This window comes from Acinetobacter sp. S40, from assembly GCF_016624705.1.
GTDB lineage: Bacteria > Pseudomonadota > Gammaproteobacteria > Pseudomonadales > Moraxellaceae > Acinetobacter.
This window is the reverse complement of record NZ_JACVTU010000001.1, coordinates 57,672-115,342: the sequence shown is the minus strand read 5'-3', so window position 1 is coordinate 115,342 and position 57,671 is coordinate 57,672. Positions and strand designations below refer to the sequence as shown.

Annotated in this window: 58 protein-coding genes (1 of these 58 only partly in view); 30 read left to right on the top strand and 28 right to left on the bottom strand. The window is 40.4% G+C overall.

Annotation, left to right across the window (positions count from 1 at the left end):
• From dsbD to IAE19_RS00545, 4 genes are all read right to left on the bottom strand, one after another.
• Positions 1–414 carry the 5' portion of a protein-disulfide reductase DsbD gene (gene dsbD / locus IAE19_RS00560; protein WP_200459006.1) on the bottom strand. It extends 1,434 nt beyond the left edge of the window, so the window shows 414 of its 1,848 coding nt (coding positions 1–414); its start codon is at positions 412–414; the stop codon falls past the left edge of the window.
• A gap of 15 nt (positions 415–429) precedes the next feature.
• Entirely contained in the window at positions 430–1,197 is a 768-nt protein-coding gene (locus tag IAE19_RS00555) for a transporter (RefSeq protein WP_200459005.1), read from the bottom strand.
• Between the two features lie 59 nt (positions 1,198–1,256).
• Positions 1,257–1,793, bottom strand: a complete 537-nt coding sequence (locus tag IAE19_RS00550; RefSeq protein ID WP_200459004.1) for an ankyrin repeat domain-containing protein — start codon at positions 1,791–1,793, stop codon at positions 1,257–1,259.
• Between the two features lie 137 nt (positions 1,794–1,930).
• Entirely contained in the window at positions 1,931–2,281 is a 351-nt protein-coding gene (locus tag IAE19_RS00545) for an HPF/RaiA family ribosome-associated protein (RefSeq protein WP_200459003.1), read from the bottom strand.
• Positions 2,282–2,541: 260 nt separating this feature from the next.
• On the opposite strand from IAE19_RS00545, the gene puuE reads away from it, so the two are divergent.
• The 5 genes from puuE to IAE19_RS00520 all read left to right on the top strand — a co-directional run bounded on the left by puuE (position 2,542) and on the right by IAE19_RS00520 (position 6,049).
• The gene (gene puuE, locus IAE19_RS00540; protein ID WP_200459358.1) at positions 2,542–3,510 is read left to right on the top strand and encodes an allantoinase PuuE; all 969 of its coding nucleotides are present in this window, start codon (positions 2,542–2,544) and stop codon (positions 3,508–3,510) included.
• 138 nt (positions 3,511–3,648) lie between these two features.
• Entirely contained in the window at positions 3,649–4,152 is a 504-nt protein-coding gene (uraD, locus tag IAE19_RS00535; protein WP_413784507.1) for a 2-oxo-4-hydroxy-4-carboxy-5-ureidoimidazoline decarboxylase, read from the top strand.
• A complete protein-coding gene (gene uraH, locus IAE19_RS00530; RefSeq protein ID WP_200459001.1) occupies positions 4,149–4,472 on the top strand; it encodes a hydroxyisourate hydrolase in 324 nt (107 codons plus the stop codon). Before uraD ends, uraH begins: the two co-directional genes overlap by 4 nt.
• A 213-nt stretch (positions 4,473–4,685) precedes the next feature.
• Positions 4,686–5,411 carry an outer membrane protein OmpK gene (locus tag IAE19_RS00525; RefSeq protein WP_200459000.1) on the top strand — a complete coding sequence of 242 codons (726 nt, stop codon included), beginning with the start codon at positions 4,686–4,688 and terminating at the stop codon, positions 5,409–5,411.
• A gap of 128 nt (positions 5,412–5,539) precedes the next feature.
• A complete protein-coding gene (locus tag IAE19_RS00520; RefSeq protein ID WP_200458999.1) occupies positions 5,540–6,049 on the top strand; it encodes a GNAT family N-acetyltransferase in 510 nt (169 codons plus the stop codon).
• Here IAE19_RS00520 and IAE19_RS00515 read toward each other — a convergent pair.
• On the bottom strand, positions 6,031–6,561 hold the full coding sequence (locus tag IAE19_RS00515; RefSeq protein ID WP_200458998.1) for a DUF1877 family protein: 531 nt from the start codon (positions 6,559–6,561) through the stop codon (positions 6,031–6,033). The genes IAE19_RS00520 and IAE19_RS00515 overlap by 19 nt on opposite strands.
• A 150-nt stretch (positions 6,562–6,711) precedes the next feature.
• On the bottom strand, positions 6,712–7,869 hold the full coding sequence (gene hpxO / locus IAE19_RS00510) for an FAD-dependent urate hydroxylase HpxO (RefSeq protein ID WP_200458997.1): 1,158 nt from the start codon (positions 7,867–7,869) through the stop codon (positions 6,712–6,714).
• A 211-nt stretch (positions 7,870–8,080) separates the two neighbouring features.
• Between hpxO and alc the strand changes: the two genes are divergently transcribed.
• The 4 genes from alc (at position 8,081) to IAE19_RS00490 (ending at position 11,175) form a co-directional block, all read left to right on the top strand.
• Complete coding sequence (gene alc / locus IAE19_RS00505) at positions 8,081–9,085, top strand: allantoicase (RefSeq protein ID WP_200458996.1); 1,005 nt, start codon at positions 8,081–8,083, stop codon at positions 9,083–9,085.
• 12 nt (positions 9,086–9,097) lie between these two features.
• Positions 9,098–9,601, top strand: a complete 504-nt coding sequence (locus IAE19_RS00500; RefSeq protein ID WP_200458995.1) for an ureidoglycolate lyase — start codon at positions 9,098–9,100, stop codon at positions 9,599–9,601.
• Between the two features lie 110 nt (positions 9,602–9,711).
• Positions 9,712–10,449, top strand: coding sequence for a hypothetical protein (locus tag IAE19_RS00495; protein WP_200458994.1), 738 nt, complete (start codon positions 9,712–9,714; stop codon positions 10,447–10,449).
• 192 nt (positions 10,450–10,641) lie between these two features.
• Complete coding sequence (locus tag IAE19_RS00490) at positions 10,642–11,175, top strand: hypothetical protein (RefSeq protein ID WP_200458993.1); 534 nt, start codon at positions 10,642–10,644, stop codon at positions 11,173–11,175.
• A gap of 45 nt (positions 11,176–11,220) precedes the next feature.
• Here IAE19_RS00490 and parE read toward each other — a convergent pair whose 3' ends face one another.
• Both parE and IAE19_RS00480 read right to left on the bottom strand, forming a co-directional pair.
• A complete protein-coding gene (parE, locus tag IAE19_RS00485) occupies positions 11,221–13,101 on the bottom strand; it encodes a DNA topoisomerase IV subunit B (protein ID WP_200458992.1) in 1,881 nt (626 codons plus the stop codon).
• 14 nt (positions 13,102–13,115) lie between these two features.
• A complete protein-coding gene (locus tag IAE19_RS00480) occupies positions 13,116–13,703 on the bottom strand; it encodes a YqiA/YcfP family alpha/beta fold hydrolase (RefSeq protein ID WP_200458991.1) in 588 nt (195 codons plus the stop codon).
• 218 nt (positions 13,704–13,921) lie between these two features.
• Between IAE19_RS00480 and IAE19_RS00475 the strand changes: the two genes are divergently transcribed.
• The gene (locus IAE19_RS00475; protein ID WP_200458990.1) at positions 13,922–15,271 is read left to right on the top strand and encodes a hypothetical protein; all 1,350 of its coding nucleotides are present in this window, start codon (positions 13,922–13,924) and stop codon (positions 15,269–15,271) included.
• 121 nt (positions 15,272–15,392) lie between these two features.
• Here the strand turns inward: IAE19_RS00475 and IAE19_RS00470 are convergent, their stop codons facing one another.
• Positions 15,393–15,899: a disulfide bond formation protein B gene (locus tag IAE19_RS00470; RefSeq protein ID WP_200458989.1), complete on the bottom strand. Its 507-nt coding sequence runs from the start codon at positions 15,897–15,899 to the stop codon at positions 15,393–15,395.
• A 17-nt stretch (positions 15,900–15,916) separates the two neighbouring features.
• A complete protein-coding gene (gene gshA, locus IAE19_RS00465) occupies positions 15,917–17,494 on the bottom strand; it encodes a glutamate--cysteine ligase (protein WP_200458988.1) in 1,578 nt (525 codons plus the stop codon).
• A gap of 204 nt (positions 17,495–17,698) precedes the next feature.
• On the opposite strand from gshA, the gene IAE19_RS00460 reads away from it, so the two are divergent.
• From IAE19_RS00460 to IAE19_RS00440, 5 genes are all read left to right on the top strand, one after another.
• Positions 17,699–18,238, top strand: coding sequence for a DUF924 family protein (locus IAE19_RS00460; RefSeq protein WP_200458987.1), 540 nt, complete (start codon positions 17,699–17,701; stop codon positions 18,236–18,238).
• A gap of 45 nt (positions 18,239–18,283) precedes the next feature.
• A complete protein-coding gene (locus IAE19_RS00455; RefSeq protein WP_200458986.1) occupies positions 18,284–18,868 on the top strand; it encodes a CC0125/CC1285 family lipoprotein in 585 nt (194 codons plus the stop codon).
• A 14-nt stretch (positions 18,869–18,882) separates the two neighbouring features.
• Positions 18,883–20,190 (top strand): DUF445 domain-containing protein, encoded by a 1,308-nt coding sequence (locus tag IAE19_RS00450; protein ID WP_200458985.1) that lies wholly within the window; start codon positions 18,883–18,885, stop codon positions 20,188–20,190.
• 32 nt (positions 20,191–20,222) lie between these two features.
• The gene (locus IAE19_RS00445) at positions 20,223–21,374 is read left to right on the top strand and encodes a methionine aminotransferase (RefSeq protein ID WP_200458984.1); all 1,152 of its coding nucleotides are present in this window, start codon (positions 20,223–20,225) and stop codon (positions 21,372–21,374) included.
• Positions 21,375–21,491: 117 nt separating this feature from the next.
• Positions 21,492–22,859, top strand: coding sequence for an MATE family efflux transporter (locus tag IAE19_RS00440; RefSeq protein ID WP_200458983.1), 1,368 nt, complete (start codon positions 21,492–21,494; stop codon positions 22,857–22,859).
• A gap of 41 nt (positions 22,860–22,900) precedes the next feature.
• Here the strand turns inward: IAE19_RS00440 and IAE19_RS00435 are convergent, their stop codons facing one another.
• A complete protein-coding gene (locus tag IAE19_RS00435) occupies positions 22,901–23,737 on the bottom strand; it encodes an SDR family NAD(P)-dependent oxidoreductase (RefSeq protein WP_200458982.1) in 837 nt (278 codons plus the stop codon).
• Positions 23,738–23,932: 195 nt separating this feature from the next.
• Between IAE19_RS00435 and IAE19_RS00430 the strand changes: the two genes are divergently transcribed.
• The 5 genes from IAE19_RS00430 to IAE19_RS00410 all read left to right on the top strand — a co-directional run bounded on the left by IAE19_RS00430 (position 23,933) and on the right by IAE19_RS00410 (position 29,265).
• Positions 23,933–24,619 carry a TetR/AcrR family transcriptional regulator gene (locus tag IAE19_RS00430; RefSeq protein ID WP_200458981.1) on the top strand — a complete coding sequence of 229 codons (687 nt, stop codon included), beginning with the start codon at positions 23,933–23,935 and terminating at the stop codon, positions 24,617–24,619.
• A 201-nt stretch (positions 24,620–24,820) separates the two neighbouring features.
• Positions 24,821–25,531: a phosphate regulon transcriptional regulator PhoB gene (phoB, locus tag IAE19_RS00425; protein ID WP_200458980.1), complete on the top strand. Its 711-nt coding sequence runs from the start codon at positions 24,821–24,823 to the stop codon at positions 25,529–25,531.
• 10 nt (positions 25,532–25,541) lie between these two features.
• A complete protein-coding gene (phoR, locus tag IAE19_RS00420) occupies positions 25,542–26,900 on the top strand; it encodes a phosphate regulon sensor histidine kinase PhoR (RefSeq protein WP_200458979.1) in 1,359 nt (452 codons plus the stop codon).
• 208 nt (positions 26,901–27,108) lie between these two features.
• A complete protein-coding gene (locus IAE19_RS00415) occupies positions 27,109–27,702 on the top strand; it encodes a TetR/AcrR family transcriptional regulator (RefSeq protein ID WP_200458978.1) in 594 nt (197 codons plus the stop codon).
• A 63-nt stretch (positions 27,703–27,765) separates the two neighbouring features.
• The gene (locus IAE19_RS00410; RefSeq protein ID WP_200458977.1) at positions 27,766–29,265 is read left to right on the top strand and encodes an aldehyde dehydrogenase family protein; all 1,500 of its coding nucleotides are present in this window, start codon (positions 27,766–27,768) and stop codon (positions 29,263–29,265) included.
• 563 nt (positions 29,266–29,828) lie between these two features.
• Here the strand turns inward: IAE19_RS00410 and asd are convergent.
• The 3 genes from asd to pncB all read right to left on the bottom strand — a co-directional run bounded on the left by asd (position 29,829) and on the right by pncB (position 32,840).
• On the bottom strand, positions 29,829–30,680 hold the full coding sequence (gene asd / locus IAE19_RS00405) for an archaetidylserine decarboxylase (protein ID WP_200458976.1): 852 nt from the start codon (positions 30,678–30,680) through the stop codon (positions 29,829–29,831).
• Positions 30,677–31,525: a sulfurtransferase gene (locus tag IAE19_RS00400; RefSeq protein ID WP_200458975.1), complete on the bottom strand. Its 849-nt coding sequence runs from the start codon at positions 31,523–31,525 to the stop codon at positions 30,677–30,679. The genes asd and IAE19_RS00400 overlap by 4 nt, the downstream gene beginning before the upstream one ends.
• Positions 31,526–31,631: 106 nt before the next feature.
• Positions 31,632–32,840 (bottom strand): nicotinate phosphoribosyltransferase, encoded by a 1,209-nt coding sequence (gene pncB, locus IAE19_RS00395; protein ID WP_200458974.1) that lies wholly within the window; start codon positions 32,838–32,840, stop codon positions 31,632–31,634.
• Between the two features lie 162 nt (positions 32,841–33,002).
• Between pncB and dtd the strand changes: the two genes are divergently transcribed.
• Positions 33,003–33,443: a D-aminoacyl-tRNA deacylase gene (gene dtd / locus IAE19_RS00390; protein ID WP_200458973.1), complete on the top strand. Its 441-nt coding sequence runs from the start codon at positions 33,003–33,005 to the stop codon at positions 33,441–33,443.
• 55 nt (positions 33,444–33,498) lie between these two features.
• On the opposite strand, the gene IAE19_RS00385 is transcribed toward dtd, so the two are convergent.
• The 4 genes from IAE19_RS00385 to serB form a co-directional block, all read right to left on the bottom strand.
• On the bottom strand, positions 33,499–33,969 hold the full coding sequence (locus IAE19_RS00385; RefSeq protein WP_200458972.1) for a hypothetical protein: 471 nt from the start codon (positions 33,967–33,969) through the stop codon (positions 33,499–33,501).
• Positions 33,970–34,064: 95 nt separating this feature from the next.
• Complete coding sequence (locus IAE19_RS00380; protein ID WP_200458971.1) at positions 34,065–34,544, bottom strand: SCP-2 sterol transfer family protein; 480 nt, start codon at positions 34,542–34,544, stop codon at positions 34,065–34,067.
• A 153-nt stretch (positions 34,545–34,697) separates the two neighbouring features.
• A complete protein-coding gene (gene aciT, locus IAE19_RS00375) occupies positions 34,698–35,033 on the bottom strand; it encodes a ciprofloxacin tolerance protein AciT (RefSeq protein ID WP_004995642.1) in 336 nt (111 codons plus the stop codon).
• Between the two features lie 427 nt (positions 35,034–35,460).
• Positions 35,461–36,681, bottom strand: coding sequence for a phosphoserine phosphatase SerB (gene serB, locus IAE19_RS00370; RefSeq protein ID WP_200458970.1), 1,221 nt, complete (start codon positions 36,679–36,681; stop codon positions 35,461–35,463).
• 59 nt (positions 36,682–36,740) lie between these two features.
• Between serB and IAE19_RS00365 the strand changes: the two genes are divergently transcribed.
• The 8 genes from IAE19_RS00365 to glmS all read left to right on the top strand — a co-directional run bounded on the left by IAE19_RS00365 (position 36,741) and on the right by glmS (position 45,065).
• Entirely contained in the window at positions 36,741–38,048 is a 1,308-nt protein-coding gene (locus IAE19_RS00365) for a hypothetical protein (protein WP_200458969.1), read from the top strand.
• Positions 38,049–38,347: 299 nt separating this feature from the next.
• Complete coding sequence (gene ribBA / locus IAE19_RS00360) at positions 38,348–39,469, top strand: bifunctional 3,4-dihydroxy-2-butanone-4-phosphate synthase/GTP cyclohydrolase II (RefSeq protein ID WP_200458968.1); 1,122 nt, start codon at positions 38,348–38,350, stop codon at positions 39,467–39,469.
• Positions 39,470–39,480: 11 nt separating this feature from the next.
• The gene (gene ribE / locus IAE19_RS00355) at positions 39,481–39,951 is read left to right on the top strand and encodes a 6,7-dimethyl-8-ribityllumazine synthase (RefSeq protein ID WP_004986034.1); all 471 of its coding nucleotides are present in this window, start codon (positions 39,481–39,483) and stop codon (positions 39,949–39,951) included.
• 3 nt (positions 39,952–39,954) lie between these two features.
• Positions 39,955–40,404, top strand: a complete 450-nt coding sequence (nusB, locus tag IAE19_RS00350; protein WP_200458967.1) for a transcription antitermination factor NusB — start codon at positions 39,955–39,957, stop codon at positions 40,402–40,404.
• A 14-nt stretch (positions 40,405–40,418) separates the two neighbouring features.
• A complete protein-coding gene (gene thiL / locus IAE19_RS00345) occupies positions 40,419–41,336 on the top strand; it encodes a thiamine-phosphate kinase (RefSeq protein WP_200458966.1) in 918 nt (305 codons plus the stop codon).
• Positions 41,314–41,838 carry a phosphatidylglycerophosphatase A gene (locus tag IAE19_RS00340; protein WP_200458965.1) on the top strand — a complete coding sequence of 175 codons (525 nt, stop codon included), beginning with the start codon at positions 41,314–41,316 and terminating at the stop codon, positions 41,836–41,838. Before thiL ends, IAE19_RS00340 begins: the two co-directional genes overlap by 23 nt.
• An 11-nt stretch (positions 41,839–41,849) precedes the next feature.
• Entirely contained in the window at positions 41,850–43,214 is a 1,365-nt protein-coding gene (gene glmU / locus IAE19_RS00335; RefSeq protein ID WP_200458964.1) for a bifunctional UDP-N-acetylglucosamine diphosphorylase/glucosamine-1-phosphate N-acetyltransferase GlmU, read from the top strand.
• A gap of 12 nt (positions 43,215–43,226) precedes the next feature.
• Positions 43,227–45,065 carry a glutamine--fructose-6-phosphate transaminase (isomerizing) gene (gene glmS / locus IAE19_RS00330; protein WP_200458963.1) on the top strand — a complete coding sequence of 613 codons (1,839 nt, stop codon included), beginning with the start codon at positions 43,227–43,229 and terminating at the stop codon, positions 45,063–45,065.
• 69 nt (positions 45,066–45,134) lie between these two features.
• Here glmS and IAE19_RS00325 read toward each other — a convergent pair whose 3' ends face one another.
• The 9 genes from IAE19_RS00325 to IAE19_RS00285 all read right to left on the bottom strand — a co-directional run bounded on the left by IAE19_RS00325 (position 45,135) and on the right by IAE19_RS00285 (position 53,795).
• The gene (locus tag IAE19_RS00325; protein ID WP_200458962.1) at positions 45,135–46,268 is read right to left on the bottom strand and encodes a hypothetical protein; all 1,134 of its coding nucleotides are present in this window, start codon (positions 46,266–46,268) and stop codon (positions 45,135–45,137) included.
• Between the two features lie 275 nt (positions 46,269–46,543).
• Entirely contained in the window at positions 46,544–47,689 is a 1,146-nt protein-coding gene (locus IAE19_RS00320; RefSeq protein WP_200458961.1) for a hypothetical protein, read from the bottom strand.
• A gap of 12 nt (positions 47,690–47,701) precedes the next feature.
• Positions 47,702–48,199, bottom strand: coding sequence for a fimbrial protein (locus tag IAE19_RS00315; protein WP_200458960.1), 498 nt, complete (start codon positions 48,197–48,199; stop codon positions 47,702–47,704).
• Positions 48,200–48,246: 47 nt separating this feature from the next.
• Positions 48,247–48,780 (bottom strand): fimbrial protein, encoded by a 534-nt coding sequence (locus IAE19_RS00310; protein ID WP_200458959.1) that lies wholly within the window; start codon positions 48,778–48,780, stop codon positions 48,247–48,249.
• Positions 48,773–49,201, bottom strand: coding sequence for a hypothetical protein (locus IAE19_RS00305; protein ID WP_200458958.1), 429 nt, complete (start codon positions 49,199–49,201; stop codon positions 48,773–48,775). Before IAE19_RS00305 ends, IAE19_RS00310 begins: the two co-directional genes overlap by 8 nt.
• Before the next feature lie 39 nt (positions 49,202–49,240).
• On the bottom strand, positions 49,241–49,975 hold the full coding sequence (locus tag IAE19_RS00300) for a molecular chaperone (RefSeq protein ID WP_200458957.1): 735 nt from the start codon (positions 49,973–49,975) through the stop codon (positions 49,241–49,243).
• A 25-nt stretch (positions 49,976–50,000) separates the two neighbouring features.
• Positions 50,001–52,541 (bottom strand): fimbria/pilus outer membrane usher protein, encoded by a 2,541-nt coding sequence (locus IAE19_RS00295; protein ID WP_200458956.1) that lies wholly within the window; start codon positions 52,539–52,541, stop codon positions 50,001–50,003.
• A gap of 71 nt (positions 52,542–52,612) precedes the next feature.
• Positions 52,613–53,209, bottom strand: a complete 597-nt coding sequence (locus tag IAE19_RS00290; protein WP_200458955.1) for a fimbrial protein — start codon at positions 53,207–53,209, stop codon at positions 52,613–52,615.
• Between the two features lie 49 nt (positions 53,210–53,258).
• Positions 53,259–53,795, bottom strand: a complete 537-nt coding sequence (locus IAE19_RS00285; RefSeq protein ID WP_200458954.1) for a fimbrial protein — start codon at positions 53,793–53,795, stop codon at positions 53,259–53,261.
• Between the two features lie 1,006 nt (positions 53,796–54,801).
• Between IAE19_RS00285 and IAE19_RS00280 the strand changes: the two genes are divergently transcribed.
• A complete protein-coding gene (locus tag IAE19_RS00280) occupies positions 54,802–55,827 on the top strand; it encodes an AraC family transcriptional regulator (protein ID WP_200458953.1) in 1,026 nt (341 codons plus the stop codon).
• Positions 55,828–55,840: 13 nt separating this feature from the next.
• Here the strand turns inward: IAE19_RS00280 and IAE19_RS00275 are convergent, their stop codons facing one another.
• Positions 55,841–56,887: an AraC family transcriptional regulator gene (locus IAE19_RS00275; RefSeq protein ID WP_200458952.1), complete on the bottom strand. Its 1,047-nt coding sequence runs from the start codon at positions 56,885–56,887 to the stop codon at positions 55,841–55,843.
• Positions 56,888–57,671: the final 784 nt, after the last annotated feature.

The following is a 57,671-nucleotide window of genomic DNA, read 5'->3' as shown; positions in this document are numbered from 1 at the left end:
ATCAGTCTGAAACTCAATGGTTTGAGGAGGATAACAAATTCTGTCTTTGGCACAACCCTGCCATGTCACCTGATAGGTTTGAGAAGGTTGAGTCTGAATTTGAAACTGTACGTTTTGATAATAAACCTGACTATTTCCAAAGTTATCATCATATTGCTGCCGTGCTTTCGGCAGATTCAGCGGCAGAGAATGATCACCCTGTTTGACCTCAAACTTATGCTGATATAAATAATAATGCGGCTGAATCGACCAATTTAGAACAGCGGTCTTTTGATCAAGCGACTCAACAGAAAATGAAAACGCATCTTCAGGACTCAACAATGCCTCATTTTTAGCATAGAGCTGCGTCGCAAAAAAACAAAGTGACAGAATTAAAAAGTTAAAAATGCCACTGCGACTTTGAAAATGCGCCATTATTTCCTCAATTACTTAGAACAGGTAAGAAAAACCAAAACCACCGTTATAGTTTTTGTCGTTTCCATTTAAACCAACGCCGACACTAGCATCCAATTGCGCACGGTCATTAATGGCATAAATAACTCCTGTTCCCAGTCCATATTCGTAGTCTTGGCTTTCAGCTTTACGATATACAAATTCAGAATAACCAGACCATTTTCCACTTAATTTATAGCCAATCGTTGGAATCGCAGTTACCGCCCAGTCGCTATTTTGAACTTCATATTTCATGGTAATTGAGGTTTCAATTAAATCACTGTACTGATACGCCACAGCTGAACTTAAACTGTAAATATCATCGTGTTCAGTAAATTCATCATTGCCAGTTGCGATCAGCGCTTGCGCCAAAATCGCCATTGAAAGTCGATCATCATCTAAATCAATGGCTTTTTTCAAGCCTATTGTGATATCGCCCAGCCCATTGTCGTGAATTTTTTTACCTGCGCGTTTGGTTTGATACCACGCAGGTCCTTGCCAGCCTAATTGTAATTCTAAATCTTTGGTCAGACCGGTACGTAACAGCATATCTTCATTCAGAGTGACGGTTTTTTCTTTGACACCCTCTACAGAAGTTTCATTGTACGTTGCGCTTGGTAAACCTTGTTCCCAAGCCAACTGGCCTACAGGTGTAATACCTGTTCCAAAACCTGAACCAGGACGGTCAAAAGAAAAATCAGCGGCAAAAGTATCAACCGTTGCGCCCGCAGCCAGAATAAAAGTTAGTGTTTTAAACATGTTCATGGATACACTCAAAATTCAGTTCATTTTTTACTTAACCTGATTATTGCAAAAAAACAGGTTTATTCTTTCGACATTTTTGCACCGCGACTACGCAATAACTCTAGTGTCTGTTTCTCTTCTGGCAATGCCTCTGCCCAATTAATTTGATCAAACTCACAATCAAAGAATAAATCACTGACTGAAGATAAAATGGTGAGTCCTTCGTCGTCACGCGTATTCGGATCAACTTTTTCATCGAGCAAACGCTGAACTACAGGCACACATGCGGAACTTGCCGCATCCCAAAGTGGACCATATAGTTCTTCTGAATCCCATAAATGCAAGTTGGCTTTGGCCTTTATCAGCGCCTCCAAAATATCCAAATGTACTTTTAATACTTGTTGTTTTTCATCTTCACTCAAGGGCTGATTAGCTTCATAAGCCTCACACACCATTTCCCACCACTTAAATAAACCATCACTAAAAACAGAAATCGGTGGGCCCTTTTCAGGATCAATAAAATTTGGATCAAGACCTGCCGCTAACAGGCGCTGCACCTGTTCAAGGTCTAATTCTTCAATGGCCTGAACAAAGGCTTGTTGTTGGGCTGTTAGCATGGATTATCTCACCACTTTAAAGGGATTTGGCTACTATTATGCCGAAAATTTAACGGTGATTTGTGATATTTTGATTTAAATTTATCTCATTTTTCAAATAAATATAAAAAAAGCCCCGTAGGGCTTCCTTCATTGCATTATTCTTCGTCTGCAAATTCGACTCGACCACCACGCGATGATTCCTGTTTTTCGAAGGTATGTTCTAGGCTACGTTTTAGTTTTTCAATCGAACCATGAATGGCTAAATCAATATTTCCTGCTTTATGGCTGACTGCAATTGGCTTTAAGCCTGCTGGACGCGCTTCGATCATGCACCGGATATCATCTTCGCCGTTTTTTTTGTCCCCGTTCTCATCACTCAAGTGTACCGAAAAGTGAGTAATGCGTTCAGCATGGCGCTGAAATTCATCAGAAAGTTCTGCACGAACATATTCAATTAAACGTTCACTATTTTGGATGTTTTTATCTGTGCGGATTTCAATATTCATGATTTCATCCTCTTTGTATCAGTATTTCTATATAACCATCTATGCAAAACTTAATTGGCACACTTTGAGCATGCTGTAATTCGGTGCTGTTGTACATCTCTGTTGTGTAATTGGTTGTTATCTCCTTTTATGCTTTATGTTGGTGTTGTTTTTTAAGTGCTTGAAGCGCTTCTCTATCTTCAATATCTGTCTATACTCAAAAATATGCAAGCTGATTTTTTAAATTTTTATGACATTTTGATCAAAAAGGATGCAACATGGTGAATTCTTCATATTTACGTGGACAAGATCTGATTGACCAGATCAAAAATGCACCCTATTCACGCGATTTAATTGGTTATCATGGTCAGCCCCCACATGCGCAATGGCCAAATCAGGCGCGTGTTGCTGTGCAATTTGTGCTTAATTATGAAGAAGGTAGCGAAAATCATATTGAACATGGTGATTTAGGTTCAGAACAGTTTTTATCCGATATTATCGGTGCAGCCAGTTTCCCCGCCAAACATATGTCGATGGATTCAATGTATGAATATGGTTCCCGAGCAGGTTTCTGGCGTATTCACGAAGAGTTTCAGCGCCGTGGCTTACCCATGACTATTTTTGGTGTAGGCATGGCATTGGTACGCAACCCTTACGTCGTCGATGCGATCAAAACTGCTCAATATGATGTGGTCTCTCATGGCCAACGCTGGATTCATTATCAGGATATGGATGTCGAAACTGAACGGATGTATATGGATCAGGCCATTTCCGTTCTTGAAACGCTATTTGGCGAAGCTCCGATCGGCTGGTATACAGGGCGTGATAGCCCAAATACCCGTCAAATTTTGGCCGAGTTCCCACAGATTAAATATGACTGTGATTATTATGGTGATGATTTACCATTTTGGACAACACTGACCAATAAAGAGGGGGAGACAAGACCTCACCTGATTATTCCCTATACCCTTGAATCAAATGATATGAAATTCTGTTCGCCGGGTGGCTTTAATAGTGGTGAACAATTTTATCAATATTTAAAAGATGCTTTTGATGTTCTTTATGCAGAAGGTGAAACTGCACCAAAAATGCTCTCTATTGGTATGCATTGCCGTCTTTTAGGGCGTCCTGGTCGTTTTAAAGCCTTGCAACGTTTTCTGGATTACATACAATCGCATGATAAGGTCTGGATTTGCCGTCGTAATGATATCGCAGCGCACTGGTATCAAAACCATCCTTATACTGGCTAATTTTTAAATACTCAGGCAATAGAGTGAACATAAATAAATAGATATCTACATTATTTGATTTTGTAGATATCCATTTCTCTGGCATTTTAATTGCTCGATGAATGATGTTATTTTCTGCTTAAATACTGGATGAATATGGTGCGTTTTTCTGAGTTTAATCACACAGCAACCCAACACATAACGCCCTTTTTGAGCGCATGTGTGCATATTCCTTCATGGGTAGACCACTTAAGTCAGCAACGACCTTATGCCTCCGCGCAAGCTTTGTTGGATGCTGCCTCGCAACAAAGCCAAAACTGGACATGGACTGAAATTGAAACCGCGCTATCCACGCATCCGCGCATTGGTGAAAAAAAAGCCAAAGTGGAACTCACTGAACATGAAGCTCAATTTTCAGATCAGGAACAATCTGGCGTCAAACAAGATGCCCAAACCCAACAAGCGCTTTTTGAAGGCAATGTCGCCTATGAGCAAAAGTTTGGCTTTATCTTTTTAATTAAAGCTGCAGGGCTTAGTAGCGAGCAGATTCTCAGTTCCCTACAACAGCGTTTACAGCATGATCTGGAAACAGAAAAAAAGATTGTTCACGAACAGTTGGCCGCCATCGCATTATTACGCTTGAGTCAAGGAATTGAAGCATGATTAGTACCCATATTTTAGATACACATTTAGGTAAACCTGCACCACAGGTTGAAGTTCGTCTCTACGATGCCAAAACCCGTACCTTATTGGGCAATGGTTATACCAATGATGATGGTCGCTTAAAAGATTTTGGACTTGAAGAATTACAACGTGGTGCATATTTACTTGAATATGATATTGCACCGTATTTTGCTCAACATGATTTAAAAACCTTTTTCCCACAGGTGAATATTCAATTTTTTATTGAAAATCCAGACGAACACTATCATGTTCCGTTATTGATTAGCCCATTTGCTTATTCTACTTATCGTGGCAGTTAAGATGAAAAATCATGTATTTAGGGAATCTGACAGGGCTCCCTAAACACAATATAAACCTATAAATTTCCATAATAAAATGTCTTCTCCTCTATTTTTTATATTTTATTGCCCACATTTCATCCCAGATATTTTTAACCTTTAATCAAATTTGGCTTTATTTTTGCTTAAGAGCCTGTATGCTTTACTCGCTTTTTATCTGGGGAGATATTTGCGATGAAATTTAAATTTGGGGTGGTTGCCGCTACACTTTTATCTGCTACCACGATGGCTCAGGCTAAACCGATCTGGCAGGACTTCAGTATTACAGGGTTATACGGCGAAAATTATGAAGTCGTAGATAAAGAAGAAACCACGGTAACTTTAGAGTATGCCGCAAAAGTCAAATATGCGGATGTCTTCTTTTTTATGGACCGCATGCGTGGCGGTGATGACCACAAAGTCACTTATTTTGAGCTTTCACCGCGCTTTAGTTTAAGTGAGATTTCAGGACAAAAATTGTCTTATGGTCCAATTAAGGACGTTTTGATTTCAACGACATGGGAAAGTAACAACGATGACTTTAGTAGTTTCGATAACTTTCTATATGGTTTTGCAGTTGATTTAAATGTCCCATATTTTCAGTATTTCAATCTGAACTTCTATCGCGCTAATAACGAAAGTACGGATGATGACTACCAAATGACAGCGACGTATGCGTTGCCATTTAAAGTTTCATCGGAAGAGTTTTTAGTGGACGGGTTTCTGGATTGGTCAACTGCAGAAGGTGATCACGCTAGCGAACTTAACTGGACCACACAATATAAATGGAATCTAGGTCAACATATTTCACCAGATACCCGTTTGTATTTAGGTATTGAACATTCAATTTGGAATAACAAATTTGGTATGAAAGGCCGTGACGAACACAATGTCAGCGCCTTAATCAAATATCATTTTTAAAATTAATTTTGCTGTGGTTTGGCAAAGTGAAAGCAAGTCTTCGGGCTTGCTTTTTTCATACGCCATTTAAGCAATCTCTATGCTTTTAGGCGTATAATTTTTATGATTTTGCAGCAGGTTATACACTTATGGATTTTCAGTTGCGTCCCGCGACCCTACACGATTTAGAACAGATTCTTGCAATTTATAACCACGAGATTCTTACGGGTATAGCCAACTGGAACGATCAAGTCAAATCGCTTGAAACCTATCGGCACTGGTTTGAACAATTACAACAAGAACATTATCCGATGTGGATTGCTTATGATCCTATCCAGCAGCGCGTAGCGGGCTATGCATATTATGCAGCGTTTCGAAGCATTAGCGGCTATAAACACACCATTGAACATTCGGTATTTATTTCTCCTGAGTACAAACGCCGCGGACTAGGTAAAATCTTAATGGAGCAGATGATTGAACTTGCCAAAGCACAAGCTTTTCATATCATGATCGGTGCAATTGACAGCGAAAATAAAGCCTCTATTGTGTTGCATGAACGTTTAGGCTTTGTACAAACAGGTTATTTGCCACAAGTTGGACAAAAATTTGGACATTGGCGTGATCTGGTGTTTATGCAACTTCAGTTAGATGAAGCTTGAGTCATATAATACACATCCGACATAATCTGCTTACTTTGCAGCGTAATCACCGCGTGGTTATGCTGTTGAGCCAGTTCATAAAAGTTTTTGAGTTGGGCAAATAGCATCAGTAATTCACGTTGTTCTTTATCAACATCATTACCCCAGTGAAATGGAAATACTTTTTTCTGGTTTAATAGTGCTGGATCATAACGATGCTTAAAGTCATCAATTGAAATCCGCTCCAGAGCGTTGGCAATCTCATCCACTTCTATCACAGGGTTGTAGCGCAAGTTTGCAACGCTTAAAGCTGGATGAGAAAATGCATATTCTGCTTGAATCGCAAAATGAAGAGCTTGGTCTTGAGCCGTGCGTTCATCTTTGAATAGTAATATTTGTAAAGCCTGCCATGTCTCACCCACATTTAATTTAGCGCGAATCGATGGCGCATGGTAAACCTCATCAAGTGTTTGAGCCTCGATCATTAAAATTTCCAGATCATTCGGTTCAAGCGCCAGTAATACAGCATTCATTATTATTGCTCATATCATGGTTATTTGCCTTTAGCTTAACGTGACTGAAACAACAAATGCTTAACGATTTGTCATGCGATAATTACTGAATGTAAAAAAGACAGCAACAAGCTGTCTTTTAGAGGTGGGTATTGCCAAGAAAATGAAAGATTAATCCAGCGGATTTCCTACGATATTATTAATAATACCGCGCATGATATGGGGTCCTTGTTCCTGACGCAGTTCCTCATACCATGACATAGTGACTTGTTCATCTTTCATATGGGTCACATCACAGCGCTTACGTGCACGTAAAACCAGTTCATTAGCACGTTCATTACGCTTATCCTGATAACGGCGTAATGCATCGGCTACACCTAATGTATTAATCTGTAGCGAACGTGCTAAATAAATCGCATCTTCCATGGCCTGACATCCTCCCTGACCAATATCAGGTGTCGTACTGTGCGCTGCATCACCGACAATCACAACACGACCTTTATGATACTGAGTAAAAGGTTCAATATCACAAATTTCAACACGATTAGTTTTTTGTGGATCCAGACGATCAATCAACTGTTGAACAGGAGTACACCAGCCCGTGAAATACCCTTTTAATGTCTCTTGATAATTGGCTTTATTATTTTCTAAACCCGCGTCCAGAGGTACATCTAAAAAGAAATAAAAACGGTTATCTGCCACAGGCATTAAGGATGCACGTTTGCCTTCGCCCACAAACGTGGTCCACTGATCCGCAGGTGCCAATTCTTCACTGATTTCAACTAGGCCATTCCAGTTGACATAACCTGCATAACGGCGCTCTACTTGATCACCTAATACATAAGCACGGGTAATCGAATGTGTACCATCGGCACCTACCAATAAATCTGTGGCGATACTTGAACCATCAGCGAATTGGATTGAAACCTGTTCCCCCTGATCTTCCAAAGTAACCATACGCTTACCGAGATGAATATCTTCACGTCCAAACTCATCCATAAGCATATTTTGTAATTCTGCACGGGAAACAGGATAAGGCCGCTGTCCGACTTCATCAATCAACGGTTGCAAGCTAAACTGGGTCATCACCTCACCTGTTAGACCATCCACATAAGCCAGTTGATCCATGACTCCACCGAGCTTTGCCACTTGCTCACCCAGCCCTAGATAGTTGAGGCATTTTACCCCATTTGACCACAATGAAATTGCAGCGCCCACAGGAAGAATTTGTTCAGCTTGCTCATAAATTGTCACCTGATGCCCAAATTTCTTTAATGCGATTCCAGTGGTCAAACCGCCCATACCTGCACCGATAATAACAATATTCATTGTGTAATTCCCCTTGTGTATCTTGCAACATTATCCCTGTTATAGCGAAAACCATGCCATGTGTAGGGAAATACAACCTATTATTAGAATTGGCATATACCCTGCATAGCAAAGTGCAATGATGATGCACTTTTCTTTCATTCTGAGTTAAAAATGCACCCTGACTCAAGTAAACTTTTTTCATCTCACTGCAAATCACGGTATATCACTTATGGCTACGCTTCTCGCTCCAACATTTGAACTTCCCCCTCAACTGCACTCTTTAACCAACTTGGCAGATAGCCGTATTGGCGCACAAATTGTTGAATGTTCAGATGATTTTTTTGCAGAAGCAAAACGCATGTTACAATTTGAAGCTCCTATTTTCGTTGAAGATAAATTTGATGATCATGGCAAATGGATGGATGGATGGGAAACGCGTCGTAAACGACATTCTGGTTATGATTGGTGCATTGTAAAACTTGGCGTCGCAGGCAAAATCAAGGCAGTTGATGTCGATACTACTTTTTTTACAGGCAACTATCCTGCTTCTGCTTCATTGGAAGGCTGCTATGCACCAAATAATGACACACAAAATGCACTATGGCAGCCCATTTTAGCCAATAGTATTCTGGGGCCAAGCCAGCACCATATTTTTGACATTGAAAATGAAAATGTCTTCACTCATATCCGTATTAATATTTTTCCTGATGGCGGCGTCGCGCGTTTACGGGTCTACGGTGAAGTACAAATTCAGGTAACCAACTCCACCGAACCCCTTGATTTATTAGCCTTGCAAAACGGTGGACGTGTCATTGCTTATAGCGATGCGCATTTTGGTCATCCACGCAATTTGATCAATCCAGACCGTGGTATCAACATGGGCGATGGTTGGGAAACTAAACGTCGTCGTGCGCCAGGTTTTGACTGGTGTATTTTGGCGCTGGGTCAGGCGGGTAAAATTGATAAAATTGAAATTGATACCGCCCATTTTAAGGGCAATTACCCTGCACAGGTTTCCATTCAGGCAGTGTATATTGAAGATGCAACCGATCCGCAGCTCATTCCGCAAAGTATGTTCTGGCCATTTCTACTCAATGCTCAGGACATGCAAATGGATCATATTCATGACTATATCAATGAAATTTTAGCGCATGAAAAAATTTCTCATATTCGTGTCAATATGATTCCAGATGGTGGTATTAGCCGAATTCGTCTTTGGGGAAAGCTGGCTTAAGCCGAGAACAATATGTCAAAAACTGTGATTAAAATCCTGCCACTCACCCATGAAAACTTTGCCCCTTTCGGCGAAGTTATTGGCTGTAGCGGGCATGCGTTTTTCCATATCAATGATGCACATACAGAACGTTATCATGATCTGGCTGAAACTGAAATCAAAGGTGAAGCAAAAGCTGGGATTAGTATTTTTCGCAATATTAAAACCACGACACTCCCTTTAGCCATTCATATGTTAGAACGTCATCCGCAGGGTTCTCAGGCATTTATTCCAATGCAAGGTCAAAAATTTCTGATCGTGGTGGCTCCTAGCTTAAACCCTGAACAACCCAATATTGACCAGATTCATGCTTTTATGAGTGATGGTACGCAAGGTGTTAACTATCGAGCTGGAACATGGCATCACCCGTTGCTGACGCTTGAATCTCCCAGTGATTTTGCTGTGGTCGATCGTATCGGTTCAGGGCCGAATTGTGATGTATATACTTTTCCTCATTCAGTGACGATCGAAGCTTAATCTCCTGTCATCACAGACCAATTTACTGCTTTGTACTTGTTTACAGAGCAGTTATTTTATTTATACAAGATGGCTCTTAGAATAAAAATTTAAACTACGCTCGATAAACAATGAAAATAAAATATTCTATTTTGGCACTCTTAGGGAGCGGCTTTTTGATATCACCGCTTACGTTTGCCGAACTCAGTTTTGAACAGGAATTACAACAAGGCTGCGCCAAGGTAAAAAGTGATGCTGCGCTTGGCAAAAAATATTACGACCAAAAACAATACAATAAAGCTGTTCCATATTTTGAACGTCAAGCTGGTTGGACGCAATTTTGCCAATTTAATGAAGACCAAAGTTCTCCTCATTTTAGTGATCGTGATGTGGAACTTGCTCACAATAATGTCGGTTTAACTTATGCCAAACTAGGTAAGCCCTTATGGGCCAGAGCATGGTTTTTACGTAGCCCCAGTGCCAAAATCAGTCAATACAATTTAAAACAGCTTAAACTCCCCAAAGTCAGCAATACAGTCGAGGGATTATATGTGCGATCCGCAGGTTATGGCCAGTGGAGTACAATTAAGATTTCTAAAACAGCAAAAACTTATAAACTGGCATTTGATGGTTATTATTTTGGTTTACGTGGCCTAATCTATGGCCCCAATATGGGTTCTTTTGAAACCCGTATGCATTTTTCAGCAAATCAGGCCAGCTATCGTTATGAAGATTGCAAAATTGATCTTAAGCTTGGTCAGGATCAATATGGTCGAAAAATTGAAGTACAGCAAAATGAAAATAATTCAGGCTGTGGTTTTGGACATAATGTCTATGCGGGTGGAACCTATTATCAAGTAGAAAATTAGATCATGCTCAAGTCGTTATTTTAAATCATCAAAATTGATTTGATCGGCACATTCAAAATGAGAGCTTGTTATAGATATTCGTCTGAAACTGAAGACAGTTAGCAACATTTAATGCATACTTTTTAAGCAGCTAACATAATCAGAATATATAGCTGTGTATTTATAACAACGACTCAAGATGAGAATAACGATATGGATATACGCTTTATTCCCGTGCTGGATTTAGATAACCGTCAGCCAAGCTACCACAGTTACGGCTTTGCAGATCCGTTTATTTCGTTGATACCCGATTATTACTTATACGCAATTCACGACATTTCAGATGCCAATCTCAGTAAAATTCTTAAAGATACAATCTTTAAAAATACATCCTTAAACGGAGGATATGTGTTACTCAATGCCGAGCAACAGCCTATCTTACTACCCCGCTGCTGTTCAGATTTAAATGATATACATGCATGGGATCATTTAGCTCAGGGCAACCTAAAACAGTTCTGGATTGGCCACCCCCAAGTGTTATGTGAATATGAAGGAGATATGGTCAAATTTAAACCAGATGCCAGTCATGATCACACAGGGTTTGAAGTGCCTGTTTCTTCTTTAAAACAGGCGGTACAGAGCTTAAAAGATGAATTAAAGCATATTCATGGCCGTTTCCAACACCTTGCAAGCATGGAAAAGCTCAAAATGGAAAAGGTACTTAAGCTTATCCCTCAACTGCATTAATCTAGTTTACACATGATCTTAATAGGTTTAGATACAGAGTATGCTTTAAATAGGGATATCTGCCAAATTACCTTTTTGTTCTAGCCAGTGTTTACGATCGCCAGAACGTTTTTTTGCAAGTAACTTATCCAACAGGCCCGCGGTGAGATGTGCATCATCCAAATCAAGCTGTACTAATCGCCGCGTATTTGGATCCATGGTAGTTTCACGCAATTGACCCGCATTCATTTCGCCCAAACCTTTAAATCGGGTAATTTGTGGATTTTTGGTTTTGACTTTGCCTAGAATGGCTTCAAGCTCATCCTCATCCAGTGCATAAAAAACATCTTTTGCAGCATCAATACGAAATAGGGGGGGCATTGCCACAAACAGATGGCCTTCTTCCACCAATGCAGGAAAATGTTTGACAAATAAAGCGCAAAGCAAGGTCGCAATATGTAAACCATCTGAATCGGCATCGGCCAGAATACAGACTTTGCCATAACGTAATTCTGATAAATCATCACTTCCTGGATCGACCCCAATCGCAATGGCAATGTCATGTACTTCTTGCGAAGCCAACACCTCATCAGAGGAGACTTCCCAAGTATTCAGGATTTTTCCACGGATTGGCATAATAGCCTGAAAATTTTTATCCCGCGCTTGTTTGGCACTTCCTCCCGCAGAATCACCCTCGACAATAAATAACTCAGATTCTTCACGGGTCAAACCCACACAATCTGCAAGTTTTCCAGGCAAGGCGGGACCTGACACAATCTTTTTCCGTTCGACTTTTTTGGCCGCTTTTAAACGCCGACCTGCTTTTGAAATGGCCATTTCAGCCAGTTGCATGGCAACCTCTGAATTTTGGTTGAGCCATAAGGCAAAAGCGTCTTTAGAAATATTCAGAACAATGCCAGATGCTTCACGGCTGGACAGTCTTTCTTTAGTTTGACCTGAAAATTGAGGTTCCTGAAACTTAAGTGAAAGAATATAATTCACGCCATCCCAGACATCTTCTGCGGAGAGTTTTAAATTACGGGGTAATAAATTGCGTAGTTCACAGAATTCACGTAAAGCTTCGGTTACGCCAGAACGCAAACCGTTGACATGCGTTCCTCCTTGTGCGGTGGGAATCAGGTTGACATAACTTTCCTGAATTTGTTCACCGCCCTCAACATTCCAACAGATTGCAAACTCACAACTGGCACGTTCGGCTTGACCATTACTGACAAAAGCAGGCATCGGGACAATCTCACGATCTTCCAGCTCATCCATCAAATAGTCGACTAAACCATTTTCAAATTGCCATTCAATTTTTTCATCGTTGATTTCATCGATATAGCTAATTTTGAGTCCAGCTGCTAAAACTGCTTTAGCTTTTAAATTATGCTTTAGTGCTTTTAGGGCAAATTTTGGACTGTCAAAATATTTGGCTTCTGGCCAGAAATGTACTGTCGTTCCAGTCGCTCGTTTTGCCACTTTACCTTCAAATACCTCAAGCGGTGCAACGGGTTCGCCCTGCTCAAAAGCCATTTTATAGAGATTACCCTGACGCTGAACGTCAACTTCAACCCGACTAGATAGGGCATTTACTACAGAAATCCCTACGCCATGCAAGCCACCTGAAAACTGATAGTTATCAGTACTAAATTTACCACCCGCATGCAGTTTGGTCAGAATAATTTCTATACCGCTTTGCCCATATTCAGGATGAATATCAACAGGCATACCACGACCGTTGTCTTCAACCGACAATGAACCATCTTTATATACCGTGACACAGATTTTATTGGCATGACCAGCCAACGCCTCATCGACGGCGTTATCAATCACTTCCTGCGCAAGATGGTTTGGACGTGTCGTATCGGTATACATACCCGGACGACGACGCACAGGGTCTAAACCTGATAAAACTTCAAGCGATTGAGCCGTATATTGTGACACCTTGTACGATTTCCTTATTTAAGCGAATAGGTTAAAAATTCAAGAATCAACGGTATTTTTTGTTCAAAATCATCCATTGCATGGTTACCATGCGCATCCGATAAAATCAAGGCGCTATGCGATGGCTGACTATAATACCGCTGTGCCTCACGATAATCCAAAGTTTCATCACCCTGCTGGAGTAGCACGAGTATTTTCTCGGCAGCATCTGCATATGGTACAGCCAGTTGTTCAAGTTGATCCAGATGTTGCGCGGTTAATGTCCAGTGCTCACCCACCCAATAGGGGATCTGATCTACACCGAATAAATCCCGAAACAATTGCCATGGTCGCACAGCAGGGTTAACCAATGCAGCAGGTAATGCATACTTAGCGACAAACTGGGTCGCATAAAAACCACCAAAGCTACTTCCCACCAGCACAACCTGATCCAATTCTTCAATGAACTGCTGAATCACATTCATCACCATCAAAGGCGGTAAATTTAAGTCAGGTAAATGTACTCGTATCTCAGGATGATTTATTTGACAATATTGCTTGAGTTGTTGCCCTTTAATCGACAAAGGACTACTTTGAAAGCCATGTAAATAAATCAGATTCATTGGAAAGCATCACCGTCAATAATGTGATATTTATCACAAATATGTTTTAATTTGTATGTGTCACTAAATTGTTAGACAAAAAAATAAAAATAACTGGTCATTCATCAGTATTTTTAACGTGTTGTGAATGCAACACCTAAGATGAATATAATCGTTTTATAACCTGAAGCAAATGAAAAATAAAGTATCAGGTGAGTGCATGAATCAAGGATTTGGAAATGCCAAGTTTAACGCCATTACACGAAACCTATTGTAAATGGGATCGTACGCCACCGAGTCAGGCCGATGTGCTTGAAGGTTTGGCACAGCTGGTCAGCACCAGTTTATTAGGGGTTCACGATATTGTTCAGATCATTCATCGTGAAGTATTACAAAGTACCTTCGGTATGAGTGACCAGCAATCACGTCGATTTTTAAAAATCCCGAGGATTGAACGCTTACAACACTGGTCATATAGTAGCTTACAAAAATATGGACGTTATTTTCTTGCTCCAAGTTTACGTCGTATTATTGAACAATTTCCTACATTACACGATAAACCTTTGACACCCACTCTGCACTTTATGGTAGGTGCCTTAAATGGTGTATTAGGAGATTATCTACTCAAACATCAAAACCCTATGGCATTGCCAATGGTGTTGTATGATCACTACGGCGCATTGCAGCAGGGCGATATTGCAGGTCGTGTTGTGATATTTACCCATGGTCTGTGTATGAATCACACGGACTGGACCAATCGTAATTTTGGTGGAATTGGGGAGCGTCTACTGGCACAACGTGATCATAATATTATGCTGTACCTGAATTACAACACGGGGCGGCGTATTTCGGCCAATGGTCGTAGTTTAGCCAATACGCTGGAAGACCTGATTAACCGTAACCCACGCATTACCAGTATTGATCTAATCGGACATAGTATGGGTGGTTTAGTGTCGCGTAGTGCTTTATTTTATGGCAAACAAAATATGCACCAGTGGACACATATGGTGGGCAATCTGGTCTGTATTGGTTCACCGCATCATGGCGCAGTTTTAGAACGCTTTGGCTTTGCGCTGCAAGAAAGACTGGGAAGTTTTCCATTCGTCAAGCTGATTGGTCATCTCGTTAATATTCGCAGTAATGGTATTTTAGACTTACGTCATGGCAGTGTTCGTGATGATGACTGGGAGCATCTGGAAGCTCGCATTGGCCTGATGGATGATAATCGCAAACCTGCTCCGTTACCTTCACATATTAATGCGTTCTTTGTAGCCGGAACAGTTGAACACGAAAGTCAGAAAAAAAACCGAAAAGCTCTTTCGATTATTGGCGACTATCTGGTCAGTGTTAAAAGTGCATTAGGAGAGCATCCAAATCCACGCTTCCAACTCAAGCTACCCGAATCTCATAAAGCTGTATTTTATGGATTGAATCATTTTGAAATTCAGTACCATTCCAGTGTTTCTGAACAAATTACTCGCTGGTTTTATCCTGAACATGATGATTATGCGTGTCTAGGCGTCCAAACTCATATGATCAATATGCAAAATTATGACTTAACTGATCTCACGGGAATTGTTGAAACCTAAGCGCATAGAAAAGCAACGCTTTGTACAAGCGTAAGATGAGCCGCCATGCTGAAAATGTAGCTTGCAAATCTTACGCTGTTTTAAACACAACTCAGGGTTTGTTTTGGGGGAGCATTGCTCCTCATTTTGAAACTGGGTAAGTTCTAAATAGCTGCCATAAACAGATCACGAATAACACACTAAAAAATGCCAGTGACCAGACAGGTAAAGAGAATCCTAAAAATGTCCAATCAATCGCTGCACACTCTCCAGAGCCAGAAAGTACCTCGCTCAAAACTGTTTTTAATGGTAACGCATCCAGTAAATAGTTGAGTCCTGGACCACAACTAGGGACTTGGTCGGGTGGTAATGTCTGCAACCAGACATGACGTACCGCCACCCCAGCTGACCATAAAATTCCTAAGGTCGCAAGCAGCGTATAGAAACGTTTAACTGTATTTGAAACAGGATTATGTAAAAATGCAATCAGGGCAAAAATTCCCATGACCATCAATCCAACGCGCTGAAATATACATAAAGGACAAGGATCCAGTCCTTTGACATGTTCCAAATACAGCGCAAATGACATGCCAATAATGCTGGCAAGTACCAATAATCCATTGATAAAGCGATAATTACGCCATTGCATGGATATACCTCTTTTTTTTATCTAAATTGGGCAAGATAGCTGTTAAAACTCATTGTACTTTCTTGCTCTAGTTGATGTTGTTGTTGCAAAGACTGTTGAGCTAACTGCTCAAAATAAGTAGCTTTTTCAACACTTAATTCATATTCATTGTACATTTCGGCATAGTTATGTGCCAGCACACTACCAAAATTCCAGGTTCCTCCATGGGTTAACGTATCTTCAACTACTTGAGCAGAAAGCGTCTGCTCAATCTTTTGGGCACGTTGCTCCATGATATGAAGGGCATCACTGTACAAGGTGGTTTGATAAAGTTCATCTAGCAAATTTGCACATTTTTGTATCTGCTCAAGATGCTGCAGTACCCAATGTTGTACAGACTGCTCCCCTGTTTGAGCAATAATTTTGGCCTCTGGTGAGCGCCCATCATTTACTATAGTATTTTGATTTTTTTCAATTAAATCCTGTTCATCGTCATTAATTGTAGGACTTTCTAATAATAAACAATACAACGCCAGCGCTTCCAAAAAGCCCGCTGTGGTTTCATCAATCCCAATTGGACTATAAGGATTGACATCGACCGCACGCAGTTCAACGTATCCTACACCACGATTCTGTAAAGCCTGTGACGGTGTTTCACCGTTTTCTGGTACTTGTTTTGGTCGTACCAGACTGTAATATTCATTCTCAATTTGCAGTACATGGTCATTAATCTGAATCGGTTCACCCTGTTCATCATTTAAACCTAACTCGGTAAACGGCGGATAAGGGGTTTTGACTGCTTTTTGCAAGCCCTCCAGATAGGCGTTGATATCATTATAATGAATGCCCAGTTGTTTCTGTGCCGAGTTTTGATACCCTAAACGTCCCATACGCAATGCTGTTGCATCTGGCAAATACATGGTTCCTTTGACTAAAGGCTGTAAATGATGATCTCGTCCTGTCAAAAAACAGCGACATACCGAGGGACTGGCACCCACCAAAAAAATAACCAAAGGCGTTAAACGAATAAAATTACGAATCAGACCGAAATAACGATGGCTTCGATAATCCTGTGCATTGAGCTGTTTTAATGCAGGATCCATTTCATGTTGCTGTAATGTAGCAAACAGTGATTCAGGGAAAGATAAATTATAATGAACCCCAGAAATCGTTTGCATACGACGACCATAGCGCACCCCAAGCCCACGACGATATAGCGTTTTAAAACGTCCAATATTCGATGTTCCGTAATCGGCTAAAGGAATATTTTCTTCTTTGTCATCCAGCATACAAGGCATGGACAAAGGCCATAGTTTTTCGCCAGGATTTAAATGGCGATGAACCACTGCATGAATGTCTTTGAGGTCTTCTAAAACCGCAGGAATGGTCTCTTTAGGCGGCGTAATGAATTCCATCAGTGCTTCAGAGTAGTCCGTGGTAATCCGTGGATGTGTTAAGGCTGAACCCAGTGCTTTGGGATGAGGGTTCTGCGATAGAAAGCCATTGCTCTGCATACGCAAACTTTCGCGCTCAATCCCACGCAACATACCTTTTAAGAGTGAAGAATCTACCCACGTCGGCACGACAGTTGGAGAAGCTGATTTGGGTTGACTCATGTACACCTGCTCGCTGATTTAAAGAACGATGAAAAAAATCATGACTTTAGTATAACGTGAAATCTGCTAGACAGCGCAGCACCCTGATATGATTTATGAAAATTAGCAATTTCACTTTGGCAATTTTTTATCACAAACTTGGTCTATAAGACATGCTTGTTTTGTGATTTTATTGAAGAATAAATAGGAAAAGAGTCGTTTACAATGAATCCACAAGATATTCTAAATTTTTGGTTTAATCCTGAACAAGAACCCTTATGGTTTAAAAAAAGTGATGAATTTGATGCAAAGATTCACAGCCAATTTGCTGAAGTTCATCGTCAAGCTACGCAGGCAGAACTCTGGTCTTGGCGTCAGGATGCCGAAGGTCGTCTTGCAGAAATCATTGTACTAGATCAATTTTCCAGAAATTTATATCGGGATCAGGCGCAAGCCTTTGCCCATGATGCAATGGCACTCACATTGGCTCAGGAAGCTATTAGCCTGCAACTAGATGCAGAACTGAGCCCACCGCAGCGTTCTTTCCTATACATGCCATTCATGCATAGCGAATCCAAATTGATTCATGAGTTTGCACTGAAACTATTTCAGCGTCTGGGTAACCCTGTTAATCTGGACTTTGAGAAAAAACATAAGGCTATTATTGATCGGTTTGGACGCTATCCGCATCGTAATGAAGTTTTAGGTCGTGAATCAACTGCTGAAGAACGTGAATTTTTAACCCAACCCAACAGTAGTTTTTAAACCGTATTTATTTACTCCGTGCATGTCATATAAAAGGAGTTCGTGATGAAATATCTATCTCTCAGTGCCGCATTGGCAAGTCTTTTGGTGCTTTCTGGATGCGCGACCACGCCTCAAAAACCGAGGACTTTTGATCAACTCGGGCAATTTGCCACATATCCGCTGAATAACCAGATTTATCGAATCAGTTTTAAAGCCGATCCCAATATGAGTTATGGTACGGCTGAGGAAATTACGCTGGTCAAAGCCGCACAAACCACGGTTCAAAATGGTTTTCGCTATTTCAAAGTAATGGATGATCCAAGTAACCAAACGCAAAAGCCTCCACGACAGGCTGTGGTTTATTCATCACCCAATTATTATCCATACGGTTATTATCGCCGTTATCCTGGTTTTTGGCCGGATCCCTTCTATGATTCACCACGTGTGGTCAATATCGATCCCGTCGAAGTGTCGTATAGTATAGAGTGTTATAAAGATCAAAAAACTGCATCCAGTGATGCGTTTGATGCGACCTTGATCTTACAGTCATTAGGAAAAAAATATGGCTTAAGTCCGTCTGGTGAAGTGTTATTGCCTCAACCAGTAAACTCTCAACCTACGACGGGCAGCAGCAATAACAAAAATTAAGACAGGATGCTTGCATGCAGGTTGAAGAAACATCTCATTCTCCGAGTTTAAGTCGGAGTAGACGCTATGCCACAATTGCGCTACTGAGCGCGGTTGCGGCGTGGATCGTACTCATGGTTATGGCAAAATTTTGGCCTGAATATGCATGGATCATTCATATTTTGATGCTCTCCGCAGAAGCGGGGGTCGTCGGGGGGCTAGCCGACTGGTATGCCATTACAGTGCTGTTTCGCAATCCGTTTGGCAAAATTCCAATTCCCAAGTTTTTGCTGGACCATACTGAAATTATTCCGCGTAATAAAACCCGTATTGCAGAATCGATGGGCCGTTTTGTACAGGAAAACTTTCTATCGCCTCAAGTTGTCGAGCGCAGCTTAAACACGATTGATTTAAGTCTGGCAATTGGGCAATGGCTGGCCAATCCTAAAAATAATACGCAAATCGTGCAATTGATTCAGCAAACGCTTCCTAAACTGTTTGAGTTTATCAGTCAGGAACAAATTGCACGTTTTATTCAAACCAATAGTGTGCAATGGGTTAAAAACACCCAAATCAACTCACTTGCCAGTGAAATGTTACGTGCCGTCTTGGAAAATGACTTCCATCAGGATGTACTACAACGCGGGCTTGATCTCGCCCATGAATGGATTGTGACCCATCCTGATCAGGCACGTGAGCTGACACGTACCCTGTTTAAAGAACTTGGCGTGTGGAAACTGGCTAAAGGTGCCAGTTGGATCGGGATAGATGTACAACAACGCACTATTGATTCCCTCATCGAAAAAGTCGAGTCAATGCTAGCCGACCCTGAACATCCGTGGCGACAAGGCATCGAACAGGGTGCACAAAGTATGATGTTGCAACTGGCCGATGCAGACAGTGAAGCAAGTCGTCGTTTAAATGAAGGTAAAAATGCTCTGCTAGATAGCCCACAAGTACTCAATTTTATTAGTGGTGCTGTCGTCATTTTATGTCATGCCATCAAACAGGATTTACTTAAAGAAGATTCTGGCATTGCTCAAAATTTACGGGTAGCGATTGAGCAGGTAGGACATAATCTGATCCAGAACACGGCCGTACGTGAAGTGCTCAATGAAAAAATGAAAGGGCTGGCCATTACTTTTAGCGATCAATATAGCGATAAAATCATTCGTTATATCAGTGAACGGATTCATGAATGGGATTCACGGGAAATGATTGCCAAGATTGAAAATGAAGTCGGTGGTGATCTGCATATGATCCGCGTCAATGGCGTCGTGGTGGGTGCATTTATTGGTCTGGTATTAGGCATCATCCGCGCGCTAGTCGATTATATGCTATAAGATTATTTTTCCAGATGAGAACCGTTTGAGCCATGCAACTGTCATCCAAATTGCCTGATCAAGGCGTGACTATATTCAGTACCATGTCTGCGTTGGCTCAACGCTTAAATGCGCTTAATCTTTCTCAAGGGTTCCCTGATTTTGCTGCACCACCCGATTTGATTGAAGCTTTATGTGAAGCGACTCGAAACGGACACAATCAATACGTTGCAGGGGATGGCTATTTGCCTTTGCGCCAACAGGTTGCGTTACAATTTCAGCAACGCGATCAGGTCACCCTTGACCCTTTAACGCAGATCACCATTACTCCTGGTGCAACTATCGGTTTATTTGCTGCCATTCAAGCCACGATCCATACGGGTGACGAAGTTATCATTTTTGATCCGAGCTATGATAGTTATGACCCTGCGGTACGCGTTGCAGGGGGTATTCCTGTACATATTGCGCTGGATGCCCCTGAGTTTAAAGTAAATTGGGGTCAGGTTGCAGCCCATATCAGCCCACGTACCCGTATGATTATCGTCAATACGCCGCATAATCCAACAGGTACCATTTGGTCGTATCAGGATTGGCAGCAGTTGATTGAACTGGTCGAAAAGCACGACTTATTGGTATTGTCGGATGAAGTCTATGAGCATCTCATCTTTGATGGGGCTAAACATTGGAGTGCCTTGCACTTCCCTGAATTAAGAGAACGTAGCTTTGTCGTTGGTTCTTTTGGTAAAACCTTTCATGTAACAGGTTGGAAAACTGGTTATTGCGTTGCTGCTGCGCCCCTCATGCACCTATTTCGACAGATTTATCAATACGCAAACTTTTGTGGCAATACGCCTGCGCAAATTGCCTTAACGCACTATATGCAACAACACCCTGAGCATATAACTGAACTGGCCAATTTTTATCAAATCAAAAGAGATACATTTAATCAGGGTCTTCAACAGTCGCGTTTTCGATTTGTACCGTGCCAAGGCACCTATTTTCAAACAGTTGATTACAGTGAAATTCGTCCTGATTTAAATGATATTGAAATGTGCTATTTTCTAGCGGAAGAAAAAGGTATCGTCGCTATTCCTCTATCTGTATTTTATAAACACCCACCTTCAGATTTACGCTTAATTCGCTTTTGTTTTGCCAAAACTGAACAAACCTTGCAACGTGCTGTACATCTATTGAGTGCGTGTTAATTCATCGTCAGTCTCATACGCGTAAAATAACCATCTTTTTAAAGCAACGTGTTATTTTGTCAGTAAAGGAATAATCAATCACAATACCACTTGCGCATTCATATTAATGGAGAATAAATGCCCCCTCACCGTCCCCTGATTCAGCAACAAAAGATATGGAAAACTTTTTTGATTTTCTTGTTGCCGTTAATTGCCACCAATATCCTGCAAAATCTGTCAGGCACCATTAATACGGTTTTTGTTGGTCAAATGATGGGCGTCGATGCTATTGCGGCTGTCGCTGTGTTTTTTCCCATTTTGTTTTGTTTAATGGCTTTTGTGATTGGATTGTCGGCAGGTTCGACAGTCTTGGTCGGGCAAGCATGGGGCGCACAAAATATTGAAAAAGTCCGCTGTGTAGTGGGTTCTACTTTATTTATGACCATGATTGGAGGTTGTATTATCGCAGCCTTAGGCGTGTTTTTTGCGCCCCATGTTTTGCTGGCTTTAGGTACAGATTCCAGTGTGTTGCATCTGTCTTTACCTTATGTACGCTGGATGCTAGCAGGTAGTCCTTTATTATTTGTGTATATTATTTATACCTCTATTTTACGTGGCGTGGGTGACAGTATCACGCCGCTAGTTGCCTTGTCCTTAACCAGTTTAATTGGTCTAGTGATTACTCCAGTGCTCATTGCAGGTTATTTTGGTTTTCCCAAACTGGGCATTATTGCGCCAGCCATTGCCACCATTACAGGTAATGCATTAGTTATTCTCTTTTTAATTATTTATTTAAATAAGAAGAATCATCCCCTTAAACCTGATTTAGCGCTGCTCAAACATATCCGTTACGATGCCGAATTAAGCCGACTGATTTTACGTTTAGGAATTCCAACTGGGGTTCAAATGGTCACTACCTCAGTAGCTGGACTAGTCGTTGTAGGTCTGGTTAATCGGTTTGGTGCGCACGCAACTGCTGCTTATGGCGCGGTCAATCAGGTTTTGAACTATATCCAGTTTCCTGCTTTATCTATTGCCATTGCCGCTTCTATTTTTGGCGCACAAGCGATTGGAATGGGAAAATCGGATTTGTTAGCCCGCGTTACCCGCACGGCGCTGTGGATGAATATCATCATTACTGGAACACTGGTCATTCTGGCGTATCTATTTTCAAAATATTTGATGGCTTTATTTATTACCGATGATAGTGTCGTTCAACTTGGACAGCAGCTTTTATTTATTGTGCTATGGTCAATTTTATTTTTTGGTGCCAGCGCCATTTTTGCTTCGATTATGCGGTCAAGCGGCACCGTGACAATGCCTATGCTGATTAATATTGCAGCGATTTTATGTATTGAAGTGCCTTGTGCATACTGGTTTAGTAGCCTCTGGGGACTAAAAGGCATTTGGTATGCGTATGCTCTCGCCTTTGTCAGCCTATGTATTTTACAAGCCAGTTATTATCAATTTATCTGGAAGAAAAAAGCCATTAAAGTGTTAATTTAACGCAAAAAAAGCCCACTTAATTTTAGTGGGCTTTGATGATATTAAAGTTTATTGGTTAGCTTAGTTCCAAATTCACTGACACGCTGATAACCTGTTGGTAAAAAGCGTTGCATAAGATCCAGTACTTTTGCATCATTACCAATTAATAAACGACGCTTATCTTTGCGAACAGCTTCAAGTATCTGACGCGCCGCTTCTTCGGGTGGGCAGCGCAATAATTTATTAAATGCTTTAATCGATTTTTCAGGGTGCATACCCAAGGTTTTTAAACTGTCATTCATTTTTGCAGCATTGGCAATATTGGTACGAATCCCACCTGGATGTACACACAGGGCGCTGACTCCACAATTTTGCATGTCTAGTTCTTGACGCAAAGACTCGGTAAAACCGCGAACTGCAAATTTTGTTGCATTATAAGCCGACTGGGTCGGTTGTGAAATCAAACCAAATAGACTCGAAATGTTGACGATATGGCCATCTTTGGTTTGCTTAATAAATGGTAAAAACTCTTTGGTGCCATAAACCACACCCCAGAAATTAATATTTACAATCCATTCCAGTTCTTCATAACTAGCACCTTCAACCGTAGAGCCTAATGCAACACCCGCATTGTTAAAAATCATGTTCACGAAACCATGATTTTGAACGGTTTGTTCTGCCCAAGTCTTCACCGCATGGCGATCTGACACATCCAGTTTTTGTGTGGTGACACGAATATTATAAGGTTTAAGCAGTTCGACCGTCGCTGCAAGTCCTTGTTCATTGATATCACTCAGTGACAAATGGCATCCTTCTTTTGCCAATAAAAGAGCAAGTTGCTGGCCTATACCTGAGCCTGCTCCCGTAACTGCAGCGACTTTATTTTTAAAATTTTTCATTGCCTGACCTTTTCCCTTAAATAGGTGTACACAAACCCATGCTGATGTACATGATTCAATCACTATATTTTTGACAATACATATTGTCAATACAATCTATCCGATCTAGAGTAAATACTCAAACAAATGACCGACTCGGTTATTTTGGCCAAAACTTGCTAAACTCTCCATAGCCAATGAGGACACCACATATCAATGACTACACACAAATCCGATTTAAATGCAAAACAGAACAAAAAAACAGTCAATAAAGAACGTCAATTTAAAGGCTTGTCTTTGACTGAACGTAAGCATGTACGTCGTGAAAAACTCATTGAGGCAGGAATAGAAACCTACGGAACACAGGGATTTTTTTCGGTCACGGTAAAGGATGTCTGCAATGAAGCCAAACTGACAGAACGGTATTTTTATGAATCTTTTAAAAAAAGCGAAGAATTATTTCAGACCATTTTCTTAAAACTGATCGAAACTTTACAACAAAATGTCATGCAGGGTGTCATGCAGGCCGCACCTGACCCCGTCAATATGATTGATGCGGGGCTCAATTCATTATTACGAACACTCAAAGAAGATCCCCGTTTAGCCCGTATTATTTATATTGATGCCATGCTAGTACAAGAGCTGCATAATCAGGCTACTATTCAGGAAACCATGCTACGTTTTGACCGTATGATTCAGGCTTTTGTCATGCTGATGATGCCGCATTTACAACGTTCAGAGCAGGAAGTTTCTTTGATCGCAACGGGATTAAACGGTTATGTCACCCAAATCGCTATTCGTTGGGTCATGGGGGGATTTAAACAATCCCAAGAAGATGTGCTATTTGCTTGCCGTACGGTATTTTTATCTCTACTACAAACTTTTTCCGAGAAAGAAAAATAAATTAAGTTGACATTAACCTTATTAAAAATTGAGCTTTTGTCATGAATTGATCATCACGGATGCAATTTTTTGTCACAATTCATGCTAAAAAAACACGTTCTGATGAATTCTGCAATGATACTGTCATAATTAATCTTTGTAATAAGCCTGTCATAAATAAAACGGTACGCCGTTCAATAAACTAAATAGGGTAATTGCGTTGTGAAAGATGACTATATTTTAATCGTCGATGACGAACTTCCCATCCGTGAAATGATTCATACCTCACTGGATATGGCAGGCTTTCAATGTTTACAGGCCGAAGATGCCAAACAAGCGCATCAAATGATTGTTGATCAGCGTCCTGCTTTAATTTTACTGGATTGGATGTTACCCGGTGGTGTCAGCGGGGTTGATCTATGTCGTCGCTTAAAACGCGATGAGACATTATCTGAGATTCCTGTCATTATGCTCACCGCGCGTGGCGAAGAAGACCATAAAGTACAAGGTCTGGATGCAGGCGCAGATGACTATATGACCAAACCTTTTTCAACACGTGAATTGGTTTCCCGAATCAAGGCAGTATTACGGCGTGCCAATGCTTTAAATGGTGAAAAAGCCATTGACGCGAATGGACTTATTCTAGATCCTGTTAGCCAACGCGTAAGTTTTGGAAGTAACATTCTAGATATGGGGCCGACTGAATACCGTTTATTGGCTTTCTTCATGACGCATCCTGAACGCGCCTACACTCGTGCCCAACTGCTGGATCAGGTCTGGGGGGGCAATGTTTATATTGAAGATCGTACCATTGATGTACATATTCGTCGTTTACGCAAAGTCTTAGAGCCATTCGGTGTAGATCGATTTGTACAGACTGTACGTGGTACAGGCTATCGTTTTTCAACACGTGCGGATTTAGCAGCAGGTTAAAGCACCTTTTATGTACGAACCCTATCCCGTTCCAGATCTTGCCCGTGAACATAAACGTTTTCGCTACAGCAGTTTATGGACCTTTGCCAAGCAAGATTTAAGATTACTGGCTTTTTTGCTTATTATTGCAGCTTTTGTGGGATTTGGTCTCGACCATTTAGGCATTTGTATCCTCATCGCATTTTTGATTTTCTTTGGCTTACAACTACGCTCGTTGTACATTGTCAATGAGTGGATTTCTAATCGCCCTTACGATACCCCACCTAACCTCAATGGTATCTGGGGAGCTTTACTGTTTAATGTTTATCGTGCCCAACGACAGGAACGTGTGGTTCAAGCTGAAATGGTCGGGCTGATTGATCGTGCCCAATCATCATTAGTCGCTCTAAATGAAGCAGTTGTGCTGGTGGATGATTTACATCAAATTGAATGGTGTAACCCTGCCGCAGAAAAACTCTTGGGAATTAAAATACTGGATCGTAGTACCAATATATTAAGCATACTACGACAACCGAGTTTTATTGAGTATTTTAACTATATTGATCAAGCACCTGATGGCATCAAATTGAAATCATCTGTACTGGATGATCATTATGTTCAAATCAAACTCACTCCTTTTGGAGGTGATAGTGTGCTGTTGGTCGCCTACGATGTCACTCGCATGCACAATCTTGAACAAATGCGTAAAGACTTTGTCGACAATATTTCGCATGAGTTGCGCACTCCCTTAACCGTGTTGAGTGGTTATATTGAAACCTTTACAGATCAAGAGGATTTAAGCCCACGTTGGAAACGCGCATTTGATCAGATGCAATCCCAAACTAAGCGTATGAATGCGCTGGTGAATGACTTACTGTTGCTTTCAAATCTGGAAAATAACAAAAAAATTGCTAAGAATCAGATTATTGAAATGCCAAGCTTGATGAATCAACTGTTTGATGATGCGCAAGCCTATAATGCAGATTACGGACATACGCTAAATCTAGATATTGATAGTCACTGTGATCTGATTGGATCAGATATGGAAATTGCGAGTGCTTTTAGTAACCTGATTACCAATGCGATTAAATACACCCCTAAAGGTGGCATTATTACTATTGGCTGGCATGATGACGGTGAACACGGTTACTTTACCGTTCAGGATAATGGGATCGGTATTGATCCAAGACACTTACCTCGATTAACTGAACGTTTTTATCGAGTAGATAGTGCACGAAGTCGTGCAACTGGTGGAACTGGACTCGGACTTGCGATTGTTAAACATGTACTCATGCAACATGGTGCGTATCTGGATGTTGTCTCCAGAGAAAATGAAGGTTCTTTATTTAAAGCCGTTTTTCCAAAAGAACGCTTATACCAGATGGTTTAAAATCTCGAAACATAACCGTTTATCTACACCTTAAAAAAGTCATGTGTACTTTTTTATCTTAGTTTAAATCTCCATAAATCTATAAATGACCAATTTATTTTTGCACTACTAAGTGCAAAAAAGAGTTGCTTATTTATTTTTTTGCGCTAATATAACCACAAATGCACTCATAAGTGCATTTTAAATTCTTATTTTAGAGGCGCTTCACATGTCCAGTAAACGAGATCTAATTATTCAAGCTGCAAAACAAACCTTTTTAAAACAGGGTTTTGAAGCAACAAGTATGGATGAATTGGCTCTCGTTGCAAATGTTGCCAGACGTACTATTTATAATCAATTTGACAGTAAAGAGGAACTTTTCAATGCTGTCATTATTGATATCTGGAAAAATGTAAAGCCTTATCGGCCAGAACAAAATGATGAAGCTCAACATAACCCTTCTAAAGGACTATTCAATTTGGGAATGGCTATTGCAAATTACTGGTCACCTCCAATTGTACGTTCTTTTCTCAAATTGGTAATTGTCGAGGGAGATCGTTTTCCTGATTTACCTCGTAATTTTTACCGCTTGGGAAAAGAGCCCATGATTCAATCTATTTTTGATTATTTAACTCAAATGAAACACTCCCATTTGTTGAAAATAGATGATATTGGGCTTGCTACACAGCAATTCATCGGCATGATTAATGAACCGCTAATTGGGTTAGGCTTAATTATTTTATCCGATGAACCCGATATGCAACGAAAAGAACATGTTGTTCAAGCAGCCGTTCAATGCTTTATAAATGGTTATCAGCCATAGGCTGATTATTTTTCTTAAAAATTGCACTGCACAGTATAGTGCAATAAATAAAAGGTAAAACTTATGAAAGTTCTATCAAACAATTTATTGAAAAAAACAGCGTGGTCATCAGAAAATCCTGACGACCAGTTTACTGTCGAAAATCCGGCTACTGGTGAAGTCATTGCTATTATTCAAGGGGGCGGTCAGGCCGAAATGGATGCAGCAATCGAAGCCGCAAATGAAGCCTTTGAAACTGACTGGAAACATCGTTCAGCAGAGGAACGTAGCAAGTTACTTTTAAAATGTGCAGACGTACTGGAAGCGCATGCCGATGAAATTGCCCGTATTGAAACATTGGAAAATGGAAAACCTTTTTCTCAAGCCCGTAATTTTGATGTCAATGCGCTGATTGAATTATTCCGCTACTTTGCCAGTTTAGTTGATAAAATTCCAGGCGGGTTTATTGATCATGGTCATTTGTATACGTCTATTATTGTAGAACCTCTTGGTGTTGTAGGAGCGATCATTCCGTTTAACTGGCCACCTATCCATACCGCTGGTAAATTAGCTCCTGCTTTAGCAGTTGGTAATACCGTTGTACTCAAACCTGGTGAACAAACGCCTTTAACGCCCATGTACATTGTTGAACTCCTGCAAACAGTTCTTCCCCCGAATGTGGTTAATGTCGTTCCTGGCACGGGTATAGTTGCAGGTGAAGCACTTTCAAGTCATCCACTTGTAAAAAAAATTAGCTTTACGGGATCAACTCGAGCGGGTAGCGCTATTTTAAAAAGCGCCTCAACCAACATTACACCTACCCTCCTTGAATTAGGCGGTAAAAATGCATTTGTCGTCTTTGATGACGCGGATTTTGAACGGGTTATCCGCGATGCTCTAGAAGGAGGCTATTTTAATCAGGGTGAATCATGTACGGCTTCATCTCGTATGATCGTGCAACGTGGCATTTATCATCGTTTTGTTGAAAAATTAGCGGAAGGCGTGAAGCAACTCAATGTCGGTGATGGAATGCTAAATGAGACCCATGTTGGACCGCTGGTTAGTAAGGCTCATCAACAGCGTGTTCAATCTTATATTGATAAAGGCATTGAAGAAGGGCTTACTATTGCTGCACAAGCCGCATTACCAATAGATGCACATTTAAAAGAAGGTTTTTATATTAAACCCACGTTATTCGTGGATGTTCCGGCATCGAGTGCCTTGTTTAATGAGGAAATTTTTGGACCCGTCGTAACAATTACACCATTTGACACATTTGAAGAGGCTGCAGCTTTAGCCAATCAATCTGAATATGGTCTCGTATGCGGTATTTATACACAAGACATTGAAAAGGGATTACGCCTTTCTCGTCTGGTAGATGTTGGTATGGTACTGATGAATACTTACAATCGACGTGCACATGGTATGCCATTTGGTGGAAATAAACACAGTGGTTTTGGACGGGAACATTGCATCGATACCCTTAAAGAATTTGGACATATGAAAGCGATTCGGTTCCCCTCTGGTTTAAAACCATTAACTAACTGGCAAGCAGTCAATGATATTTTTGGCCCATCTGCATAATCAAATAAAACCAGAGAGTTCTCTCTGGTTTTTCTGCTTTAAAAAATATATAAATTCAGGTTCACATATGACAGCCACAAAGCTAAAACAAAGTTTGGGTATTTTTATATCAATTTACCCACTAACTTTAATGATTCCAAAACTCTGGCACCATAGCATTGCAATTTTATTGCCTCAAATGCCTCCGTTTATTCATCAATTTTTTATTTGTGCAATAATCGTTTTTTGTATGATTTATATTATTATGCCCATAAGAATAACGATCACCCAAAAATATCTAAATCACAAGAAATAAAAATTAATTTTAAGGAATATAAATGCTTTACATATATTTCTAAACGTATGACTAGGTTTATCTCTGAATTTTATTGATTCTCTAAATTTTATAAAAACACTTTATTATTTTTGCTTATTAAATAACTTTTAATGCACTGAAAATTATGACATCCAATGAATAAATCAACGCAGAAAACCATAACATTCATCATCAACCCTAAAAAATTGGACTGCCGATTAAATATACTAACTTATGGAGTCAAATTATATCTGCGCATTTTTGAAATCTAAACCGAATGTCCCAGTTTTTCGCCCATTACCACCACTGAATTCGCTTTAAACTGTTCTTCCCAAGCTATTTTGTCTTTTTCAAATAACACCACAGCTGTTGAACCTAAATAAAAACGTCCTAGTTCAGCGCCTTTTTCCAGTTTTAACTCATGTTGCTGTAATTCTAAACGGCCCGTCGGTTTAACTTTACCCGTTGCTACTGTTTCGATACCCGCTACGATCATTGCGCCAACCAAAACCACCGCCATGCGCCCTAGTTCTGTATCAAACAAACACACCATACGTTCATTGCGAGCAAATAATCCAGGAATATTTTCAGCCGTGATTTGATTCACTGAAAATAACTCACCTGGCACATATAACGTTTCAGTCAATGTGCCAGAAAATGGCATGTGTACCCGATGATAATCTCTTGGCGATAAATATACTGTCGCGAACTGACCCTCTTTAAATGGTTCTGCTAATTGCGGATCACCAATTAATTTTTCGACAGAAAAGCTTTGGCCCTTTGCTTGGAAAATATCACCATCCTTAATCGTCCCAATCTGCGAAATTGCCCCATCCGCAGGTGAAACAATACTCTGAGGTGAAGCATCGACTACACGCACCCCATCTTTAAGCGCACGAGTAAAAAATTCGTTAAAAGATTTATATTTTAAAGCATCTCCCTGTTCTGCAATGGAAAGATCAATGCCATATTTCGCCTTGAACGCTTGAATTACTGCGGTTCTGACCACCACATTTTCACTGGCAGCCACTTTACCCACCACGCGGCTGAGCTGATGCTGAGGAACAAGTGATTGAGCTTTAATAAATAAGTCTTTTTTTAATCGTGATGTAAAACTCAAAGTGGATTCTCTCCAGTAATAATCGGACTATCGAGGCGATTGCCCCATTCACTCCATGCACCATCATAAGCACGAATCGGCCACTGTAGTAAACGACCGACGATATAAGCTAAACCCGAACGATGATGCGATTGGCAATATACCACTACAGGTTGGTTCAATTGGAAGCCTAATTGTTCCAATCGATTTCGGGTACGTTCAAGCGGATGCAATTTTAGATGATTTTGACGATCAAGGGCAGTACTCCATTCAAAATGAAGTGCAGCAGGAATGTGACCACCGCGTCGCGCCGCTAGACGTAACCCTGTGTATTCTTCAGTGGTACGACAGTCCCATAGTTGGATATGTTGCGTTTCGACCTGTTTTCTCAATTCATCATAATCAATTTTATATTGATTAACTTGCGATAAATCAACCTGTACCAGTTTTTCAACAGGCTGTGTTTTTTCAATCTCTGAAGTAGTTGGAAAACCTGCACCGAGCCATGCATGAATCCCACCATTGAGCAAACTGGTTCTGGTAAAACCGATACAGTGTAAATTCCAGATCAAACGCCCGGCCCATGCCCCCCCTTCGTCATCATAGACCACCACATGATGTTCAGGCGAAATATTTAAATATTGGACTAATTGCTGAAGCTGTTCCACTGAAGGTAAAACACCTGTCGCCTCATCATGCTGTGCTACCAATTGCTTGGGTTTAAGCTGAATCGCATGAGGAATATGAAGTTGTTCATAGACTGAACTACGACTCAAATCAACTATGCGCAAACATTCATGTCCCAGATAAGGAACTAAATCTTCTGCTTCTATTAGTAAACCAAAGTTAAATTCAGGTGCCGTCATTGCAAATCATCACGTTGCATTAATAGGTAGGTCGATCTTAACATAAGCATTTTCATGGTTTTGCTGATTTTTTACCAATATTTAGCAGAAAATCAGCTAAATAAAATCATTCAACCTCTTCAGGAATTTCAAAAACCTGACGTAAATATGCCAAAAATGTATCGTTATCTGTCATGGTCTTACCTGGACTATCGGAAATTTTTGCAACCGACTGGCCATTACATTCCACCAGTTTCAACACAATATTGAGTGGCGTTTGCCCCATATCATTCGTGAGGTTGGTTCCAATGCCAAAACTGACTTTAAAACGATCCTTAAAGTATTGATGCAATTCCCATGCCTTTTCCAAGTTGAGTCCATCACTGAAGGTAAGCATTTTAGTCTTGGTATCAATTTTAAGATGACGATAATGCTCATACGCTTTATCGCCCCACTCATAAGGATCGCCACTATCATGACGCAGGCCATCAAACAGTTTGGCAAAATACAAATCAAAATCACGTAGGAAAGCATCCATTCCCACCACATCAGTCAATGCAATCCCCAAGTCACCACGATATTCCTGTACCCACATTTCCAGTGCGGCTTTTTGAAAATCGCGTAAACGCACATCTAATGCCTGAAAAGCCTGTAAGAACTCATGCGCCATGGTTCCTATCGGCGTAATCCCCAACTCTTTAGCAAGCAGAACATTACTGGTCCCACGGAAAATATTAGGAGTAGCTTGATGAAACTCCTCAATCACATGCTTTTGCCATTCAAAACTATAACGACGACGAGTACCAAAATCTGACACCAGAAATGGCGGATCATTGGGATTTTGCTGCGACGAATACTGTTTTAATAATTCAAGCTTGGTTTGTAAACGACGTTCACCCTCAGCTAATACGGCATCACTACGAATACGGCGGAAATACAGCTCATTGACAATCGCCAATACAAAAATTTCGAACATCATTGCCTGAACCATGGGACCTTCGACCCAAATATCCAGACGACCTTCTTCATCTACCCCAGTTTGAATAAATCGCCGTTTAAGCTGAAACAATTCCAGATAATCAACAAAATCACTTTTGATAAACCGAAAACTCCGCAAATATTGCAGTTCGTCATCCTTAAATTTTAAAGTGCATAAATGATCTAACTGTTCATTTAATTCAGGCAAAATATCGGCTAGAGGATAAATCGTATCTTGTAGATTTCGACAGCGGAAATGGTAAACACTATGGGTTTGCGGAAACTTGTGTAATACCACTTGCAACATGGTGAATTTATATAAATCTGTATCCAGCAATGAATGAATAATTGATGACATAGACGTGTCAGTTTAAGAATAAGCTTATTGCATTAAAGCATATTTTAATTGCTAAAATCGCAAGGTTTTGTATAAAGCATTGCCACTTTAGTGGAACATGAATTTTTTTGAGAGAAAAAATTTCTGCTAAAATCATCGTGTTTTAAGTCAATGATCATCCTTATGCGGGCATTAATACAGCGAGTTTTACAGGCCAAAGTTGTGGTCGATGGACAAATCACAGGTGAAATTCAACAAGGTCTACTGGTTTTTTTAGGACTGGGGCGTGATGATACTTTGGAAAAAGGTCAAAAACTTGTTGATAAAATTATTAAATATCGCATTTTCGATGATGAAAATGGAAAAATGGGGTGGAATTTATCGCAAGCACAGGGTGGATTACTTCTCGTCTCTCAATTTACCCTAATGGCACAAACCCAAAAGGGTTTACGACCAGATTTTGGCCCTGCTATGCCGCCAAACACGGCTAAAGAGCTGTATGAACAACTCGTTATCTACGCGCAAAGCCAATTCCCCACAGTACAAACTGGTATTTTTGCGGCAGATATGAAAGTGCATTTAATCAATGACGGGCCTGTGACTTTTCAACTAGAAGTAGACTAGTTAAACTCCATAGCTTGCATCTCAAGCTATGGAAAATCCTAAATAAATTTTATCTCTACAATTGCGCAATTTTCTCAGCACGTGCTGCAATAGACTCAGGCAATGCCTGTTTCAAAATCACAGTAAATGCTTGGGTAGAGTTAGCTTCCGAACTTTGCTCTTGGTCTAAAACAACATTCACATCATTTGGATTAAGTCGATACATTGCACCCGTGGCAGGATCGATGACAAGTAGACCTAAAATACCGCCTAATAAGATATTTCCAAAATACCAGCCGTTTACGGTCGCTTGAATTTGTACTGTTTTGGCCCGATAGCCCGCTTTATTAAAGGTTACCGTATAACTTTGCGGCTTAAAATATCCAGCTCCTCTTTTTAAAGTCACTGTTAAAGGTGTTTCACCTTGATGAACGGCTTCGCCACTTTTATTTATAATTTTAATTTGAGCCGAGTCAGGTACACTTTTGATAGTCATGGTTTGGGTTGAACCAGAAATAATACTTGCACAACCTGTAAAACAAGACATTATCAATACGATTGGTAAAATTTGCTCATAAAAAACACCCCTAAAAAAGGGGTATTCTTCATATAAATTAGCTAATTTCAATAGCTTATATAACTTTATTTACCTGTTTTTTGCTTAATAAACAAACGTGCTTGCTTAATCTTTTCTTTGACTGGTTTTGGTAGTTTTGGCGGAATCAATTTAGCTGCCTGATTAAACCAAACCAGTAAGCCAAAATCACCTTCCATTTTAATGCTACCGTTTTGCATACCCGTCATAAAAGCTGTCGGATCGCCTTTCATCAAGGTTTTTACCGCTTGCTCACTATCAGCAAATTGTAAAATAAAGTCGGCCTGCTCTGGACTACCTGCCACTGTTTCAATTTGGCCATGATTGACAATAATCTGACGTGCAAAGCCTAAATCTGTACCAATCTGGATACGAAACGCACGATCATGTGTCATTTCAATAAATTTGGGACTGGTACGTGCCAGTTGTTTCATACGCAGAGCCAAACCGACTACCAGCAAATCCAGAGGATCTGTGCTGACATCAACCAATGGTAACTTTACAACAGGTAGAGCAGAAAGTTTCATGACATTCAAGCCTATTCGTATTCTTATGGAACTAAACGCGATCATCCTAGCATAAATGTAAGCACTTAAATAAAAGCTTTGTATTACAAAAAATAATAAAACGTAAAAAGCGCAGGATAACCTACGCTTTCTAATTTCAACTATTAGCCTATTTTAGCGACTTGAGCATTGTTGCTGATCATCCTCGTATACAGGTGTATGCTCAATGTATTGACGATTTGCCAATGCCTTTTGCGCCAAACGGTCTTCTCTTAACAACACCAGGGTAACAGCAACCATCGCCAGACTTAAAGCGGTTAAATAACTATAGGTGACAGGCATCTCAAAAAGTGTTTGTACGCCATAACGGACGACTTCCAAAAGTCCCCAAAAAAACATGCCTGCCAACATAAAACCAAGCCAGCGACGGTAAGGTGAGAAGAAAACAACAGCAAGTGCAAGTGCAATTAAACCAAACCCTGACAGTGTGGCGAAATTCGCTGTTACCATACTAAACCTCCGTCTAAGATCATTCTCTGGGTCATAATGACCTTGAGTTCATCCCCGAAACCGTAATCAAATCAACACTGCTGAATGTTGACAAAAAATATCTGTTGAACGTGTTAGATGCATTATGGAGAGTTTTTTAAAGAAAAAAAGACCTGTTTTTTTCTTATACGACACATATTGTCGCAACATTATTTTGTCATTACATTTTGAATGATTTAAAAAAGTACGAAGTGCCTGAGCGTGTCATCGGTCGCGTGTCATTACAAAAAACTATCCTTAAAATTTGACTCATTCAAAAAATTTTTATGCGGAGTTATTTCAAAATTTAACAGCCGATAAACGGTACAAAAGCGCTTGATTCCAGATAGATTATTGATATAAAAACGCCACATTCATATGCAGCGTTTTTTGGGAAAATCTTACTACATTATGCGCGATTTAAATCTTTATCGTGCATGCCGAGTAAATACAGAACTCCGTCCAGACCAACGCTAGAAATGGCCTGATTGGCATTTTGACGTACTAGCGGTTTAGCGCGAAATGCAACACCCAATCCCGCAATAGAAAGCATAGGAAGATCATTGGCACCATCGCCTACTGCCATGGCCTGCTCTAGTGAAATACCCATTTTATCAGCCAGTTGGGTCAGCAATTCTGCTTTACGTGCCCCATCAACAATTGCGCCTTTTACTTCCCCTGTCACGATCCCCTCTTGCACATCCAGAATGTTGGCATGAACTTCATCAATTCCGAGTTTTTGTTGGAGATATTCGGCAAAATATTGAAACCCGCCAGATAGAATGGCTGTTTTATATCCAAGCGCTTTAAGCGTTGAAATTAATCGCTCGGCTCCCTCAGTAATGGTGAGACGCTCTGCAATTGTAGGCAAAACCGAAGCATCCAGACCTTTCAGCAAAGCCACACGCGCACGAAAACTTTGCTGAAAATCAAGCTCTCCTTGCATAGCACGTTCGGTGATTTCTGCGACCTGTTCACCTACACCAGCCTCTAAAGCAAGCTCATCAATGACTTCCTGCTCAATCAGGGTCGAATCCATATCAAAACAAACCAGACGACGGTTACGGCGATATGCATTGTCTTCTTGAACCGCGACATCAATATTGAGTTCACCAGATAAACTCAAACAGGCTGCGCGCATCGCCTGTGCATCTAGCATTTGGCCGCTTAAACCAAACTGCACGCAAGCGCGGCGCGGCGCGTTGTTTTCTGCATCACGTGCCAAACGTCCTGACAAACGCGTTACCGTTTCGATATTAAACCCTTGAGCAGACACAATTTTTGTAACCGCCTGCAAGTGGGAAGCCGTAAGCTCTGGTGCCAGCGCCGTCACAATATAACGTGTACGTCCACCTTCGCTTACCCATTGATCGTATTCTGCACTTGAAATCGGTTTAAAGCGCACAGTCAAACCAATATCATGTGCTAAAATCAGGATTTCCTTCATAGCAAGTGCCGTTGCGGTTTCATCATTTGAAGCCACGACAATGCCGAGGGTCAATTGGTTATGAATCACCGCTTGCCCTACGTCCAGTATTTGCAATGAGTGTACAGATAAAACCTGCATTAATCGGGTAAACTGATTCGGTTGATCAGGTCCTAAAAAAGAGATAAGAATGATTTCTCGCATGAATTGACTCGGGTCTGAGCTGCAACTATTGTTAGAATGATAATCGAATTTGAATCTATTTGCCTTGGAAGTTTACGTTGAACGCACCTAGACAGGGGCTATTTGCTAGCCTATTAATCGTAAGTTTTGCTTTGCATACCTTTTTATTGGTGATTGCAACGACGCATCAGCTCAATGAAAACCGTGCTAGTCAGGGTCAACTCATGACCAGTCAACTCGTAACTGACAGTTTAACGGAACTCGAACCTGCCAATACAGTTTCTCTGGCACTTCTGGCAAATCGCTATGCGACCAACCCCAGCGTTGCCTCGATTCGAATTTTAGATGCCAATAAACAGGTATTGGCCACCAGTGGCATGTCACAAACTCGTCAAGGTGAAGTTTTTGTTCGTGATGCCCTGCAAAACGAAAAGAAAGTCGGCAGCATTGAAATTACCCTGATTCAACCCAGTATTGGTGAAATTTTAAGAACCCAATGGTTGGCGATTTTGGTGTCATTTATCATTCATGGGCTGTTATGGTTAGCTTATCGTGCTATTGCGCGCCCAAGCCGTAGTGAATATCTGGCACGAATCAATAATGAATCGCGCCTCAAACACGAAATTCAACAATTGACTCAAGCACTTGAAGTTGAAAAACAAAATGCCGTGACCCTCATTGCACAGGCTAAACAACAACCTAAGCCCAAAGTCACCGTGGTGACAAAAACACTGGATCAAGATCAAACAGATCATACTTTGGCACTTAACATCCAGTTTTACGACCCTAAGCAATTGCTAAACAGTGTCAACCAATCCGTTTCTGTCCCTTATTTTAAACTGTGTCAGATTTTCCTGAATAAAAGCATTGAATTATGTACCAAACATTACCAACTCAGCTCGTCTAGTATTCATGTAATCAATGAATTTAATGCTGAGGGCTCAGATTTGAGTATTTCTGATCAAGAGCCTCATGCGGTTGAGTGTTTACTCATGATTGGTGCGGTGTTTCAATTATTGTCAGATGTTCTGTATAAACGCTATCGTGAAGATAAACGCTTTGCTTTACAGACTCGCTCGGCGGTTTCGACTGCGGTGGCTGCCATGCAACTAGATGCTGTACAAGCAGCACAGCGCCTCACCGGTCATTTACATGCTAAAGAGTCGGCTTTACATTTAAATAACGAACAGCTTAAGGCGATTAGTGAATGCTATCAGTTAGTTGCGATGCCAAATCCAGCCAATGTCTTGACTCGCCATGCATTTATGCAAAATGGTATGAATACAGAATGTGCAGAGCTTGCCCAACAAATCCGTACTGAAATCTTGATGGGCAAAAAGGCCAAAGCTTCCATTGAAAATCAGACAGATCCCCAATCAGAAGTATAAAGCTAAGCCCGTAGAACTCCCCATTGCGGGAGTTTTTTTATTTTTAAAACAATTGAATTGCACTTAAGTCATTGAATTTATATTTTTATCTTAATATACGCAAAGCCTTCGTCCAAAAATCAAACAAAATTTCAGCATTTAAGAATTACAATACTTTTCAAATGAATTCACTTATGTGTATAAAGAGAACCCCATAACTAAATGATAGAAGCATAGGCAAATCTGCCCAAAACACGGTAGACTATGCAACACATTGTGAACGTAACTGTCTTTTGGACATCATCAAAAGGTGAAGGCTCATGCCGTTGAGTAATGTTGAAGAACTGGTCGCGGATATCCGTGCTGGCAAAATGGTCATCTTAATGGATGATGAAGATCGCGAAAATGAAGGTGATTTAGTCATTGCCGCTACCCACGTGCGCCCAGAAGATATCAATTTTATGATTACGCATGCCCGTGGTCTGGTATGTTTAACCTTAAGTCGTGAACGTTGCCAACAGCTTAACTTACCGCTGATGGTCGATCACAACGGTGCGCAACACGCAACCAATTTCACCTTGTCGATTGAAGCCGCTGAAGGCATTACTACAGGTATTTCTGCGGCTGAACGCGCCCATACGATTCATGCCGCGGTTGCTGCACATGCCAAACCTGCTGATATTGTTCAACCTGGTCATATTTTTCCGCTCATGGCGCAACCAGGTGGAGTTCTACACCGTGCAGGTCATACTGAAGCTGGCTGCGATCTGACTCGCCTTGCTGGTTTGGAACCCGCTTCTGTCATTTGTGAGATTATTAATGAAGATGGCACGATGGCACGTCGTCCAGATTTAGAGGTTTTTGCCGAAAAACATGGTTTAAAGATTGGAACCATTGCCGACCTCATTCACTATCGTATGACGAACGAACAAACAGTTGAACGTTTGGGGCAACAAACTATTGAAACTGAGTATGGCTTATTTGAGCTATATCGTTACCGTGAAATTGGCAACCCTGATGTTCATCTGGCCTTAGTCAAAGGTGAACCTAAAGAAGGTGTGACCACTGTTCGTGTACATGGTTTTAATCCCGTCCGTGATTTGCTTAAACTGAATAAACAGGATGGCGAACCTGCATGGAATCTAGATCGTGCACTTAGCACCATTGCTGCTGCTGAACGTGGAGTATTGGTCTGGATCGGACAGAATCATTTGCAGGACTTAGGCCCAGCGCTTGAAAGCCTGAATAAACCTAAACCTGTTAAATCCAATGCAGCATTATCACACCAATATCAAACAATTGGGGTAGGTGCACAGATTTTACGTGATTTAGGTGTAGAGAAAATGAAGCTCCTTAGCTCCCCTTTACGCTTTAATGCACTGTCAGGCTTTAATTTAGAAGTGGTAGAATATATTTCTGCTGATCAAACGATAGAAAATTAATCGAGGTTATTATGGCAATTCGCCGAATTGAAGGTTTATTACATCTCGCGAGCGAAGGCCGTTACGCGATTTTAGTAGGTCGTTTTAACAGCTTTGTAGTTGAGCACTTGCTTGAAGGTGCAATTGACACTTTAAAACGTCATGGCGTGAGTGAAGACAATATCACTGTGGCTTATGCACCGGGTGCATGGGAACTCCCAATTGTTGCGAAAAAACTGGCAGCGTCAGATAAATTTGATGCCATCATTGCATTAGGTGCGGTGATTCGTGGTAGTACGCCACATTTTGACTTTGTGGCAGGTGAATGTGCCAAAGGGTTAGGCGTAGTTGCACTTGAAAGCACACTTCCTGTGATCAATGGTGTACTTACCACAGATAGCATTGAACAAGCAATTGAGCGCTCTGGTACAAAAGCGGGCAATAAAGGTTCAGAAGCAGCACTGACTGCAATTGAAATGGTTAATTTGTTAAAGGCAATCTAAGGCATGTCTCAAACACTTCAAGCCGTGTATGCGGCAAAACGTAAAGCACGTCGTTTTGCGGTACAGGGTATCTATGAATGGCAAATGAGCCATAATCCTGTGCATGAAATTGAAGCGCGTACTCGTGCCGAAAATGCCATGCATAAGGTTGATCTTGGTTATTATCATGAGCTATTGACTCAAGTCATTGCAGATCATGACAATCTGGATACTTTGCTGATTCCTGTACTTGACCGCGAGCTTAAAGCCCTAGATGGTGTAGAGTTAGCGACTTTACGTTTAGGTGCTTACGAGCTACGTGATCACCTAGAAATTCCTTATCGTGTAGTCCTCGATGAGGCCATTGAGCTTGCCAAACATTTTGGTGGTGCAGACAGCCATAAATATATCAATGGCGTCTTGGATCGTTTAGCGTCCACACTGCGTGAAGCAGAAAAGCAACAAGCTCAATAAGTAACTTTTAAGTCATGGCTGAGTTTTCTATTATCGAGCAATATTTCACTCGTCCTTTAACACAGCAGGGCGATGTCGGCGTCGGTGATGACTCAGCTATTTTGACTCCCCCTGCCCAGCAGCAATTGGTCATCTGTACCGATACGCTGGTTGCAGGTCGGCATTTTCCACTGCAAACATCCGCCCATGCGATTGGCTGGAAAAGTGTTGCAGTAAATTTATCTGATATTGCGGCAATGGCTGCAAAACCCCACAGTATTTTATTAGCCCTCAGTTTACCCAATATTGACCATGATTGGTTGCACGGTTTTAGTCAGGGACTTTTCGATTGTTGCGATCAGTTTGGGGTAAGCTTGATTGGGGGGGATACCACACAAAGTCCACATTTGACCATTACAGTCACGGCACTCGGTTATATCGAATCTGGTCGGGCGATCTGTCGGTCGGGTGCTCAAGTAGGCGACTATATTGTGGTCAGCGGTCAGGTGGGCGATGCAGCCTACGGATTGCAGCATTTGGGTTCGGCACTCCAGTCACGTCTGGACTACCCCACACCGCGTTGCGAACTTGGTCAAAGCCTAAAAGGATTAGCCTCAAGCATGATCGATGTTTCGGATGGTTTGGCCCAAGATCTGGGACATATTTTACAGGCATCCCATGTCGGAGCCAGAATCTTTCTGGATCAACTCCCGCTTGACCCCGCACTTCAAGTCTTGCCAGATCAACAAAAATGGCAATATGCTCTCGCGGGTGGCGATGATTACGAGCTTTGCTTTACAATAACACCGCAAAACTACGAAAAACTTTTGCAACAACAATTAGATGTCAACATTACAATGATTGGCCTGATTACACAGGACACAAAACTAGTATTTGAACATAATGGTCAAGACCATCCCGTTCAGTTTCATGGATATCAACATTTTGCCTAAATCCTCCATTCCTTTTAAGAGTATGCGCTGGTCAGACCGCTTTATCACCTTTTGTGGCGTTGGTTTTGGCTCAGGATTGCTCCCTAAAGCGCCGGGAACATTTGGTTCAGCGTTTGCATTGTTGTTTATCCCAATTTGGATCTGGTTGGGTTTTTATCCCTCTGTTTTTGTTATTTTTATCATGAGTCTTGTCGGAATTTACATTTGCGGTAAAACCGCGGATTTGATGGGTGTACATGATGATGGACGCATCGTTTGGGACGAATTTGCAGGTCAATCCATTACTGTTTTGCCTTTAATCTTTTTTAATCTAATGAATATACAATGGGCACTCATCAGCTTTCTGCTATTTCGCCTGTTTGATGTTTGGAAACCATGGCCGATTCGCGTGATTGATCGACGTGTAGAGGGCGGTTTTGGTATCATGCTGGACGATATTATCGCAGGAGTTTGGGCTGCGCTCTGTATCTTAATTTATTTATTGTTTGGTCTAAGCCGTTAAGTAGGTTATTCATGTCAACGACCGTTATTATTCTTGCAGCAGGTAAAGGAACGCGGATGCGCTCCCAACTTCCAAAAGTATTACAACCCCTTGCTGGACAACCATTATTGGGTCACGTCATTAGCACTGCAAAAAAACTCAATGCAGGCAATATCATTACCATTTATGGACACGGCGGTGATCGGGTACAACAACAATTTGCACAAGAACAAATCCAATGGGTCGAACAAGCAGAACAATTGGGTACAGGTCACGCAGTACAAATGACCCTGCCTGTTTTGCCAAAAGACGGTATATCCCTGATTTTATATGGTGATGTGCCGTTAGTCCGCCAGCAAACACTTGAACAACTGATTGCAGTGTCTACACCTTCTGGCATTGGCATGATTACTCTAAATGTCGACAACCCAACAGGTTATGGTCGTATTGTTCGCCAAAACAACCTGATTCAGGCGATTGTTGAGCATAAAGATGCCAACGAAGAACAACACAAGATTCAAGAAATCAATACGGGTATTTACTGCGTCAGCAATCAAAAACTACATGAATGGTTGCCAAAGCTTTCAAATAATAATGCCCAAGGTGAATATTATCTCACTGATATCGTAGCAATGGCGGTTGCAGATGGACTTGAAATTGCATCGATTCAACCCCAACTTGCCTATGAAGTTGAAGGTGTGAATGATCGTCTACAACTCTCGGCACTGGAACGCGAATTTCAAAAGCAACAAGCCATTGAACTGATGCAACAAGGTGTTACTTTAAGTGATCCTGCTCGTTTTGATTTGCGTGGTTCACTCAAAGTCGGTCAGGACGTGCGCATTGATATCAATGTGATCATTGAAGGTGAATGCGAATTGGGTGATGGCGTTGAAATTGGTGCTGGATGTATTCTCAAAAATACCTCTATCGCCGCAGGCACCAAAGTTCAGCCGTATAGTGTATTTGAAAATGCTGTTGTCGGTGAGTATGCTCAGATTGGCCCATTTGCACGACTACGTCCCGGCGCAGTATTGGCCAATGAAGTGCATATCGGCAATTTTGTGGAAGTTAAAAATACTCGTATCGGGTTAGGTTCCAAAGCCAATCATTTTACCTATCTGGGTGATGCCGAAGTTGGTGAAGGTTCCAATATTGGTGCAGGAACCATTACCTGTAATTATGACGGTGCCAACAAACACAAAACCGTAATTGGTAATGCCGCATTTATCGGTTCAAATAGTTCACTGGTTGCCCCGGTTACGGTTGGCAATGGTGCCACCATTGGTGCAGGATCGGTCATTACCCGTAATGTGGCGGACAATACTCTGGCGTTTGAACGCGCTGAACAATTTGAAAAATCAAACTATCAACGTCCCCAAAAGTTGAAGAAATAAGAGGATTAACCTATGTGTGGTATTGTCGGCGGCGTTGCTGAACGTAGTATTACCGATATTTTAATTGAAGGTTTAAAGCGCCTTGAATACCGTGGTTATGACTCTGCGGGCGTTGCGCTGGTAAATAATCAGCATATTTTACGTGAACGTCGGGTGGGCAAAGTCGCCAATCTGGCAGAAGCCGTCAGTGAACATCATTTGACAGGTTCTCTCGGAATTGCTCATACCCGTTGGGCAACTCATGGCAAACCTACTGAAAATAATGCACATCCGCATGTATCGGGTGACGTTGCTGTCGTTCATAATGGTATTATTGAAAACTATCAAGAGCTTAAAGATCAGCTTCAGGCAGAAGGCTATGTATTCACTTCGCAAACCGATACCGAAGTGGTTGCGCATCTCGTGAATGACGCCTTAAAACACACAGATAGTTTGCTCGATGCGGTACGTCAAGTCGTTCCAAAGCTGAAAGGTGCTTATGCTCTTGGTATTGTGCATACTCAACATCCTAATGAATTGATTACGGTACGTGAAGGTTCCCCGCTGGTGATTGGCGTTGGGATTGGTGAAAATTTCATTAGCTCGGATCAGCTTGCACTTTTACCCATTACGAACCGCTTTGTTTATCTCGAAGAAGGCGATATTGCGCGTTTAACTCGTGACAGTATTGATATTTATGCGCATGGTGAACGTGTTGAACGTCCAATTAAAGAATTGGATGCAGCAGTTAGTAATGCCTCTAAAGGTGAATATAAGCATTATATGCTCAAAGAGATTTATGAGCAGCCCGATGCAATTCAGCAAACCATCTCTCAGGCTTTAAATAACAATACACTGCGTGAAGACTTTTTGAAAAAAGCCGAGCTGGATTTTTCTAAAATTCAAAGCGTTCAGATTATCGCCTGTGGTACGAGTTATCACTCTGGCATGATTGCCAAATACTGGTTTGAACAACTGATTGGCGTTCCTTGTCAGATCGAGATTGCCAGTGAATTCCGCTATCGCTCGCCCGTGATTGTTGCTAATACGCTTTACGTTTGTATTTCTCAGTCGGGTGAAACTGCGGATACTTTGGCAGCCCTGCGTGAAACTCAAAAACGTGCCAAGGCCAATGCACTGGATATTGTAACGTTAAGCATTTGTAATGTTGCAACCTCTTCAATGGTACGCGAAACCGATCATCATTTATTGACTCTGGCTGGCCCTGAAATTGGTGTGGCTTCAACCAAGGCATTCACGACACAACTTGCAGCTTTAATGTTATTAATTTTAAAAGTTGGTCAGGTGAAACAACAAATTTCTGATGTTCAAATTGCAGATATTGCAACACAACTTTGGCATTGTCCAAAAGTTATGCTGGATACCTTGCAGCAAAATGATCAGATTTTACGCCTTTCAGAACTGTTTGTTGAAAAACAGCACTGTTTGTTTTTGGGTCGTGGTACACATTTCCCAATTGCTTTGGAAGGTGCGCTCAAACTCAAGGAAATTTCGTATATCCATGCGGAAGGGTATGCAGCAGGCGAACTCAAACATGGCCCATTGGCTCTGGTTGACAACGAAATGCCTGTGGTCATTTTGGCGCCAAACGATGATATGCTGGATAAATTAAAATCCAATATGGAAGAAGTTCAGGCACGTGGTGGTGAACTGTTTGTCTTCGCGGATGAAAACAGTGGCATTGTGGAAAAAGACCGCCAACACGTGGTTTATATTCCCAAAGTCAACGCATGGCTAGCCCCGATTATTTATAGTATTCCTGTGCAGCTACTGTCTTATCATGTGGCTGTTTTACGTGGTACAGATGTCGATCAACCACGTAATTTGGCAAAATCTGTGACCGTAGAATAATAAAATCGCCTGCTTTATAAAAAGCAGGCGATTTCTCCTCATTTGCAAGGCAAACACGAAATCGAACGTTTAATCAAACGTCGCAATTAACCACGCAGAACCACTATAGTCCCCCGCCTCAGCATTTTCTCCACGCAAATGACTTTTTACAGTGATGGTCTTAAATTTTTCAATGGAAACTTTTAGGTCAGTTCCCGCTTGAACTTCCTGACCACTTGACTCATCCTGCATGGAAAGTGTGGTATAGATTTTCTTGCTATTATCTAATGTATTGATTAAAGGCAACCGACCTTGCGGATCCCCATCTTTGGTATAGTTGAGCCGTAATATTACATCGGTCGATTTTGTAAAATCACAGCTATAGTTGACCTGACCACTAACCAAACTATCATAATGAGTGGTCGCTAAAGCCCCATGATTTAAGTTTAACGTCCCAACAGAGCCTGAACTACTGGTAGACGTTGTACAGGTCGCATTAAAATTAATACGTGAATAATTTAACCAGATAGGAGCCGATGACTTTTCAAATGTCGTGACTGCACTTGGAGTTCGGTTACCAAAAGCGCGAAAATATCCAGCCAAAGGGGTTGCAGGAATAACCAACTGCCCATCAATCGTTTTATTTTTCAGATAAAACCTTAAAACGATAGGAAATTGTGAAGTTAAACTGTAAACGTAATATCTTCCTCCACCTCTAGCACAAACGGATGCCAATGGTGTCTTTGACCAAGTGTACATCATGTATGAATTACCCGCTTCTACGGTGACATACACATTTGAGTTAAGCTGATAGGCGGTTCGACCCGAAATAGATACCGAGGGCGCTACTTTAGGTATAAACATCTTTAAAAAATGATAGACATTCGAAGCATCAAATTCAGTATCAGGTATATCCCCCGGTCTTAGATATCCCCACGTCTGACCTACACATTGTCCGCTCCCTGTTCCATTAATTTCACTTAGTGAAAAAGGGTTACCAATAAGGTAATAATCGCCATCTGTTCCTTTTTCTGTTTGAGAACTGACCGTAGTGTTAGACGATAAATCATAATGATAGCCATGAGATGAATCGTCTATAACCGCTGCATAATCCGCATGCAAAGGCGTCATTGACCAGAGCAGACCACTTAGCATGCCCAACACACGAACCAAAGGCACAAAGTACAGAGAAGTTAGAGCTTTAAATTTTATATTTAACATCATAAAGTCTTCTATTTTAAATTATGCTTATTAGACGAACAGTAAGCCTGTTGTCTTGACCATCCCTGTCTGCAACACACTCTATATCTTGGCAATACTCCATATATTTAAACGCTTTTTAGTGCTAACCGCCATGCTGAATCACTACAATCACTGGGTTCATAAAAACATGAAAAATCTATGGCTGTCGATTGACTTGCCTAGTCATCACCATGATCTCCATCATGATCCGCTAGGCAAGTTTTTATTATTCTATCAAACAGTAGTCCGCTCAAAGGTTAATCAAATGTTGCGATTAACCATGCGGAACCCTGATAGTTGCCTGCCACTGCATCTGTACCTTGCAGATGGCTGGTGATGCTAATGGTTTTAGATTGCTCAATATTGGTATGAATATCCCGATCCACTCCACCGGTCTGGCCAGTGGTTTCATCACGCATGGTCAGTTCAGTGTAGATCTTGTCTGTACTGCCAACTACCGTATTTGTAAGAGGCAAGCGCCCTTGCGGGTCACCGTCTTTAGCATAGTCAAGTCTTAAACGTATAGGCGTTGAGGCCGAAAAAGTACAGTTATAGTTCACCTGCCCACTGACCCGACTGTCATACTCATTACTTTTTAACGCACCATGGTTTAAATTGAGTGTGCCCGTGCCTGTTCCACCTGCGCCTGACTGGGTTTGAGTACTACATGAAGACACCAGATTCACTTGTGAGGTATTCAGTCTCATCGGTGCAGTCGAATCCTGAATTGCCCAGAACGTTTGAGTCGGTTTCGTACCTTCGCGGTTATATGCGCGGACATATCCCACCAAATCCATCGCAGGAATCACAATCTGACCATCAATGATTTTTTCATTTAAATAAAACGTTAATGTAATAGGGAACTGTCCAGTAAAATCTGCAACAGCAGCTGTTACAGAATAACCTGTTAAATTTGCACATACACCCGACGCTGTTTGGTACCAATCTACTTTTGAATCTTCCGTAATCGTCATAACTACATTGGAATTAATCCGATAGGCGTTCTTATCACCAATCTTTATGCCTGTTAGCGGAAGATATACAAATAAACGATGCCATGCACCAGTGTTGATCCCTAAAATCCCCACTGGCCATTGTGTGCCTGAACAATCGACCCTTCCCGTTACACTGACAGATGGAGAAGTTGAACGCACTGAAATTGGCTCACCGATCTGATGATAATTATGCCCGTCACTGCCCGCTACAGCTTTGGTGTCAACAGGGGTATTACTGTTAAGGGTAATCCTATATCCATCACTTGGATTTTGAATCTTGGCTGCATAGCCTGCATTTGTCTCAAAACCCAATAAACTTAAGCCCATAACAGAGGAAAGCGCGGTGATTTGGCGGAGTTTTAAATGACGATAACAGTCTAGAAACGCGTTAAATTTAGAGTTCAACATACTAAACCTCTATTACAGATACTGCGCGAGCAGCGTGATGACGGCTTCAAAAGGACCTAACTCCAGCTCATCCGCTGGTTTAGTATTGATTAACTGTGCGTTTAGCGTTGCGAAACGTGTTGTAGATAAACTAATATCTGTATACTTCGTGAGATTAATGCTTTGCGCAGAACCGTCTGGTCTTAGTGACTTACCACCAACCTTATCTTTAAACGCAATCGCCAAGCCATCGGTCGTGGTGGCCAATAAACTTTGGCTGTTATACTCAACCACTGAACCCACCTTAGGGAGCATTGCTAGACCCACTGCTTTATTTCCAAAATCACATCCCGTTATATCTATTCTGAAGTCTTGCGTAGGCCCTTGGTTTTTCTTTAGGTCTTCTACCTGAACCCGACCAAATTCAATATTTGATCCCTTGCCCGTCCCCATCGCAATATTACAGGCAGGCGTTAGCATCTGCGCAGTCACGTTCACTAAAACATCGGCATGTCCCCACGTCGAAATCATCAGTAACACAGGGCATAAAGATTTTATCAACGGATTGATTTTATTCATTATTGATACTCCACCGCAAAGGTTACCGTGCTAGTGAAATCACCTATGTCGGCCTCACCCGTAGCAGGCTTACGAACAAATGCACTAAAGTTAATATGTTGCACATCGTTGGCAACTGAAACTGTCGCAACAGATGTCGGGCTGTTCCAGACAATAGGTTGATTGTTCTGATCAACGATTCCAAGCAACACGCCACTCGTCCCTTGCGTTTTTACAAAATTGACTCCGCTCAGCTCAACCAGTTGATTACTCTGCCATGTCAGCTTGATACTTTTATTCAAGTCTGTATTACTACAATTATCGATGCCAATAGAAAAAGGGGTTAAATAACTTGAACCTTGTTGGTTAATCGAGCGCCAGTTCAAGTTTTCAAGCGTAATTTCCTGATTTAACGACTCACTATCAATCTTACACGTTGTGCTTATTAACTCTCCGCTAAACTGAACATCAAGCGAACTCGCACTGTATGCATGGGGCGCGGCTAAAAAAAGTGACAGTGGCAATGCCAAACAACGTGTTCTTATGCTATTCATAACTGACCTCTAAACGAAGGCTATTTTGATTTTCCATCAATGAAGGCATAAGAATAGTGTTCGTGCCGTTTGATAAAGAAATCGGGGTCGTTGCCATACTTTGATGATGCTGCGCATCATAAAAACGTAACTTTGCAGGAGTGTCCGCGGCTGCATCGGAAATCAACATCTGACTGTAATCATTTCCCGCACCGCATCCCGTTAACATCAACTTTTCTTTAAAGTCCAAATTACAGGGCGCATTAAAAACAACCGCATTGACCCGCACCACACCTTGATGGATCGGTTCATAATCTGACTGTTTTATAGATGTACTCCCGACAGGGCTTTGAGCCAACACACTGTGACCAAATGCACTGCCAACAATGAGTAATATCCAGCACACATTTTTCGGATTTTTCATTACTTTTTGTTTGCTCAACGTGGTTCCCCTGTCGCCAATAACGGTTTATTAAAAATATTATTCGCCTTTAACCGTGCAGGTTTCGCCCTGACAGTTAAAAAACATGGTTGGTTTGCCGCCGTAGTCATTAATGTAAGTTAAATGTGGCGTTGCCAAAGCAGCAGAGGTTATTTCATGCGTCGACTTTGGTGCCACCATGACCGCATTAAAGGCATTTTTTTCTGCTTGCTCTTTACTGTTACCAAATCCAATCACCGTTAAATTAAAAGGAGTTGGGTTATTTAAAAGGTAACCTTTTGCTGTCTTGGTCAAAGTGACTTTATGCTGCCATTGAGTCTCGGCTTCTGCCAAAATACTGCTTGGTCGATAAAATAGTTTTACTCTTGATTGCAAGGCAATTTGCAACGTATTACCAGTGGCAGGTTTAGGTGGAACTTCCCGTAAGTTAAAATAAAAAGTAGATTCTCTATCCTGCGGTAACTTCGCAACTTCTGGCGTGGTGCTTAAACGCACCAGACTTTTTTTACTGGCCTCAACACGTTGCAAAGGCGGGGTTGCCAAAATTGCACCTTTGGTTAGTTTATTGCCCTGTAAATCTTCAATCCAGCTCTGTGCAAGGTAGGCTTCTTCTGGATTGTCATTTGAAATAGTGACATTAATTGATTTTTCCGTACCCGGAAAAATAATACGTGTTCTGTCTAATGTGACAGCACTTTGCGCACTCATGGAGATTAGGGCAGTCGTACATAAAAGCTTGGCAAGCAATCCACCACGTAGAGTTGAATTCAACATAATTTACCTCGTAAAACTCATTAATTTATTGTCTTGACGATATCGAACTAGCTACCGGTGATGTCTCTGTACCAAATGTACATGGCAAGTCCAACATGCTCGATGATGACTCTATCTTTTCAGGTAACCACAATTCACACTGTACTTTACCACCCCAATAAACGGATAACTTCTCTTTTGGCGCAACACCAATTAGCCATGTAACACCATCCTCACCCACAATACCCAACTCACGGTTATCTGCATTGCGCACACTGGCTCCAAATGGTGGATTTTTCCCATTGTTTAATGATAAAACCGCAAATAATTTATCCCCTTTCATTACAGATAAACTACGGTAACCAATTGCCCCTTTGGTAAGAGTAATGTCAGTCGTTGATACCAGTGCTTCAATATCATCTGGTAATTTGCTGGTATTAATCGATGCCGTAGACTGACGGTAGCTGCTAATGTTTGGAAGCACAGCCAGCCCCGCAGCATTGGTTTTGGTGATTCCATTTTGAAGTGGAACACCACTTGTACCCGGTGTTTCAATCATTAATCGAGTATCACCATTGGCTGAACGATGCAAAGCAATACCATTTGAAGTTGCTGTAATACCACTTCTAATAGACGCCCCAACGCTCGTATATTGCTCAGGTACATAACTTGCGTTTACCGACACATCTGCCTGTGAGAAATCACGTGAGTAATAACCACTGATACTCGACTGGCTATCCATGTTTTCACCATGATTGTAGCCAACGTTCACGCTATAGTTATCATGTTCGTTATAAGCACTGTAGCCTACGCTGTGGTTAAATTGATTATAACCACTTGTTTTAGAATACAATTCTGAAAGCGAAATACTACGTCCACTTGAAAGTGGCAACGTCAGGTAGAAGTTAATCGAGTCATCCTGAAGGCCCGTATCATGTTCAGTTCTGGTTGCAGATAGCGAAACGCTGGCTTTTTCCTTAGATGCTCCCGGCATCTTGAAATAAGTGCTGGCATATAAACCATATTGTGTTTGTGGTTTATTCTGCCAATAAGTACTGTATTGATAATTGAAAGACAGGTTAAATTTATCAAAGTACTTATTTAGATAAATCTGATAGTTTTCTTTTTGCCCGCTACTTTCTCCACCTGTACGATCCTGCCTCATAAACTGGTTTAAAGTTCGGTAGTCTTGGTCAGCAAAGCGATACCCAGCAAAGGTAATATCTGTAAGTAAGTCATTAAAAGACTTTGCATAACTCAAACGATATGAACGTCCACGTAAGGTTTGGTCTTCAAAGTTTGAAACCGATTGAGCAATATCCAGTGAAAGTGCGCCCAAAGAAAAGAGGTCGCGACCGACACCCGCGGCAAATGTTTGATAATCGCCATTGAGTTGCGAACCACCATAAATCGACCATGCATTGGTCAATCCATAGGAAAATTCACCACTTAATACAGCTCTACCCGTAACAGAGTGTGCGTCATAGCGTGTTTTACCCGCAGCAAGCTTATAAACCATTCGTCCTGGACGTGTTAAATAAGGGAGTGAAGCGGTATTGATACTAAATTTCTTTTCTTCACCATTTTCTTCACGCACTGTAACGTCCAATACCCCACGTACTCCACTATCAAGTGTTTGAATACGGAAAGGCCCCGGTGGGACAGTGGTTTCTAAAACAACGCGATCCTGACTACGAACAGTAACCGTTGCATTGGTACTCGCAACACCAATAATTTCTGGTGCATAGCCCACAAGTTTTGGTGGTAGCATCCGGTCATCACTTTCTAGTGAAACACCACTGTACTGCCACGATTCAAATACATCTGAATAAAAAGAGTTTTCGCCAACCGTTAGGACTGATGAAATATCTTTAAGCGAGGTAAAAGCATAAAATCGGTTAAAATCGAAATTATGTAGTTCCTGACTGCTTCCAGTCCCTTCACGCTTTTGATAAATCGCATTAAAGTCACCGCGGATACGCCATGCACCGAGGTTGACACCTGCCGTACCATTGGTAGATAAATAGGTGCGTTTACCGGAGTTATTTTCGTCTGTAAACGAAAGGTTGGCACTATAATCAATAAATCCACCATTTACGCCCTCTTCCCAAAGTGCAGGCGGAATCCAGTAAGGATCGCGATATTCCATCCAGATCTGGGGGATCGTGATATTCAGAGATAATGTCGGCAACTCGACTTTGGTTTGCGTACCAGACAACGCTGACAGATCCAGACATTGGCCCTGTTGAGTGCTGGTAACTTTTTCTTTGCCTGATGCATTGAGTCCAATAAGCTCAAGCATTTCTAAAGGAATACATATAAGTTGAGAGGCGGTATTATCTTTATTTTCCAATTTTATTATTGAAATATCGCGTGGCGCACCTAAACGCTGCCCATTCACAAATGTAGTTAAAACATAGTTGCCAGGCGGAACATAGCCCGCAACGGAAAACTGGCTCATATCAACATTTTCAATGTCTTCTGCATCTAATACATTTAAGTTAAATTCTGTAGCATGAGCCGCGCATGTGCTAAAGCTGAACGCCAACAAAATGGCTTGCGTTACTTTGTTAAGTTTAAGCTTCATACTGCGGCACCTTTAAAGACAGCAAAATATTTCTCTCAATTTTCTGTATATTGAGAAAACGCATTTTTGCCTCATTGATAATCAATAAAAAAACGAACTAAACCCTGATAGTTTCCTGCTTGTAACGGTTTTCCTGTCGGCTCTAGTCTCAAGAAATAACGCAAAAAAAGTGCTTGACCGGCTTCGTCATGTCGCAACAAGCTTTCAAATAAGGAGTAATTTTCTCCCAGTCGTAGCGTGTTCATATCGTTATCGAGTAGAGAAACACCCAAGCCCTGAGAAGGCCCTTCAAGTACGAAGGCATTAATATTATTTGCGTTATAGCCATCAAAACGGATCGTCCATGTTTTAGTATCGATAGCAGTGTAAGCACTACCACAATCTCGGAGTTCGATCTCGAATGGCTGAGTGTGTTGTTCGCGCTCTAAAGCACTAGACAACATCGTTAGTGTTGTTGGTAAAAAAACTACAGTTTGGTCACGGTTTGGCATTACAATCGAACATGGCGTTGAAATTACACTACCGATTAGCTGTGTATTGCCCAAATTACGCATTCCGATTTCTTTTGCGGTAAGAGTAGGAGAAACGGTTAGAAAGAGTGAAAACAAGATTCCTACAACACAACCTCTTTTACGCTGATCAATCACCACAAACACCTCTTCTTTCAAACTTAAGACAACCACCAGTCAGATGACTGGTGATTGATCTGCACACCTATTACTGATAAGTAATACGGAAGTTAGAAACAGCACTGAATTTGCCTTCAGCTACTGGTTTAGCTACGTCAACTGCTGAAGCTAAAGCTTTGAATGTTAAAGTGTTGTCGCCTTTTTGGTTTACAATGCTACTCAATACATCTTTAGCAGTACCGAAAGTGAAACCGTTAATTGATACACCAACGTTGTTTACGTTGTTAGAAGAAGTCGAAAGCAAAGTTTTACCTGCATCAGCGTATTCAGTACCAGTGAACGATACTTCCATAGTGTTTACAGGACCTGCGTTAGCAAAGGTATTGAAGTCACAACCAGTAAATTTGATATCAAAATCTGCTTCAGCAGCTTGACCAGCTTCAAGTGCTTTACGAGACAATTGACCAAAATCAACAGTTTGATCTAAAGATTCTTGTTCAATATTACACGGAGAATCAACAACTTGACCTTGGAATTTAACAACGCCAGTGTTATCAGCCATTGCGCAGAATGGAGCCAAAGAAGCTACAAGTACAGATGCAGTTGCTAATTTCGCTAATTTCATTTATTTCACCTTTAAAGTTCAAAATTAAAAATTCGTCATCATCAAAACAATGATCACAATTTATTTAGTGTTACCAACAAAATGTTAGGCAACCAAAACACCACCTGCGGCAATGCTTTATCCCTAAAATACTCAAGCGTCGTGCTAAAATAAAAACACTGAGATAAGGCATAAATTCAACTCAATCTTCAAAAATCATGTAAAATCGACTTAAAATGAATCCTTATATTTTTTAAAATAAATTTTATATTTTAAAAAATAATTTATTACTCAATGCAATCTTCACAAATCGTTACTTTTAACAAGAAGCTTCGATAGGGTTATAATAATAATTATCCAGAAATATAACCTGTCAAAAAAAACATAATTTTTTATCTTTTTTCACAAATCTTGATATTTAAGTTGACTGTTTTAATCAGAATTTAAAAAAATATTCTTTTAATTTAAATGTACTTACAACAAAAAAATATTGTCAACAAAAGATAAGATATTGAAAAATATATTAAATTTTAAAAACATATTTATTGAAATATTTTCCACATCTAAATTATGTAAAAATTCTCATTTAAATGAGTTAAAATTTTAATTGGGCTTTGAGAGATAATATGACAACTTTTTATTCTAAATTTAGGTCTTAACCACAAAATACATCGTTATTTCACAATTATTGTTTAAAAAAAACTTTTAAATTAATAAGTTCTCCTCATATATACTTCAATTAACCTATATAGCACCTTAAAATTTCTAGATTATTTGATTTATTTTAAGCATGTTTTATTTTAAAAAATTAAAAAAATTTTTAGATTGTTCTTCATCTCTTAAAATTGCTATTTTCAATTTAGCTTACTGTTTTAATTTACACACTGCTCAAGATCATCTTTGCTGGTTCATTCATTCTGTTCGCTTTCCCAACTTTATTGACTTAGTATAGAATGTCTTCATATCGACAAAAAATTATTAAAAAATTTGAATTACGGATAAGATGGGATAAAGGAGAATAGACCACATGCGAACAGTAATCGATACAAGAGGTGTCAGTAGTGGTCTGGCAAATTTAGTCAATAAATTCTGTGATCTTCATGCTATTCCCTCACCCATTACCAAAAAATATGATGTTAATGAGCGTCTGCCACTAGCAGAATGGTATCGCATACTGAATTACTTAGATCAGCACTACCCAAAAGATGATCTGGGCATAGAGCTTGGTAAATTATGTGAACCCGCGGATATCGGAATTGTGGCCTACTTATGTATGGCATGTGAAACCACTGGAGAAGTGATTCATCTTTTTCAACGTTATCAACGCATTTGGTACCACATGGCACCCGTTTGTATGGAAACCTCTCATCACACCATTAACTTTACATGGCAAAGTCCAGCTTATGTTAAAGCGGGGCAATTTGTTAAAGAAACTCGTTTAGCAAATGATGTTGCTTTTACCATGATGTTAGTTTTTATGAATAGCCTGATTTATCCTAATACGTTTAAGATTAAACAGATGGAATTTAGTACTCCACGACCAAATAAATTAATCTTTCATGAACGTTTTTTTGGCTGCCCTGTACTTTTTGATCGGCCTATTAATAAACTTTCATATGATGAAGAAGTGTTTAATATTAAAATAAATCAAAGTTATCCAGATTATGTATTGAAACGTATATTAGAAAAAAATGCTGACTACTTACTTTCAAAATATCCGCAAGACATTTCATTTAATGAACTTCTTTATAGAAGTATCGTAAATGCACTTCAAAACAATCGATGCGATATTCAATATGTAGCTGAACAAATAGGAATGTCTCCTCGACTGCTACAGCATCGCCTCAAATCAAATGGAACTTCTTTTTCTGATAAGCTCAATATCATAAGAAAAAGTTTAGCTTTTCAATATCTTGAAGATAAATCTTTAACTATTAATGAAATTTCCAGTTTGTTAGCCTATCATCAACAAACATCATTTAATCGTGCGCTTAAATTATGGACAGGAATGAATTCATTACAATGGCGAAACGAGCATTCCAGTAAACCTTAAGTTTTTGAAAAATTTACATTAGGATATTCCATTCCGACTCTTGTTCTACTTCAAAAAAGTTTTGCAATATTTTCCTTCTATATTGTAGAGGGCTTATGCCCATCCAACTTTTAAATGACCGATTAAAAGAGGTTTGTTCTCTATAAGATAATAAATGTGAGATATCCAAAATGCTTAAACTGGCATCTCCCAAATAAATAATTGCAAGTTCTTTACGCACTTCATTTAAACATTGCTTAAATGAGTATCCCTTTTTTTTCAATTTATATTGAAAAATACGAGAGCTACAGCCTAGTTGTTGAGCCACATAATCAATCGAGATTTTACCTTGATTAATTGCATTTATAATGGCGCGCCGGACTTCTTCATCAAAAGAATTTCCCTTAGGGAGTTCCGCTAAAAGACTTTCTGCCTGCTGATGAAGAATATTATTAAGGACTTCATCATGGCTTGAAATCTTAAAATTAAGATTCGTCAAAGGAAAATATATACTGGTTTTCTTCTGATTAAATTGGACTGGACACTCAAAATAATCTTCGTAAAACTTTACTCTTTTAGGAATTACCGAAGAAAACTCAATGCGGTTAATTTTAATCTTTTCAGGAAAAATAAGAATATTCGCAATATTCTGGATCACACCAACCATCAGTTCATCTGCTAGATCGCTTGCCTTAGAAGAGGAGTCCCCGCCCCAGCTAATAATGAGTTCATTATTGACACAGCCAACTTGCACCTCAATAAAGTCATAGCTTAAACGATTGTATTTTGAAAAAACGGATAGAACATGACCCAGATTTTCACAGGTTGAACTTAGATAACCCAGAATTCCAAGATGTTCTGGTCTAGCAAAATTTGCTATCTTTAAACCTAAAGCAAAAATTGGACACTGTTGTGCAATATAGTCCAAGACTAACAACCATTCAGAAAATGGCGTTCTCTCTTTACTCGCATAATTCTTTATAAAATCGGGAAACTTAACTTGATGCTCAATACAAAATAACTCCAACATCCGTATAAGATTGCTATCTACCGATTTTATATGATAGAAAGTAGTTTGCATTTCTAGGTTTCACCATATGAATTATAAAAAAATTACGACTAGTCAAAGCCTATGACTAAAAGTTTCAAAATAAAGATAAATCTAGAAGAAGATTTAAAAATGAAGTGACTTCTTCTAAATGAAAAGAAATTAAGAATGTAGTGTTGCAATTTAATTTCTTTGAATAAGCCAGTTTTACAAACGATATGTCATCGTTTTTCGATCAAAAACAGTCGAATTGGCTTAAAGAATTTTTGAAACGTGAAATATCTCACCTTTCAACCATTATATTGTTGATGAATTTACTTTGCGTTTCTTATCTATTTATACAAAAAAATTTTTCATTAGAAACAAACTTATAAAAATAATTTTAAAAAACAAAATACTTTAATATTCAACCATTTAAATAAAAACATATATTTCAACAACTTAAAATAAAGATTTATACCAATTAAAAAATCTATCTATTATTTTTTATTGAAAAATTGCTATAACTAAAAGATAAAAATAATCGTTTTTAATGATAATTGATTTTAAGTATGATTTAAATTTAAGCATTAATTTTTTGGTGTTTTTATGACTTAAATTCAAAAAATAGTATACATGATAATTCTTTTAGCGCAGTAAATGCACATCAAATAAGAGAAATAATAATCATTATTTATAGATTTTTATTTAATTAATTTTGGGGAATTGTGTTGTCATACCGTTTAATCTTAATCTTGTTATTAACTGCTAAGAGATTGCATCAAGGGGTTTAAGTTTTGCTGTTCATGATTATTTTTTATAGATAACATTCAAAATA

Bases quoted from the DNA above. Each gene is read 5' to 3' on its own strand.
- IAE19_RS00555 (WP_200459005.1), bottom strand. From the start codon at position 1,197: ATGAACATGTTTAAAACACTAACTTTTATTCTGGCTGCGGGCGCAACG.
- IAE19_RS00550 (WP_200459004.1), bottom strand. From the start codon at position 1,793: ATGCTAACAGCCCAACAACAAGCCTTTGTTCAGGCCATTGAAGAATTA.
- IAE19_RS00545 (WP_200459003.1), bottom strand. From the start codon at position 2,281: ATGAATATTGAAATCCGCACAGATAAAAACATCCAAAATAGTGAACGT.
- uraH (WP_200459001.1), top strand. From the start codon at position 4,149: ATGATTAGTACCCATATTTTAGATACACATTTAGGTAAACCTGCACCA.
- IAE19_RS00525 (WP_200459000.1), top strand. From the start codon at position 4,686: ATGAAATTTAAATTTGGGGTGGTTGCCGCTACACTTTTATCTGCTACC.
- IAE19_RS00520 (WP_200458999.1), top strand. From the start codon at position 5,540: ATGGATTTTCAGTTGCGTCCCGCGACCCTACACGATTTAGAACAGATT.
- IAE19_RS00515 (WP_200458998.1), bottom strand. From the start codon at position 6,561: ATGAATGCTGTATTACTGGCGCTTGAACCGAATGATCTGGAAATTTTA.
- hpxO (WP_200458997.1), bottom strand. From the start codon at position 7,869: ATGAATATTGTTATTATCGGTGCAGGTATGGGCGGTTTGACCACTGGA.
- alc (WP_200458996.1), top strand. From the start codon at position 8,081: ATGGCTACGCTTCTCGCTCCAACATTTGAACTTCCCCCTCAACTGCAC.
- IAE19_RS00500 (WP_200458995.1), top strand. From the start codon at position 9,098: ATGTCAAAAACTGTGATTAAAATCCTGCCACTCACCCATGAAAACTTT.
- IAE19_RS00495 (WP_200458994.1), top strand. From the start codon at position 9,712: ATGAAAATAAAATATTCTATTTTGGCACTCTTAGGGAGCGGCTTTTTG.
- IAE19_RS00490 (WP_200458993.1), top strand. From the start codon at position 10,642: ATGGATATACGCTTTATTCCCGTGCTGGATTTAGATAACCGTCAGCCA.
- IAE19_RS00480 (WP_200458991.1), bottom strand. From the start codon at position 13,703: ATGAATCTGATTTATTTACATGGCTTTCAAAGTAGTCCTTTGTCGATT.
- IAE19_RS00475 (WP_200458990.1), top strand. From the start codon at position 13,922: ATGCCAAGTTTAACGCCATTACACGAAACCTATTGTAAATGGGATCGT.
- IAE19_RS00470 (WP_200458989.1), bottom strand. From the start codon at position 15,899: ATGCAATGGCGTAATTATCGCTTTATCAATGGATTATTGGTACTTGCC.
- gshA (WP_200458988.1), bottom strand. From the start codon at position 17,494: ATGAGTCAACCCAAATCAGCTTCTCCAACTGTCGTGCCGACGTGGGTA.
- IAE19_RS00460 (WP_200458987.1), top strand. From the start codon at position 17,699: ATGAATCCACAAGATATTCTAAATTTTTGGTTTAATCCTGAACAAGAA.
- IAE19_RS00455 (WP_200458986.1), top strand. From the start codon at position 18,284: ATGAAATATCTATCTCTCAGTGCCGCATTGGCAAGTCTTTTGGTGCTT.
- IAE19_RS00450 (WP_200458985.1), top strand. From the start codon at position 18,883: ATGCAGGTTGAAGAAACATCTCATTCTCCGAGTTTAAGTCGGAGTAGA.
- IAE19_RS00445 (WP_200458984.1), top strand. From the start codon at position 20,223: ATGCAACTGTCATCCAAATTGCCTGATCAAGGCGTGACTATATTCAGT.
- IAE19_RS00440 (WP_200458983.1), top strand. From the start codon at position 21,492: ATGCCCCCTCACCGTCCCCTGATTCAGCAACAAAAGATATGGAAAACT.
- IAE19_RS00435 (WP_200458982.1), bottom strand. From the start codon at position 23,737: ATGAAAAATTTTAAAAATAAAGTCGCTGCAGTTACGGGAGCAGGCTCA.
- IAE19_RS00430 (WP_200458981.1), top strand. From the start codon at position 23,933: ATGACTACACACAAATCCGATTTAAATGCAAAACAGAACAAAAAAACA.
- phoR (WP_200458979.1), top strand. From the start codon at position 25,542: ATGTACGAACCCTATCCCGTTCCAGATCTTGCCCGTGAACATAAACGT.
- IAE19_RS00415 (WP_200458978.1), top strand. From the start codon at position 27,109: ATGTCCAGTAAACGAGATCTAATTATTCAAGCTGCAAAACAAACCTTT.
- IAE19_RS00410 (WP_200458977.1), top strand. From the start codon at position 27,766: ATGAAAGTTCTATCAAACAATTTATTGAAAAAAACAGCGTGGTCATCA.
- IAE19_RS00400 (WP_200458975.1), bottom strand. From the start codon at position 31,525: ATGACGGCACCTGAATTTAACTTTGGTTTACTAATAGAAGCAGAAGAT.
- pncB (WP_200458974.1), bottom strand. From the start codon at position 32,840: ATGTCATCAATTATTCATTCATTGCTGGATACAGATTTATATAAATTC.
- dtd (WP_200458973.1), top strand. From the start codon at position 33,003: ATGCGGGCATTAATACAGCGAGTTTTACAGGCCAAAGTTGTGGTCGAT.
- IAE19_RS00385 (WP_200458972.1), bottom strand. From the start codon at position 33,969: ATGTCTTGTTTTACAGGTTGTGCAAGTATTATTTCTGGTTCAACCCAA.
- IAE19_RS00380 (WP_200458971.1), bottom strand. From the start codon at position 34,544: ATGAAACTTTCTGCTCTACCTGTTGTAAAGTTACCATTGGTTGATGTC.
- aciT (WP_004995642.1), bottom strand. From the start codon at position 35,033: ATGGTAACAGCGAATTTCGCCACACTGTCAGGGTTTGGTTTAATTGCA.
- serB (WP_200458970.1), bottom strand. From the start codon at position 36,681: ATGCGAGAAATCATTCTTATCTCTTTTTTAGGACCTGATCAACCGAAT.
- ribBA (WP_200458968.1), top strand. From the start codon at position 38,348: ATGCCGTTGAGTAATGTTGAAGAACTGGTCGCGGATATCCGTGCTGGC.
- ribE (WP_004986034.1), top strand. From the start codon at position 39,481: ATGGCAATTCGCCGAATTGAAGGTTTATTACATCTCGCGAGCGAAGGC.
- nusB (WP_200458967.1), top strand. From the start codon at position 39,955: ATGTCTCAAACACTTCAAGCCGTGTATGCGGCAAAACGTAAAGCACGT.
- thiL (WP_200458966.1), top strand. From the start codon at position 40,419: ATGGCTGAGTTTTCTATTATCGAGCAATATTTCACTCGTCCTTTAACA.
- IAE19_RS00340 (WP_200458965.1), top strand. From the start codon at position 41,314: ATGGATATCAACATTTTGCCTAAATCCTCCATTCCTTTTAAGAGTATG.
- glmU (WP_200458964.1), top strand. From the start codon at position 41,850: ATGTCAACGACCGTTATTATTCTTGCAGCAGGTAAAGGAACGCGGATG.
- glmS (WP_200458963.1), top strand. From the start codon at position 43,227: ATGTGTGGTATTGTCGGCGGCGTTGCTGAACGTAGTATTACCGATATT.
- IAE19_RS00325 (WP_200458962.1), bottom strand. From the start codon at position 46,268: ATGATGTTAAATATAAAATTTAAAGCTCTAACTTCTCTGTACTTTGTG.
- IAE19_RS00320 (WP_200458961.1), bottom strand. From the start codon at position 47,689: ATGTTGAACTCTAAATTTAACGCGTTTCTAGACTGTTATCGTCATTTA.
- IAE19_RS00315 (WP_200458960.1), bottom strand. From the start codon at position 48,199: ATGATTTCGACGTGGGGACATGCCGATGTTTTAGTGAACGTGACTGCG.
- IAE19_RS00310 (WP_200458959.1), bottom strand. From the start codon at position 48,780: ATGAATAGCATAAGAACACGTTGTTTGGCATTGCCACTGTCACTTTTT.
- IAE19_RS00300 (WP_200458957.1), bottom strand. From the start codon at position 49,975: ATGTTGAATTCAACTCTACGTGGTGGATTGCTTGCCAAGCTTTTATGT.
- IAE19_RS00295 (WP_200458956.1), bottom strand. From the start codon at position 52,541: ATGAAGCTTAAACTTAACAAAGTAACGCAAGCCATTTTGTTGGCGTTC.
- IAE19_RS00285 (WP_200458954.1), bottom strand. From the start codon at position 53,795: ATGAAATTAGCGAAATTAGCAACTGCATCTGTACTTGTAGCTTCTTTG.
- IAE19_RS00280 (WP_200458953.1), top strand. From the start codon at position 54,802: ATGCGAACAGTAATCGATACAAGAGGTGTCAGTAGTGGTCTGGCAAAT.
- IAE19_RS00275 (WP_200458952.1), bottom strand. From the start codon at position 56,887: ATGCAAACTACTTTCTATCATATAAAATCGGTAGATAGCAATCTTATA.